Below are 57,671 nucleotides of genomic sequence, written 5' to 3' on the forward strand. Positions count from 1 at the left end.
CCCCGCTGATGCTCACCCTCAAGCTCGACGGCCCCGACAGCCACGCCGATCTACAACTACCGCCGGTGGCGCTCGCCGATTGGTGGGAGAAAACCGCGCACGCACAGCAGCCGCCACTCGCGCTGCCGCCGGGCACCGGGAAAATCGATATCGGCAAGATCAACGCCGCCGGCATCAGCATCGAAGGCCTGCACCTGGAAACCGGTGTCGCACCCGCATCCGCTGCATCCGCTGCCGCACCGAAACGTCCTTGAACATCGGCCCATGAACGCCTTCGCTACTCCACTACTGGCCTGGTTCGACCGCCACGGCCGCAAAGACCTGCCCTGGCAGCGCGCCGACGCCAACGGTAAGCGCGATGCTTACCGCGTGTGGCTTTCGGAAGTGATGCTGCAGCAGACCCAGGTCGCTACCGTCATTCCCTACTTCGAACGCTTCGTCGCCGCGCTGCCCACCCTGCGCGATCTGGCCCAAGCCGACGAAGATCGCGTGCTGGCACTGTGGTCGGGCCTGGGCTACTACCGTCGCGCACGCTTCCTGCATCGCGCCGCGCAACTCTGTGTGGAAAAACACGGCGGCATCATGCCCGCCGATTTCGACGCATTGGCCGCCCTGCCCGGCATCGGCCGCTCCACCGCTGGCGCGATTCTCGCGCAGGCTTACGGTTTACGCTTCCCGATCCTCGACGGCAACGTCAAGCGCGTACTGACGCGCTACCACGGCGTACATGGCCACCCCAGCGAAAGCGCGGTCGAAAAAACACTGTGGCAATACGCCGATCGGCACACGCCGGCCGAACGCGTTGCCGACTACACGCAAGCCATCATGGATCTCGGCGCCACCGTCTGCGTGCGTTCGCGCCCGCTGTGCCTGGGCTGCCCCGTCGCCGAACACTGCGTCGCCCGCCGCGGCGGCCTCACCGCGCAACTGCCCACGCCCAAGGCTGGCAAGGCGATACCCACGCGCGCGACGATGATGTTGATCCTGCGCGACGAAGACGGCCGCGTACTGCTCGAACGACGCGGCCCGCAAGGCGTGTGGTCGGGCCTGTGGAGTCTGCCCGAAGCCAGCGACCACGACGACGCCTGGCGCACCGCACAGAAACTCGCGCGCGTCGACGACGCCATCACCCTGACGCCATTCGTCCACGTCTTCAGCCATTACCGCCTCAACGTCGAACCCTGGCTGTTCGACGATGCCACCGCACCGAATGCGGTAGCCGACACTTCTGCGCAGCGCTGGTACGCGCCGGAAGAACTTCCCACGCTCGGCCTGCCCGCCCCCGTGCGCAGCCTGCTGCAAGCCCTGCCCGCAAGGAAAACCGTATGAGTCGCACCATCCACTGCGCCAAGCTCGGCATCGACGCCGAAGGCCTCGACTTCGCCCCCTGGCCCGGCCCGCTCGGCCAGCGTATCTATGCCGAAATCTCAAAGTCCGCATGGCAAGAATGGCTAGCCCACCAGACCATGCTGATCAACGAATACCGCCTCAACCCGCTGGATCCCAAGGCACGCCAGTTCCTGGGCGCGGAGATGGAGAAATTCCTGTTCGGCGGCGACGTAAAGCAGCCCGAGGGCTATGTCGCACCGGAAGGTTGAGCGGCAAGCTTGACGAAGCCGCGCATAGTCGGTTTAATACGCGGCTCCACGCGATGATCCACTCAGGACCATCCACCCTGGCCGGGTAGCTCAGTTGGTAGAGCAGGGGATTGAAAATCCCCGTGTCGGCGGTTCGATTCCGTCCCCGGCCACCATTTTTAAGCGGTTTTCGAAGTCTCGAAAAACTCTCCGCTAAAAACTTACCTCGTTGCTAAAAACTATTTCGATTCGCATAGTGCGCTTCGCGTTTAATGCCCTGTGTAACCTCGCGGCTTGACGCCCTCAATATCATGCCGCAATGAGGGGCCGCGAACATCAGGAACGTTCAACCAGTGCGCCTTCGCGTTCTCAATTGTCTTATAGCTATGGTTGGTCGAGGCGCGCCATTCCTTGGCGCCCTTGGGTTGCAGCGCGAGCAGCACGGACCCTCCGACGCAGTAGCCGACTGTGGCGAAGATCTCCGCATAGCGCGGGCTACCCTGGCGAACCATGGCGCTTGGTCGAAGGGCTGGTGCCAGCTAATGATGGAGGTCTCGGACATGCACCGAGAGGCTACGCTGCACCAGTCTCAGCGGCAGAGAGGTCGTCAGGGCTTGACACAGGGCGGTCGTGACGCTTGGTCGACACCGCAACGGAAATCCAGCACGAGGAATTCCGGGAAGTCGTGACACGACAATCGGCCCAATGACAACCAGCGGGCAGAATCCATGAATAACCAAGACTATGAAGATATCCATGAGCTGATAGGCGTTCTCAGAGCGATACTTTCCCTATGGAGAGACTTTCGCAGAGGCTTCCCACGGCATAGCAGTTAGAGCGCCGCCTGCCCTTCCCCCTGCGCCGCACTCGATGACCCGGGCGTGTGCTGCACCCAACCGAAGGCCACCGGCTGCGGAAGCTGGGCGATGATCGCATCGGCCGTCGGCAGGGGGCTATTCGGGCCATCCATTAATTGCTGCTCTCGCCCAAGCCACTCGTCCGTGAACGCTCAAATTCTGGGTGGCCCCGATTGCGGCGATACGGCGACATCGGAAGGACGCCTGATGTTTAGCTTGCCGGGGGGGCTTTTGCCGCTTTTGAGAATGATATTCGTGCCGAGCGGCAGGCCGATGGGATCGCCAAGGCCAAGCAGAAGGGTGTGACATTTGGCCGAAAGCGTGCGTTAACGGATGACCAGTGCAAGCGAATCCGCACCCTTAGGCAGGAAGAAAAGTTCTCGGTTGCCCAGTTGGCCGAACGCTTCAACGTCGGCGTTGCTACGGTCTACCGCGTGCTGCAAGAACCAGCCTGAACTATATGATTCAATAATCGCGGAATGTCGGCTTGCGACCCATTGCGGCCGGCTCTAGGGGTGAGGAAATCCAAAACAATGAAATGGGAGGGGACATGAAGACGCCGGACGAATTTGCCCAGGCAATGAACGAAAGGAAGGCTGACCCGAGCAAGATGGCCAAAGCCAATCCGCCAGACCCAACTAGCAGATCAGTTGGAGCAATTCTTTTCGTGGGTGGCTTGGTGGGGGCCGGCTATTGCTGGATGACGATTGACGAAGCAGCGCATCACGCGCCTGAAATTACATACTCATGGAAGATTGCCTTTGGCTCTCCCTTGGTCCTTCTGATAGGGCTGATGTGGATGATCCTCGGAGAAAAGGGGCCTAAGTACTTGGGCCCGGCTTACGCGCCTACTCGTTCGGGAGCGATCTTCTACGTTGTATCTGGCGTTTTGGCGGTAGTTTGTTGCTACGCGTTCGGCCATTACTTGCGATCATTCGGATATGACGTTGGCTTCTGACGCCTCTTCAATGCTGAGCACAGCGCCTAGGACGATCTGTCTATTACCCGACGTCCCCCCGCTTTGAGTAGCGGGTCTGTTTGGAGTCCGGAGTTACTTTAACTGCTTGGCGTAGGCGGCGGGTGTCAGTCTGCCCAGCGCTTTCTTCGGTCGCTCCTCGTTGTATTCGCGTCGCCAGCGTTCGATCTCGGTGCGGGCGTGCAGCAAGCTCGGGAACCAATGTTCGTTGAGGCACTCGTCGCGCAGACGCCCGTTGAACGATTCGATGTAAGCGTTCTGGTTCGGCTTGCCCGGTTCGATCAGGCGTAACTGCACGCCGCGTTCGTGCGCCCAGGCGACCATTGCCTTGCCGCAAAACTCCTTGCCGTTGTCGGTGCGGATCGTCTTGGGCAGGCCGCGACTGTGCGCCAGGCGGTCCAGCACGCGCGTCACGCCCTTGCCGGAGATCGCTCGCTCGACTTCGATGCCCACCGATTCATGCGTGGCATCGTCGACGATGGTCAGGCACTTGAGCACGCGGGCGTCAGCGGTGCGGTCGAACACGAAATCCTTCGACCACACTTCGTTGGCCGCCGACGGGCGAAACAACGGTTGCCGCTCGCTTACTGGCACCTTCTTGCGCTTGCGTCGACGCACCTGCAGCCGCTGTTCCTGATACAGCCGCTCCACGCGCTTGTAATTCACCGGTACGCCTTCCTGCCGGAGCTTCAGATGGATCATCCCCACGCCGTAGCGCTTGTGCCGCTGCGCCAGCGCCATGGTGCGTTGCCGGAGGCCCACGTTACGGTCCGGGCGTGGTATGTAGCGGTAGGCGCTGGCGCTCATGCCCGCGATGCGCAACGAGCGCCGCTCGCTCAGTCCCTTGTCGATCATCTGGCGCACCAACGCGCGTCGGGCAGGTGCGCCTACGGTTTTTTTCGCAGGACGTCCTTGATCACCTCGTTTTCAAGCATCTGCTCGGCCAACAGCTTCTTCAGCCGCGTGTTCTCAGTCTCAAGTTCCTTCAGGCGCTTGGCGTCAGGCACGCTCATGCCGCCGAACTTGCTGCGCCACAGGTAGTAGGAGGCTTCGCTGAAACCATGCTGGCGGCACAGCTCCTTGATCGGTAGGCCGGCGTCCGCCTCACGCAGGAAGCCGATGATCTGCTCTTCGGTAAATCGCTTCTTCACGTCCAATCTCCGTCGATGGTGGGATTGGACTCCAAATCGCCGTGCTACTCAAAAGCGGGGGGACGTCGGGGCGTTCGATAGGCATTAGGATCTTGCTTGGCCTACACCGGGACGCAAATCGGAGCCATCCACTAACTACTTAGACCAAACCTCCAAATCATAGAACTCAATTGCTTCTTGCATTAAAGATAAAACGTCACCCCCGTCTTTCCTGAAAAAGGAATCCCCCAGGCGCTGCCCTGATATAACGACGGAGTACGGCATTTCAGAGCGAGCCCCATCGACCTTAATCAGCACGACAGACCCGTCACGGCCTATCGCATCCAAACCAGCCAGTAAAGCTGCCGCACGACTCCACTTGCGGACAAGCTCATCTGTAACATGCCCTTTCGCAAGTAGCTGCCCAATCAAAGCGAGATCATTCATTTCCATACCTCATTTTCCAAGCGCATTCGTAATATCTTCTACGTCTCTAAGATTACCAGTGCTTACCCGATCAATCACAGAGCGAATCTTTGCCGCAGATGGGGCCATCCACTAATCGAGTCTCCACTAGCGAACCCTTCCCGCATCCGAATTCTCTTCGAAAGCAATCACCTGAATGAGATCCCTGCAGCCCGTAAATCTTGTCCGTTACTGGACGCCCCACTGATCCCTGCCTCATAACCAGGCACCAAACAACGCCTCGACAACCATCGCATTAAACCCATCCTGCCCACGCCAGTTGGCAATGAACTTCCAATCAGGTGTCCCGCCAAGCCGAGGTCGATTCGGGGCGAGAGCCTCAAGAATCCCAGCACACGCCATTATCTCCAGCAGCCTGCTTCGCTCCTCTTTCGAGGAAGGCACAACATCCTTCAATCTTTCGCGTAGAGCACCTGGAGCATCATTCGGGCGTAGCGACGTCGCCACTTCCAATATCCCCTTTAAGATCTCAACATCCTCGGATGTCGGCTCAGGAATCTCGGCCTTCTCCAATTGCTCCAGATCTAGCAATGTGTAGATCAAGTCACCATGACGCACCCCTCCCCAGCGGACGCGTTCAAAGTTGAGGACATTGAGATCCTCCTGCCAATAAGTATCCTGCCCTGCGCATACACCACACTCATATCTCCAATACGGTATCGATACTCCATTTTTGAAGCTGTGCCCGCCCAAGCGCCTTAGGTTCTGGTAGATGTGCGTGGAAACTCGCTTTGCCACATACCATGACGCAAGGCCCGAGCGCCAATCGACCCGCCGGGTAGATAGGCTGCATAGGAAAGCCTTGGCCGGTTTGCCTGGCGGCATCCCCTCGACTAGGTCGACGATGCGCTCAATCAGAGCGTCATGCGTTATGACAAGCGGATCGAACATCAGGCCCTGAGCTTTGGCGTATTCGAAGTCCTCCGGCGGCGTGTTTCTGTAGTCGCTGTCTATCCAACCGTTCCGCCAGAAGGTGTCGAATAGGATCTGCTTGGCTCTTTGATCGATCTGGGTCATGGGTTAAGGGGATCCGTCTTGGGAAGGGCGTTCCATCGTGGTCGTAGCGTGCCACTTCGCCTACGCTGCGACGATCCCGAGTGTAGTCAACGCCAGAAGCTAAAAACATAATAGTGGATAAACGCGTATGCAATAAATGCATAACGCTTTGATGCGTATAGTTTTATGGCCTTCCAGCTGAATCGGAGAGGGTCATGGCTACGGCCAAGAAAGCTGTTCGCCGCCAGGCAAAGTCGATCTACCGTCCGGAAAACCAAGTCATCATCGAACTGCTACGGGTATTCCGAGATCGCACCGGCCTGAACCAAGTGCAGTTTGCAGAGGTGCTTGGCCGGACTCAGAGCTATGTGAGCGCTGCGGAACGCGGGGCCAAAATGGATACCCTACAGATCAGGGACTGGTGCATCGCTTGTGGCACGGACCTAGTGACTTGGGCAACCGAGGTTGAGCGCGCGCTTAAGGTTGGAAGCAAATTGGGAGGGCGTAAGATCTAAGTGGAGTCAGTGTCAAATCAAGGACCGCTTAAATCGGAACTGGTGATTCGGAGCCATCCACTAATTGCTGCTCTCGCCCAAGCCACTCATCTGTGAACGCTAAAACTCTGGACGGCCCCAATTGCAGAGAGATACAAATCTTGGGCGGCCCCAATCACACCACCATCGCCGTGTGAAGCCTAACCTCCTCATGGGGCGCCAGACGCTTTGGCATCAATCTAAAGCCCACGATTCAGTACCGGTAGTTTCCCACTAGCAAGTGCGAACCTTGAGTTGCTTGTTATCCAGGGTCTTCGCGAGCAGTTTCGGGCTCAGCTAATCGTCGACGATTGACGTAATTTTGCGTAGCACCGGCTTTCGCAGGCGCTTGCCGATTGCCGACGTTTCGCACCCCGCGCTAAAGGCAAACATTTACAGTATTTGATTTAATAGACCCCGCATAGGCAGAAAACTCCTTGGCCATCTTATCGTGGTAGATGATAGTAAGGTCGTAACACCCATCTTTAATTCCATACAAACCAAGCATCCACTCTATATCCATATCACGACCAAAAAAATCACCAGGATATAAAACTATATAGTTTTCCTTTGACTGTATATCCTCATTAGGAGGAATGACCATACTGTAAGCTTTACCATGACTCCTAACATCCACTTGAAGAACGCCAAACGCTGGATTTTGTGTAAATAATCTGCTTATCTTATAATTTATACCCGACATATTTTTGATAGAAAGCCTAAGGCTCCCACCAATAACATCGGCTCGAAAGTTAAAAACGTTGTCCGCAAGCGATAACTTCGGAAACAACGACAAACACACAAAAACAAAAATCAAAACTAATTTATAATGGCGTATAAACATGATATTTCTCGATCATGGATTTGTTAGCAGGACTAAGGGAATTGAAATACCCATCCCGTTTATGCCTCTCACTAGACACTTCCGCTGGAGTGAGTCCAAAACGGCGTATATTTGCCTCCGTTAGCTCAAGATCATACGCCTGAACTTCTCGCATAAGAAAAGCCGGGCTATTCGACTGAAGACCATCCTTTAGCTCCCTCATTTTCGAAAACTGCACATGCCAATGCACACCAACCTCATGAAAAAGCATCGCTCCAATCATACCAAATGAATTTCTGAAGAGCGGCTCCGCCACATCCAACTGCCCATCGAACGACATGCTAGCATTGGCCCCACTGTCAAACTTATAGGCAAATGTAAGGTTTTTATAGTCTATATTAAAGTAGTCCATTACCACCATCGCAGCCTTTATTCTATCGGCCGCACTAATGTTTTCAAAGTATGGCTTGAGCTTGTCAGGCGTATTCAATGGAACAGTCGCCTTGTTTTTTACTTCGCCACCCCCACCACCTTCGGAATCGCCATGCGGTGATATATATATCTCATATGGATAACCGTAGTAATCACCATTGGTCGGCAACATCCCGGATCTATCAATAAGACCTACTGGATTGTTAAATGCATATGCAAATCTGTTAAACAGACTTACGCCCCCTGGCAACACCGCTACTAAATCAGCGCTAACGAACCTTGCAGCATCAGGGTCGTAATATCGTGCAGACATATAGACAAGCTTCACATCAGCATCGTAGAAATTACCCGCGTAACGAACACCATCGCCAGCACTACCTGTAACCACTTGACCGAAAGGTCTATATTCGAAGCTCGCTGTTATTTCCCCAAACTTATCTGCCTCCGCCAGCACATCTCCCCTAGGACCCTCATAGATGTACGTGACATTTTCTGCACACGCAACAACAGGAACTATCGCACAAAGAATGCTCAAGTATCGAACAATGAAACCTAACGATTTTTGCTTTTTCCTCATAGCACAACCCTTTAGAACCCGATCGCCCATGCCGAACAACCAACGGCATTACAAGCCCTCACAGAAAACTGGTAGTACAGAGGCACATTAGGAATTGTTGCCGTGCCAATAACAAATGTAGTCGCAGCTCCGCTATATACACTCGCGCCAGTGTCGTTACGCTTGGCCTCGTAATACGTCGCGCCGCTAACAGCGTTCCAGACCGCCTTATTTCCCTCTAGCTTCGAGCTTGGGAAATAGTCTTCTACGTGCGCCCCTGTAGGCGCCACTGGAACCAGGGATACCACGATCGACCCCGCTCCGCTAAACGGGCCGCAGCCACCGGTGTTGCAAGCCTGCACGCGATACCCATACGTGCCATTACCGCGACCGCTCGTTGGCCAACTCAGCGCACTGGTGTTCTGTACCGTGCCCCATGCGCCGCCGTTGGTTTGCTCCTGCAACAGATATGTTGTCGCGCCACTTACACCACTCCAGCTCACCGTATAGCTGCCTGTATTGCTGCTTGCCGGCACATTCAGGCTTGGTGCGCTCGCTGGCGGAATCGTGACCGCCACCGCGCCGCTCGTGGCATAACCGCCGCAACCGTTCGCATTGCAGGCTTTGACCCGATACGTATAGCTGGCCGTTGCCCCCACACTGAAGCTGTCGCTGGTGGCCGCACCGCTGTAGATCTCTGCGAACGCACCGCCGTTAATACTCTGCTCTAACGTGTAGCTCGTCGCGTATGCTGCGCTCGCCCAGATCACGCTTACCGGGCCGTTGCTGCTAGTCGGCGTGCTGATGCTGGCTGGTGTCGGCGGAACATGCGCCACAGTGACCGTGTTGGATGGCGTGAGCGCGCTACAGCCGCTCGCATTGCAGGCCTGGACCTGATAGCTGTAGATGGCATCCACCGGATTGCTTAGCGTGTAACTGGTAGCACTACTGTTCTGCACCTGGTTCCACGGATTGCTGTTCTGTTTCTGCTGCAATTTATAGCCGGTCGCCCCCGTCACACTGCTCCAGGTGACAGTAAGGCTACTCAGGTCGCCCGCCACCGTAGCCGTCGCGGTCGCCGGTGCGGCGGGTGCTGTGAGCGCGGCCGGCACTTGGAACGTCCCCGAACCTCCCAGCACGAGGTTGCCATTCCCCACCGGCGAGTCGCCGTACATGTATATCGGCAAGCCGCCATATTGCTGACGCACCGCCGTGGTCAGTGGAATGCTGAAGCGATAGCTGCCCGTAGTGACCTGGCAAGCGGCCTGCACCGCCGGCTCGCTGGTCACATTCGCCGTCCCGGTCGCCACCCGCACCCCGCCGACGCCCGAAGCGCCGCCCGCGAACACTTCCACCGTGATCGACTGCGCCAGCCCCGTGGAGCAAGCCCAGCCACTTAGCGTGGCATTGCCACTGCCATCGATGTTGATGCCGTCGATGTTGCCCGTGACGGTCGTGGCATAACCTTCATTGCGAGCGATCAGCTTCTTGCCGAGGAACACATAATCCGTACTCTTGGTGGTGTTGGCCTCGTACTGGTACAGCAGCTGCCCATCCTGGGTATAGAAGTAATAAGTCGGGTTGCCGCTGACCGGAGTTTTCAGGACGCGACGGCCGGACGCGTCGTAGGCGTAGCTATCCAGCCCCGGGATCTGCAAGAGCTGGTTCTTCTCGTCGAACACCAGGGAGGTGGTGTTCTTGCTCGTCACGTTGCCGCGATTGTCGTAGCCGAAGCTGAAGGCCGTACTTGCACCGTTGGTGATGCTCGCCAGCCGGTTGGTGGCGTCGTAGTTATAGGTGAAGGTCTGACCGTCGCTGACCCGGCTGCGGATGTTGTTGAGCGGGTCGTAGTTATAGGTTTCCGTGCCCCACAAGCCAGCCGCCTGGGCGCTGGTCAGGCGGTTGAGCGCGTCGTAGCCGAAGCTCTTGGTGCGCGGGCCGCCAGCCAGGTCGTTGATGTTGGTGATGTTGCCGTTGGCGTCGTAGAGGTAATCCTCGCTCAGGTTCAGCGTACTGCCCTGGGCATAGCTGAAGTTGCTGAGCAGGTTTCGGGCGTTCTTCTGCACCAGGTAGTCGGTGCCGTTGCCGAAGGTGAAATGCTCGACATCGCCGTCCGGGAAGTAACTGACGTTGCTGGCGAAGCTACCGGCCACCGTGGGGCGACCCAGCGCATCCGGGGCATAGTTGACTACCAGGCCGTCCGGGTAGCTGATACTGGCCAGGTGCGCGTTGGCATCGTGGCTGTAGCGGATGACATTGCTGCCGTTGCCCGTGACGCTCATCGTCTCGGCGGTCAGCTGGGCCAGCTTGTTGCGGGTGGCCGTCCAGGTGGTGATACCCGACGTGGTGGTTTGCACGTTACCGAGCGGATCGTAGGTGTACGCCGTGCTCTGGGTGCCTGTCGGTGGAGCCAGGGTCAGCAGGCGGTTCATCGCGTCGTAGCTGCGATTCGTCTTGGCCGTGTCGGCCACCTGTTCCTGGCCGCAGGCCGTACCGGTAATCGCCAAGCCTGACGCCGTCCAGGCGATATTGTTCGCCAGATCGTAGGCCGTCACTTCACTGCCGCTTTCGGGCTCGGTGGTGCGGCACAGGCGGTGGAAGCTGTCATAGGTCAGCGTCTTGGTGACGCTGTCGCTTTCGGTGCCATAAAGACCCGATTGGGTGATCGCCAGCGGGTTGCCGTAGATGTCGCGACTGATCGTCTGGGTGATGCCACCGGGCGCCTGGACCTGGATCACCGACTGGTAGGCCGGCTGATCGAAGACCTGGTAGCTCGTCGTGGTGAGATTGCCCTTCGGATCGGTGACCTGCTCCCGCGCACCGGACAGATAGGCGGTGTGTGTGGTTAGCGTGCCCAGCTCGGAATCCTGCTGGGTGTCGGTCAAGCGTTCCAGGGCGTCATAGACGCTGTGCGTGCCGGCCGTGAGCGCCGTCAGGTCTGGGTTGCCCGCACCCGGATAGGAGACGAAGGTCTTCTGCCCCTTCCAGTCGTAGTCGGTGCGAGTCGTGCTGACCGAGGCGTTGCCGCTGATCGCGGTATCGGACAGGACCGGGCGCAGCATGGCGTCGAAGTAGGTGACGCTCTGCGCGTTGCCTTGCGAGCTGATGCGGCGCCAGTGGTTCGCGCCAACACCGCGCTCGGCACTGGGGACCAAGGCATAGCTGAAGGTCTTCGACGCCCAGGCCGCTTCGTCGCCGGTCGGATACGTAATCCCCGTGATACGACCGATGCTGTCGTAGCTATAGCTCGTCGTGTTACCGGCCTGGTCGGTAATGGAGCTGATCTGGCCGAAGTCATCGATGACCAGGCTCTGCCCATGACCATCGGGATAGCCGATGGTTTGCGGGATACCTCGCTTGTAGTTGCTGAGCGAGGTGGTGTGATTATTAGGATCGGTAAAGCTGGCCAGATTACCCTGCGCATCGTAGCCATAGCTCATCAGTAACTGACCGAATCGCGAGCGCGATTGCAGCGTGACGTTGCTCAGGTTGTAGGTGTTGATGCTTTCGGTCTCGCCTGTCGTCAGGTTATCAACCTGTTGCGGCAAGCCGAGCATCCAGTGCGGCAGATCGTTGAGATAGGTCGTTTGCTCCTCAATGGCCGCCTGTCCAATGATGCTGCTATAGCGCCTCACCCTTGCTTCTTGGGCAAACTCATTGAATGCGGTAACTTCGGAAGTGTAAGTGTCTTCGCCGTCCTGCGTAATTGTGCGCTTCTGCAACGGATGCAACTTGCTCTGCTGTTCTTCATTAAGGTAAACCTGGGTCGTGGAACCTAGGGATGAAGGCCAGGGCCAACTTCCGCCGAGCGCATACTGATCGTCTTCGGTGCGAAGGACATTCGTGCCCAAAGCTCCACTGAAAAACTCCGTCTTCGTCAGCAAGCTTTCCGAGGCGTCAAAACGGTTACTGAAGTTGTAACGTATCGCAGCACCTTTCGGATCGGTCACTACCGTCCAAACATTGCTTACGCACCCCGTGGAGCAGTCCTCGATTGCACTCTGATTTGCTGGCGAATAGCTGTAGTTCCAGGTCAGATCGATGCCCGCGCCCGTAAAATGTTTTTGGGTAACGGCCGCGACAACATAGAGATCGGGTGTCAATGCCTCATGGACACCCGTACCCATGTCTACGCAGGTATTTGGCGTATATGAGCGACCTCGGACTGTGCTCTGTACGGTAAATGTGCCCGTCAGCCCGGAAGGATGGGTCATCCATGCCGAAGAAGTTGGCCCCGTGTTCGCCTGCAAAGTCGCACAGCCGGTCGTATACGTGACCAACGTATCGAACTTGGGTGAGCGAAACGTATCCAAATGAAAAGCCCATGCACTGCCATCGGGCTGAAGCACCTGGCTAAGCGCGGGAACGTTGGGATCGCTCGAATAGGCGTAAAACCACGTCCGTGGCAGGCCCGCATCGGGCTGCAGCGTCACCGAGTGCAAGCGATAGGCAGGCGGATCCGTAAATCCACTGCTCGCCGGACGCTGCCATGTCTCATAGCTCAAAATAAGCTTTCGGCCATCGCTCGCTTCGATCTGCGTAGCGTTGCCATTCGCGTCATATGAATAGGTCAGTGAGTTGCCAAAGCGATCGCGAACGACCGACACCATCATCAAGCCGATGCGGCGATAAAGCGCGCCGAGGCTCGCATGCGCCATCGTCGGTGCCGTCTTATAGATCAGATGATCGAACCAGTATCTGGTTCCATCGGGCGCCACCGCCAGAAAACCTTGCCCAGGTTGCCCGTTCGATGTTTGGGACAGGCAACTGATAGCCCAATGCTGCAAGGTGACGATCGGGTAGCTGGCACCATCCTGCGGCACCTGATTGTTCGCTGTAGCACGGCTCAGCAAATCCTGGCTGGCACCATCGGCCGTGACCATCTGATAGCCATGCCACCACTTTCTGGGCTCCCAGTCGATCGGTTCCTGACCCTGCTTGGCCGGTACCACAATGTCTGGCGGACTGGCGAAGTTTGAACAGCGGTTAGAATCGTCAATGAAGGTCCATTGGCCGTACGTCGTTCCTTGCCAGTTGCTAGGCCCGGATAAGGTCTCTATATGGGGAATATTGAGCGTCCAATCGACCAGTTGGCTGTTCAGCACATCTTGGTAATACTGATTGAACGGAAGATCGGGAATCTTATACGTGCGCGACAGCAGCAAATCTGGCCCTTGGCCACTGAGCTTTACATCGGTTTGCGTAAAAGAAAGGCTGCCGTTGTAAAGGCTGATGTTTTCTCCGAATGGGTTCTCACCCAGCGGCTGTATATCCTCGGTAACCTTGATCTTTTTCTTGTATTCGTCTTCGGGAGATACCGAGGCAGATTGCGCCAGGACCTGAGCTGCCCAAAACGCGCAGCACGCAAACACGATCACCGCACGCACCGCGCGGCCTAAAGTAATACGCATATTTCCCCAGCCCCTGTACTGTGTCGTATGCCTAAGCGCTAGAGAAGATGCACCCTTTAACACCTAAGCAGATCGCTTATTAATAACAGTTTCGCATAAATTTGCGCAGTCAGCGACTTCCTGCGGTCTTGTCAGAAATATCCTACGCAAGGGATCCAACTCCCGTTATCGCTACCAGCTAGCACCGATGCTTCGGCAGCACTCGCAAAGCGTACGATCGGCCGAGACAGCAGGTAACTTGCCGTCTCGGCCAGTTCATCAACGAAGGAAATCGAGAGCCTGCTGAACAAAGGCGGCGTGGTACTGGAAAATTCCGCCATGGCTGGCATCCGGGAAAATGCTGAGCTGCGCATTGGGCAGCCGGCATGCCAGCTCGAACGAATTGATGGTCGGTGCCATGACATCGTCGTCGCCATTGGCAACCAGCACAGGGTGTTGAATCCCGATCGGCTTGGATGCCTCGCCCTGCCTCCAGGCATAGATGGCCGTCAATTGGGCATGAATGGTCTCGTTGCTTATCGGAGCATCCCGGTCTTCCGTGCGCGCGCCCAAACGAGCGAGGAACGCATTGGCCGCGGCCTGGCCGTTATCGGTTTGCGAGAAGAACAGGAAGTGCTTCGGATGCTTGCCCGAGGCAGCGGCCTTGGCCACGCCGTCTTGCAGGACTGCGCCCATGCTCGAGATGCCTTCGCCACCTTTGGGACCGGAGCCGGCGATGATAATCTTGCGGACGAGATCGGGCTGGTCCTGGGCTATTACCTGAGCGACGAAGCCGCCCAGCGAGAATCCCAGCAGATCGACCTTGTCCAATCCGAGCGCACGGATGAAGGAGATTGCATCTTGCGCCATTGCTTCGACCGAGGCCGGCGTCGTGCCGCCCGACCGGCCCACGCCACGATTGTCGAATGCAATGACATGACGACTGACTGACAGGCCATTCACGACAGCCGGATCTTTATTGGCATCCCTGCTGGATTGCGATGGGTTGGACCTCAGCAACTTTGCCGGTCGCCTGATCAATTGGAAAGCCTGGGGCTATATGGCGGTGGACGGTCACGTCTTCGACATTGGCGTACAGACATGGCGCGCCCTGGAAGCCCTTCAAGCTGGTGCGCGACCGGAGCATGCCGGCCCCGCCAGCGAGCACGACAACGGAAATGGCGCGCTGATGCGCGTGCTGCCCCTGGCACTGTGGCATCAGGGCGATGACGAGTCTCTTATGGCCTTGGCAGCGCAGCAGTGTCTGCCCACGCATGGACATCCCCGCTCCGCGGTAGCAAGCGCCATGCTCTGCCTATGGGCTCGCGCCGAACTTTCTTCGGTTTCTTCCAGCTGGGATGCCGCCGCCGCGTCGCTTCGGATCCATGGGCCCGCTGCCGGCCTGCCGAGCGAGGAAGTCGAGCTCGTGCTGGACTCGGCACACCTTCAAAGGGTGGCGGGAACGGGATACGTAGTGGATACGCTCTGGTCGGCGCGCCACGCGCTAGACAATGCGGGCGATTATGCCGGAGCTGTTCGTAGCGCCATCGCACTGGGTAACGACACGGACACAACGGCCGCGGTCACCGGGGGCATAGCCGGTATCCGGTTCGGATTGTCCGGTATCCCCCAGACGTGGCGCGAGCGATTGCGAGGTAAAGATATACTCGACGAACTGCAGGAAAAGCTCCTCTGCAGGGCCCAGGTCCTCTGATTCATACGGAAGCCATCGCGAGCGGACGCAAGACAACTGACTCGGTGACGAACTCATGGCAACACTCGAACGCGCAATAGCCATCGCCGCAGAGGCCCATGCAGGCCAGATCGATAAAGGCGGGCAACCGTACATCCTCCATCCGCTCAGGGTGATGCTGCGAGTCAATTCAACCTGGGAACGCATGGCGGCAGTACTTCATGATGTCGTCGAAGACTCGCCCGTCACGCTCGACAAGCTCAGAGAGGAAGGATTTCCGCTGGAGGTTATCGCCGCCGTTGACGCATTGACCAAGCGCAAGGGCGAATCTCGCTTGGATGCGGCCAGGAGGGCGAGGCAGGATCCCGTTGCCGTTGTCGTCAAGCTGGCCGATAACGCCGAAAACATGGATTTGTCGCGAATAATTGAACCCACAGAGCGAGATTACGCGAGGCTTGAGGAATACAAAGCCGTTCGATCCATTCTGCTTGCTAACTCGAACGAAAGCGATTGATCGGGAACCCATGTGGACTTCAGCAGGCCTTGTAGCTTCGGTTTTCATCGTCGCCCCAATGAACTCGAAGAATGGGAGCTTTGCCCCGTATTTCACGGGGATGACGAGCTACCTTGTCGCAAGACGCGACGTTCGTATTCGACGACGCCACGGGTGATTTCGTATCGGGACATATCGACATCGGAGGGGATAACCTGCCGTTTCGCCGAGTCCAGGCGGTGCCGTAACAGCTTGCTGGATGGCCGATCCGTCAACTCCAGGTCGTGCTGATCGGAATCGAGTCCCATCGTTCGGCTCTGTCGCGACTAAAGGGAACCTCCAAAAACTTGCTTTCTGTGGGAGCGACTTCAGTCGCGACAATCGTGCCTCACCGCAAGTCCTTGTCGCGACTGAAGTCGCTCCCACAACGATAGGATCCGCTTTCGCTATATTCGGGCGATTGAGAGGTTTTTAGACGTTCCCTGAAGTCGCTCCCACAGCGATAGGATTCGCTTTCGCTGTATTCGGAGGGGTTGCCATTGGGCGGGCCGTCCGTGGCCCTTGGGGGATCGTCCTTGCTTCTAGGGGACTAGAACTTGTAGTTGGCCTCGATGTACATGGTGCGGCCGTAGATGTTGTAGTTGAACTGGTTCCACGGCGTGACTTCGGTGCCGAGGTACGTGTTGTCATGCGGCGGCATCTTGTTGAACACGTTGTTGACCAGGAAGCTCAACTCGATGTTCTTGAAGCCCTTATAGGCAATGCTGGCGTTATAGGTGATCCACGCACCGTACTTCCTGGCGCCCCTCGATGCGTCGTACTCGCCCAGCAGTTGGGCCTCGTAGTTCGGCGTGGCCCCGAGGCGGTTGAAGTACACCGTGGTTGCCCAGTTGTCGTCCGGGGTGATCCACGATACCGAGCCGTTCACCTTGGTCTTGAAATCCTGCGACCAATCCGGGCTCGTCAGATAGTTCACGTAGTCGTCGCCCGGGTAGTCCTGATACTCGTGCTTCAGGACATCGCTGTACGACAGGTTGAAACCGAAGGTACCGAAGCGCGCGGTCGGAAGCTGGTAGGCAAACTCGGCCGACAGCGCGTTCACCTTTTCGTTCGAGACGTTGACCTTCGGAGTGTTGATCGTGTCGATTGTACCCAACAGGCCCTTTGCCTTCTCATCAGGTGTCACGGGATTACGAACGATCTTGGCGAAGGCGTTCGTACACGTACCCGAATCCATCGCGTACATGCCGATGTCGCAGCGGTACTCGTCCAACGACAGGCCGCTGGCACTTTCCGTGTTGACTTCGTTCGAGATATCCCAGTGCAGGTAATCGACGCTGATCTTCATGCGTTCGATCGGCGACCACACGAAACCGTACGACCAGACCTTGGCCGTGATCGGCTGGAGATCCTTGTTACCGCTCTGGCTGGCGATGATCTGCGCCTGACCGTACTGCAGCGGCTTACACTGGTCGATCGTGTCCGGCGTGAAGCCGAGGCGACCGCAGTTCAGATAGTCCGGGAAGCCGGTCAGATACCCTGCCGATGGGCCCTGGAACTGATCGGAGATATTCGGCGCCTTGAACGCGGTGCCGTACTTGCCGCGCAGCAACAAGGTATCGAACGGCCGAATCTCGAAGCCCAGGTTGTATGTACCGTGAGCAATGGTGGTACCGAGCACGTTGTAGCCGTCGTAGCGGCCCGACGCGTCGATGGTCAGCCATGTGGTCAGAGGTGCGCGGAATTCGGTGGTCAAGGCGTAACGGCTGCGATGACCCGAACCGCTCACACCGCCCGTTCCCCACAGGTTACCCGCTTCGGCCTGGGCGCTCGGCTGGTAATCCCAACCCTGATTGCCGCCCTCAGCCACTATCGCGATACCCGCATCGCCACCGGGCAGTGCAAACAGCGAACCGTTGGTCAGCTGGAACCGCAGCATGTTGTCGTAGGTCTTGGCATGCGTGACTTCGCGTCCAGTGAAGGAATCGAAATCGGCGCGGCTCACCGGGCGATAGAACGCATCGTAGTTGATGGCGTAGCTCGAATAGCCGAAGCCATACGGGTCCTCACCGAGATAATCGCCAAGGACGTTCTTCTCGAAGTAGGCATCGATCTTGTCGGCGTAACGCACATAGTCCGAGACGTCGAGATGATCTTGCGAGTGGGTGAATCCCAGGTCCCAGTTCCAGTTCTGATCCCACACGCCGTTGGCGCCCAAGGTGTACATCAGGCTCTTTTCGGTCTGCTGGGTAGCGATGCGATCGTAGCCGCCCACTTCTTCCGGCGAGAACGCGTGCTGGAGGTCGACGAAGTCATCGAGGTTGGGGTCGTAAATGTGCCCGAAGTCGGCAGCCGATCCCCACCACATGTAACCCGCACCCGAATTCCATTTGGTCTTGCTGTAGTTGAACAGCACGTCACCGTAGAGCTGGGTATCGGGCGTAACATCGAAGGTGCCGTGAGCATAGACGTTTCCGGTCTTGCTCGGATCCTGCATAGTGCGGTAGCCCGGACTGTTGAACGAGCCGCAATAGTCGCCGGACCCTGCGCGATGACGCAGGCCCTCGCCACCGTTGAACTGGCCCGCGACGTTGGCGCAATTATTGGGATCTTCGAACAGGTAACCGGCGCCCGTGGCCGAGTTGACGAGGTAATCGCGACCGGCGATGGCCGGGGACTTGGGATTGCCGTTGAAGTAGTGCGACGACAGGCTGCGCTGCGAAGCCCAGATCGCGTCTTGCTTTTCGAGCTGCACGCCGTAAACCACGTTCAGCTTGTTCCAGTGGAAACTGTCGGCGAAGCTCAAGCGATTCGATTGACCGCCGCCGTCGGAAGTCCAGCCATAGCGGTAGTCGATAGACGGACGATCGACGTTCTTCTTCAGCACGATGTTGATAACACCTGCGATGGCGTCGGAACCGTACAGGCTCGACTGACCGCCAGGGAGGATGTCGATGTGATCGACCAGATCTGCGGGAATGCCGCTGATGCTGTTGAAGCTGTCGCTGCCGTTGTAGAGGGCTGGGAAGTTGCCCATCGGACGACCATCGATCAGGTATTTTGTGAAGCCGATAGGCAGACCGAATAAGCTCAAGGTCTGGGCGCCGGGAGTAAAGCCCTGCGAGAACTGCGCGCCCTGCACCGAGCCTGTAGCGAACGAAGACTGCTGCAGCGCTTCGGCGACCGTCGAGAAGCCGCGGGCCTTCATGTCGTCCGACGTGATGGTGAACGTCGGCGTTGCGGTTTCAATCTGCGAAATCGGGATCAGCGAGCCGGTGACGACGACCTGATCCAGTTTCTTGACATCCTTCGGGCTGTCGTTGGTAGCCGCTTCGGTCTTCTTGCCCGACTCCTGGCTGGCCTGTGCGCCGCTGGCATCCTGTGCGAAAACCGAGGCCGAGAAGGCCAATGCACCCATCGCAAGACCGAGACGAACGGCAACAGCCAACTTGCTGTTTTCAAAATATTTCACGCGTTTAATTCCCCTGACGACGCAATCGGCTAAAGGAAGCAAGAGCCAGGCGTCGTTCTGGCTTCTTCAGGCGCACGAGTCCCCTCGGCACTGCCGTTGCGGCAGTCCCGTTAATCTCGTGTATTTCGCAGGAAATAGCGGATTCCCCCGCCGCCCTTCGTCGAACTTAATTGCGGCCGTTCATAAATGTCAACGCTTTTTCGTAAGCTTGACGCAAGCTTTAAATAAAACAGTCATTTAGATGGTGGCAAATCCGGCCGGACCGATCTTCAATCGTATGGTTTCACGCAATCGGGAACGAACAAGATGAACGCAACAACTTGCGATTCGTATGCCGGAGGTTTCAGGCATGGGCATAGCGGATCGGATTGAAGGCCCGCGGGCTACCTCTAGAGTGCCTTCCAAAACGATTGCAGCCATTAGCCGTCAATCGAGCGAATGACTTTTGCCGGGTTCCCCCCAACCAGGGTGTTCGGTGCAACATTCTTGGTGACTACTGCCCCCGCCGCGATAACCGAGTTTTCGCCCACGGTTACCCCACCAACTACCGTTACGCCGGCACCGATCCAGACGTTCCGCTCGATGGCTATCGGGCGGGCAGTCACACCATCGCGCCGCCGGGACGGTTCGATCGGATGGCCTGAGGTAATAAGGCTCACGTTTGGCCCGATCATCACATCGTCGCCGATATCGAGCCCGCCCAGGTCATAGAAAGTGCAGTTCTGATTGATGAAGACATTGCGGCCAACGCTGATGTCGACGCCACCGGTGGTGTAGAACGGCGGAATCAACAGAAAACTTTTATCCAATGTCTTACCAATGAGCTCGCCGAACAGCGAGCGGACTTCGTCCACATCCTCGAACGTCAAACGATTGATGATGGCAGTGATAGCCATGGCTCGCCTGAGCTTCGCCTGCATGGCTGCCGACTCCGGCGTCCCGCGACGAATCCATAGGGTGCGGCTATCGTCCGCCATCCGTCACTTTCCTTCTGGGCGCAAGTAAAGGCAATTTCTTTATCACATAAATCCCGTGGCACCCAACCCGACGCGATGTATTCCCTTTGAACAAATGTTGGGATAACTGCCTCCAGCATAAGACGGACATGTTTCCGCCCCCGGTTGCCACATATGGACGAGAAGATACCCCGCCATCCGAAGGGATCAGAGCAAGAGCCCGAATAAAATTGCGGACCGCCAGCGCAAGGTCGACGACGCTCATCCCGAGCTTGAGCACGCCATGTTGGATGTCCACCAGTCGCGGTGATTCGGGTCGCGGAGCCCCCCTCGCTCCAAGCGCCCTCACGACACGCATATTTCTCAGTGCGTCGGAACCACACCCGCACTGTCTTCTGAAGTCACCGAAGGACGCCGCAGCATATGAAACGCTGCGATATGCGTGATCATCAACATGGGAACAACCAACGTCGGAATCACGTACGCAGCGCCCAACTGCCCTGCCACCATCGGAAGGTTGGCTCGCACGGCGTGGTAATAGTCGAGCAAAAAGTCGGCCGCCCCTACGACATTGAAAGCGACAACGAAAAACCAGAATACCGACTTGACCCGCACGGTAAGCAGAGCAAGTAGAGCAAGCACGGCAGTCGCCAAATCGGCATAGGCGGCGAAGACCGCAAAACTATTCGGCAATTGAGAGCCGACGACGCCAGGAACGATAAAAACAAGCCCGACAAATCGGAAGCTGTGTAACGTCGCAATAGCCCGATGAGCCTCGACACGATCCATGGCCCGGAGCCGGGGCCAGGCATACTTGCGAAAGCAAAGCGCCCAGGCGATATAACCCAGGATAAGTTGCATCGTAAAAATGTTGGCCGTCTGCATAGCGGTTTCCAGTGCCACGGTACCGGTGAGTACCATGGAGATCATGCTACGGTACCAAGAAGTACCAATGCAAGAGGTCAGTTGTGAAGAAGCAAGGGAATACCAGCGAATCCGGCCCGCAGCAAGCGCGTGAGCGAATCCTGCACGCGGCTATGGCGACCTTCGTAGAGCTCGGTTACACCGAAGCAAGCACCTTGAAGATCGCGACACGAGCCCAAGTTTCGAAGCGAGAGCTGTATGCTTTGTTCGGCAGCAAGCAAGCGATGCTTACCGCATGTATTGCCGATCGCGCCGGACGCATGCAACTAGCGGCCCAATTACCGCAGCCAAACCATCGCGAAGAGCTCGCGAACGTGCTTGCCAAGCTCGGCGCAACCATCCTGCGCGAGGTAAGCCACCCTACAGTCATTGCCGTCTTTCGGCTTGCCATCACAGAGGCACAACGCGCGCCGGAGGTAGCCGCGACGCTCGATTCGGCTCGCCAGGCGACACGCTCGGCTGTACGCGACATCCTCGCACAGGCGCAATCATCCAGGTTGATCGCTGCCGACAACCTGGATGACTTGAGTGCTCGCTACCTGGCACTGCTCTGGGGCGATCTTATGATGAGTATGCTGCTGTGCATGCGAGAGGCACCAAGCACCCGGGAGATCGAACATAAGGCCAAACAAGCTGCAGAGGATTTTATGAAGCTCTGTACGGAACCTCGCCGATAACCGCCTGCAGCACCATGGCGCCGCATGGTCATCCATCTCGACCGGCTGCGTAGCCACTCATGAAAAGCTGGGCATACGATAGCCTTTCCTACGATGTCATCGTCATAGAAGCCAGGGCCGTACATACAACACTCCGACCTCACTGGTCTGCACCGTCAGCGATGGAAGACCTGCGCAGGCGCCTCCGATAAGCCTTTACTTCGGCGAGACGCATATCTTCGGGGAGATGACGGACATGTTTAGCGTGTCCGAGTCGCTGCGCCCGATAGATCCCAGCATGCCCGGAGAACATATAGCTCACCACGCAAGCGATAACCGCAAAGGGCGCAATGGATGGACCGAAGAGTTCGATGGCCATCACCGTGCAGGCCAGAGGTACGTTTGCCGCACCCGCAAAGACTGCAGCAAAACCCAGCCCCGCCAGCATGGCGACAGGTAAGTGCAACCAGGGAGCAAGCGCATTGCCGAGCGTTGCGCCGATGTAGAACAGCGGGGTGACTTCGCCGCCTTTGAAGCCGGATGCCAGCGAGGCGACCGTATAGGCAAATTTGCCGGCGAAATCCCAGTGCGCCAACGGATGCTGGAACGCCTCGACGATCGTCGGAATACCCAGGCCGATATAGCGCTGGGTATGCAGCAAAAACACCGATATCGCGATAACCGCGCCGCCCAGGAAAGGACGAAGCGGCGCGTACCGGATCCACTGCTTCATCCATCCGCCCACTTTGTGAGTCACCGAGGCAAAAAGCAGGCCGGCCCCTCCGAAAATCATTCCGGCCACAATCACGCTCGCCCCGGCAATCCAGTTCAATGTCGGCACCTGATCGACTATGTAGACTGTGTGATGCACTCCCCAGGCAAGACATACCCTGTCGGCGACAATCGCAGCCATCACGCAAGGGAACAAGGCGTCGTACCTCATCCGGCCGATGGCGAGCACTTCCAGGCCAAACAGGGCGCCTGCCAGCGGTGTACCGAACACTGCGGCAAACCCACTGCTCATGCCCACCATGAGAAGTACACGGCGATCTTCCGGTCGTAAGCGAAAAACATGTGTCAACCGGTCCGCAAGCGCACCGCCCATCTGGACGGCTGTTCCTTCGCGCCCCACCGAAGCACCGAACAGGTGCGATGCAACAGTGCCCAGAAAAACCAAGGGCACCATGCGGCGAGGAATAATCTTTCGGGGATCGTGTATTTCGTCAATGATGAGGTTGTTCCCGGCTTCGACCGGCTTGCCCAGCCGATCGTATGCCCAACCCACCGCAAACCCTGCCAACGGAAGCAAGCCTATCAACCAGGCATGGATTTCACGCGTCGAGGTTGCCCATTCCAGGGCGATCAGGAAAAAGGCGGAGGCTGTGCCAGCCAGGACAGCAGCCGCGCAGGCAATAAGAAGCCATTTGCCGATGTAAGAGAGCAGTTCCCACTGCTCCAACGAACGAATATGCCGCATGCGGATTCCAAAGAGGGTTGTTGAACACCCGGAATCCCAATGCGAAAAGCGCGCACACCTACGCCCAGGGACCCGGGATACGTAGGCATCATCAGCCCGAAGGCGGTTCGCGGAGGCATGCCATCTCCGTTCGCGCAGTGTAGTGAAGCTGCATTCAAGCGGTAAAGTCCGGCAGCAGCCGAGTTCGGCCGCTGCCGGAGCAAGGCTTTATCGATCGATTCTTACTTCGACACGACGATTAGGAGCCAGGCAAGCCACCAGCTGCGGGCGTGGGCCATCGGGGCAATCTTTCACCGGATCGCTCTCACCGTGTCCTTCGACGTCGATCGTTGTGGCGACCATTCCCTCCTCGACAAGCACATCCCTCACAGCACCGGCCCGACGTTCGGACAATTGCCGGTTGCTGGCCGAACTGCCCAAGCGGTCGGTATATCCGGCGACATGCACGCTGTGCACCTGATCCGCATGCTCGCGCAGTTGCGCCGCGAGGTTTGCCAACGCCCTCCTCCCTTCCGGCGAAACATCGGCTTTGCCGAAAGCAAATAGCGCATCGGCCGAGAGCGTGAATCGACGCTGCGCCTCCTGCCTGACAACTTGCTGGACCGGCACTGACTTTGGCTCTTCAAGCAGGGCCGCGCAAGACTCGGGCTTCCAATAGAAGCTGCGTGCAAGCTTGCCCTCGTCGAACAGGACCTTGTACTGACACACTGTCACTTCGTCTGTATGGGGCCTGCGGAAGTTGAACACGTAGTTCCATTCGCGCACGCCCCAGACACCTTCGCTAAAGTGCGGATAACCGATCAAGTCGGCCAGCTGCTGTTTATTGAGGCCCGCGCGAACCTGGCGCAGATTGGCCAGATTCGGGAAGGTGCCCCCTTTGTGCATGGGCGTGACACTGTCGGGTGCCGGCCATACCAGTTCATGGGCCGACTGGCCGTCCTTTGCCACGTCGCGACTGACATTGCCACAGGCGGTGAGTACAAACGCGGCGACGACGGCCATGGCCGGTTGTTTCCAAGACTTATGCATATCGATAACTCCTCGATGCTTTTGGGAGGCGCTGTAAGCGCGCATTACCAGACCACGCCCGCACCGGCACCCACGCCGGCGTCGCCTCGCGTGTTGGTGGTAGCGTTGAGCTTGAACACGTAGCGGCCGCTTTCGGTAATGGTGGACACACCGATGGCAATGCCCGATTCGCCATGGAAGCTGCCCAGCGCCACGCCCGCGGAACTTTGATTGGGCTGGTAGGCCTGCGGCAGGCTTGCCATCGCCATTGCCGACGCGATGCCTGCGTTGGCTCGGTTGCCGATCCGGTTGAGCTCCTGGTCTACACCCTGGAAACGCTGATCGACGTAATCCTTCGACCAGTTCTTTGCTTCGCTGATGGCATCGTCCAGCTGGCTCACGTTCACAGCATCGGTGGGATTCACACCATTGGCGACATTGGTGATCGTACGTTCGTGACCTGCCGAGCCCACCGATACCGTATTGGATTGCGACGCGACGGAACCGGCACCGATAGCCACGCTGTTATCGCCGCTGGCCGTGGCTCCGGCCCCCACCGCGGTGCTGTTGTTGCCCGATGCAGTGGAGCCCGCACCGGCCGCGGTCGAGTTGTCACCCGAAGCTGACGCTGGCGATGGGTTATCCGGACTGGTCTGGTACGTGTTGTTTACCGCTGAGCTATTGCCGCCACCCGGCGGCAGGTTGTTGACGACATTGGCCAGATTGTTGAACTGCGTATACAGCGAGTCCAGCGACTGGTTGGTGGCATAGAGCTGCGAGCCGTTGATCGCATCCGTACTGGTTCCGCTGATGCGACCGGCCGCCACGTTGGTGAGCGTGCGCTCCGCGCCCACACTGCCTATGCTCACCGTCGACCCTGGCGTCGTACCCGCGAAGTTATACATGACGCCGCCGAGGGTGGTATTGGCGGTACCCACTGCCGCATCGGTCTGCGATCCCGCACCCAGTGCCACACTGCCGGCAAACGCCGCTTGCGACCCTGCACCCAGCGCCATGGCCTGGATACCGTTGGAAGTGGCATGGGTACCAAGCGCCACACCGTCAGCGAGATTCACGGTGGCGTTCTGGCCAATCGCCGTGCCGCCCGGCGCGGTCTGCTGCACGATCGCCCCGTTGCCCATGCCGATGCCATTATCTCCATTGACCGTTGTCTGCGGACCGATGGCCACCGACTCCGCCCCTGCCGCGAGCGAATCGCTCGCGGTGGAGTTGGCATGGAAATACTTGATCGGCGTGACCGAGAACGAGCTCATCGCACCTTTGAGCTGACGCAGCGTCACCGCATCCTGATCTTGCGTACCGTCCGCCACGTTGGTGATCTGGCGGAAATCGGCGGCATTGCCGACCGAGACCGCGCCGAGCAAGTTACGGTCGGTGGTGTTGTACGGGATCACGTTCGTGCCCACGGTAATGGTGCCCGATGTGGGAGCGATGGCTCGGTCGGAGACGGCGCCCGAACCCAATCCCACACCGCCGAGCACCGAAACACCTGTGTTCTGGCCCAGCGCGGTTCCGCCATCTGCCGTTGCCGTCGCGCCGACACCCGCTGCCAGCGCGTTGAGGCCGGTAGCACCGTTGTTGGCGTAGTTGCCGCCCTGCACGCCGTTGTCGTTCACACTGTAGTAGTGCGTGGCGCTGGCGACGACAGTGTTGTTGAGGTTTTCCAGCGCCTGGTCGGTTGCGAAAAGCTGCGAACCGTTGATCGCATCCGTGCTGTTGGCGTTGACCTGGCCCGCGGCTACGTTAGTGATGGTGCGTTCGGTGCCGACTGCACCCACACTCACCGTGCTCGTCGGTGTCGCGCCGGCATAGGTGTAGGTATTACCGGCTATCGTGCCACTCCCCGTCTGCACCACGGCCCCGGTCGCCGAACCCGCGCCCAGCGCCACATCGCCCGGATTGCTCCCCGCGTTAGCGCCATTGCCGATCGACACGGCATTGGTTGTGCTGGCCGTGGACACCGGACCGATCGCAACGCTGTCCGCACCCGTCGCTTGGGAGTCAGCCAGCGTAGAGTTGGCGTGGAAATACTTGATGCCGCTGCCATCCACCGCACCGCCGATCTGATCGAACACCTGCTGCAGCGAGTTATAGGTATTGCCACCGTAGGTGACGTTGGTCGTTACCGCGCCGGTCGTCGGGTCGTAGGTCGTGCCGCCGCCGATGCTCGCAGCCATGGTGTTGCCGAGATTGGTCACCGTCGCACCTACCGCGGTCACTGCTTGATTGGTAGCAAACAACTGCGAGCCATTGATCGCGTCCGTGCTCGATCCACTGATACGACCTGCGGCGACGTTGGTAACTGTGCGCTCGGCACCGACCGCTCCCACACTCACCGTACTGGTCGGCGTCGTACCGACAAAGTTGTACGTGGTGCCATTGATGGTCGTGTTCGCGGTGCCTACCGCTACCGCCGTACTGGAGCCGGCACCCAACGCCACATCGCCCACGTTCGCGCCGGCCGTGGCTCCGTTGCCGATCGATACGGCATTGGCGGTGCTAGCCGTGGATGCCGGGCCGATCGCTACGCTATCCGTGCCAAGCGCCTGCGAATCGGCGAGCGTGGAATTGGCATGGAAATACTTGATGCCCGTACCGTCCACCGCGCCGTCGATCTGGTTGAACACATTCTGCAGCGAGCTATAGGTATTGCCGCCATAGGTGATACTGGTAGTCACCGCACCTGTCGCCGGATCGTAGGTCGTACCGCCGCCGATGCTGGTCGCGATGGTGTTGCCCAAATTGGTCACTGTGCTACCCACTGCGTTCACCGCCAAGTTGGTCGCGAACAACTGCGAACCATTGATTGCATCGGTGCTGGAGCCACTGATGCGACCAGCGGCAACGTTGGTGATGGTGCGTTCCGTGTTCAACGCGCCCACGCTCACCGTGCTGGCCGGCGTGGTACCGGCAAACCCATAGGTGGTGCCGTTGATAGTGGTGTTCGCGGTGGGCACGGCTACGGCCGTGGTCGAGCCGGAACCCAGAGCCACATCGTTGGCATTGTTAGCAATGGCCGCATTGCCGAAAGCCACCGCGCCGGCGGCCAATGCGCTGCTACCGTTACCGAGCGCCACCGAGCCGACGCCCTGCGCGTTATTACTGTTACCGATAGCCACCGCGCCATCGCCATTGGCGGTGTCGTTGGCACCCGTCGCTACGGCACCATTGCCGTTGGCGGAATTCGGATCGCCGATCGCGACCGCACCGTTACCGTTGGCAACCTGCCCTTCGCCCAGAGCCACCGCGCCGGTACCGCCGTTCACCTGCGAATTGTGACCGCCAGCGATAGAACCCATACCAGCCGCGGCAGCAATAGTGTTGGTATCGCCGATCGCGACCGTGGATGCGGCTTGCGCCAACGATGAAAAACCGATCGCCGTGGCATCGACGGCAGACGCATTATTGGCGCGTCCCACCGCGACGGCATTCTCGGCCGTCGCGGTACTACTGCCCATCGCAACACTGTTCACCCCCGAAGCAACCGTAAAGTTGCCTATAGCTACGGCCCCTACCCCACTGGCAGTATTGTCGATACCTACGGCAATGGCGTTATTCGCCGTCGCACCGCTACCGGCGATGCCGCTAGGGAGCGAGCCTATGTACATGGAGTTCAGACCAGTGGCAGTGGCCTGTCTGCCGATGGCGATGGCGTCGCCCTGAGTCGCCTGAGCCTGCAGGCCCATACCGATGGCATAGGTGCCCGATGAGCTCACATCCGTGCCAATGGCAATGGCCGACTCGGCCGATGCGCCCGTGCCGACCGTACGCGACCCCAGATACAGTGCATTGAGTGCGGTTGCATAGGCCTGCCAACCCATTGCCGTCGAATGGGTCGCAAGGCTCTGGGTCGAAAGTCCGACGGCTGTCGCGCCGTCGCCGGTGGCGTTCGTAAAGGCGCCCAACGCGGTGGCTTGACCCGTATTCGCCTGAGCGGACGTGCCCAGGGCGACAGCATTCAAAGCACCGACGGCCTTGGATGCGCTACCGATGACTACGCTATTGGCGGAGTTCACATCGGCCGAAGCATGTGTTCCGATGGCTACGCTGCTGGTAGAGGCTGACGAGGCTCCATCGCCCTGAGCGATCGACGAGGGACCCGTGGCGCTAGCGATGATGCCGATGGCAATCGCGTTGCTTCCCGTGGAGACCGTCTGGGTTCCCAATGCCATCGAAGAGTTACCGGAAGCCGTGACATCGGTACCCATGGCGATAGCGCTGCTAGCTAACGCTCCCGTGCCGGCCGCGGTACGCGCTCCGATATAGATAGAGTTAATGAAGGCGGCGTTGGCTTGAAAGCCAACAGCTACACCGTTCTGTCCTGTGCTCTGTGCGGCATATCCCACCGCGAGCGCACCCAGCACGGAAGCATTGGAGATGGCGCCCAATGCAGTCGCTCCAAGGCCATTGGCGGTAGCCCCAAGGCCCATGCAAGATGCCGTGCCGTTATAGGCGTTGAACGGCGATGGATTGCAGTCTACCGACTGCGCATGGACCTGTTGAATCCAGCCCGTCCCACCTATCGCGATCAATACGCTCAGCACCCCCAGGCTGAGACGACTCAAGGCCGGCCGATGGCGTCCATCACGCCGATCGGCGATACGGCCACAACGACCCGTAGCGAACTCCGAGGCCACCACGACTTGCGCCAAGGCGTTGTTCCAGACCTTGCTATGAATCTTGTTCATGCCAGACTCCCTTAATGACTGATTTGGCATCAGGAGCACGGGCGAAGCCAAAAATAACGGGCGCAGAAAACCCTACGCACATGCGTCAAACCCTCGCACAGGATGAAAAACATCCGGCGCTCACGCTATGGCATGAACGTTTTTCTGGAAAATTCAGGAATCGAGTCGATGCGCTCGGCGGCCGGGAACCCTGCACCCCTGTTTTGTGTCGAAGGACTGAACGAAACGGCGTGACCAGGAAAACAAGCCTGATTCGCTTCGTTCTGTTTGTGCAACATCCTTATGTTCGGTCCACCCTATTTCCACAACTGATTTGAAATATCTCTAGTTGCTTAAAACCGAAACAAGGCTGTCGCGCCTGAAGGATGGCAGCTAAAAGAAAAATTTGTGAGTAGTGAAAAACAAAATAAATACGACCCACATCACAAATTGCCACGATCTATTTTAAAAATCTAACGCTTTTATATTCGTTGACCGGATCGCCAAATCATCTCGCGTCAAAAAACATTATCGAGAAAGAACAAATGCGCATATCTTTTATTAGAACGCGCAATTATGTTCTGGCTTATTCATTCAAAAGCGCTCGACGCGGAGCCGCTTAGGCGCTCGAAACGTAATAAATTACGATGCAAACCATGCCGCCCCCACAAAGCCTCCGCATTCATACGCGTAATTCGCCACCTCAATGAATGGCAGAGGAAAACTTCAATGCTTCGCACTCGGGCAACTCGCACCCTCTCCCTGGCTTCGCCGGGGAGAGGATGGGCATGAAGGAACGACGACGCAAAAATCCGTCAAGTGGAAGTATTCGAGCCAGCACTTAGGCCGAAGCGCGTGTCGTCATCAACCCCTGTTGCGCCGCCCATTGATTGACATCGTCACGGCGAATGGCTGCTGCCATCAACGCCGGAAACGCATCGGGCGTACATGCGAACGAAGGTACGCCTAATGCTGCGAGCTTCGCAGCTAGCCCGGCATCATAAGAAGACCGCCCTTCATCGCTGAGCGCCAGCAAGGCGATGAACTGTACGCCTGCATCGACCAGTTCCCGCGCGCGTGCCAGCAACTTGGTTTCCACGCCGCCCTCGTAGAGATCGGAGATTAACACCAGGATGGCATTGTGAGGTTCGCGGATCAGCCCCTGGCAATAGCTCACGGCGCGATGGATATCCGTACCGCCGCCGAGCTGCACGCCGAACAGCAGGTCCACGGGATCGTCCAATTGATCGCTCATGTCCACTACGGTGGTGTCGAACACCACTAATTTGGTGGATACCGCCGGCAACGAAGCCATGACGGCGCCGAAGATGCTCGAATACACCACCGAGGCGGCCATCGAGCCGCTCTGGTCGATGCACAGAACCACCTCGCGCTGCGGCTTGCGCGATTTGCGCCCATAACCGATGAGTTCCTGCGGAACAATCGTGCGATATTCAGGCTGCCAATGACGCAGGTTGGCGCGAATGGTGCGTTGCCAATCGATTTCGGCATGGCGAGGACGGCGATTACGGCGAGCGCGATCGAGCGCCCCGCTGATGGCCGCGCGCAATGGCTCCTCCAGCTTGCGCATCAGTCCGTCGACGACCTGCCGCACGACCATGCGCGCGGTTTCTTTGGTGCCTGCGGGAATAACGCTGGACAACGCAATCAGATTGGCGACCATATGCACATCTGGCTGCACGCCTTCGAGCATTTCCTTCTCAAGCAGCATCTGCTTCAGATCGAGCCGTTGCAGCGCATCACGCTGCATGACCTGCACCACGGACGACGGAAAGTACTTGCGGATATCGCCAAGCCAGCGCGCTATGTTCGGCGCGGAGCCACCCCGCCCACCCCGACGCTTCAGACCGCCGGGGCCATCGGGCTCGTAGAGGACCGAGAGTGCGGCATCCATATCCCGGAGGGTGCCACCGAGCGCACCGCAGCTCACCTCGGCATCGCTGCCGAGCACCATGCGCCAACGCTGCTCGCGTGTCGTGGAAACGACCGCATCTTCGACGGTCGTGTCAGGTTTCATCGGTAACTTTTGCATCGGCGATTCCAAACAGTTCGCGCAGCATCGGCAACGCACGCAAGGCGCGCTCCTCGTTCCATTCGTTAGCTACGATCGGTGCCGCGGCTTGCGGTTGGCGCACGCGTTGGCCCAAATCGCGCCGGTCGCCGGCCTCGAAGGCGGCAAACGTGCGGCGCACCAGCGGCACGACGCGCAAGAAATGCTCGTCGCTCAGGGTCGCAAGCCAGCGATCGATCAATGGCCATACCGTGTCGCCATGAAGCAGTATCGCGGCGTTGCGATTGAGGAAACCATCCAGCCATTGGGCCGCCTCCCGCGGTTCGGCACCGGCAGAAAGACTGCGCTGCAAGCGCTCTTGCGCCTGTTCGGGCGACAACACGGCGACATCCAGCAACAGGCGCGTGCATAACCCGCTTAGGAGCGGAGCGGTCATATCGGAGCACGCAGCTTTACGCAGCGCGGCCTGCCATGTCCGGGTCTGCTCCTCGCCTTGACGCAGAGAGAGTGCACGATCCGCGCCGAGTAGCACAGTTCGGGCATTTTCGACGGGGCCGTTATCGAGATCGCATAGCGCCAACGGCAGACCAATGCACGCACGCAGCAACATGCTGTCGAACAGATGGCTGACCTGGGCGCTATCGGTCTGACGCACGTTACCATAGCGGTAGACATTGGCCAGCGCAGGCAATGCCGCAAGCAAGGCTAGCGGATCCGCGTCGGTTGCCGCCCTCGCTTCAAGCGCGGCAACCACGGAGGCGACCGCCTGCGGAAGATTGGCCAACAAGACACGATCGATCAGTTTCGCCAGGTCGGCCAGGTACGGCGCAGTGCGCGCTTGCTCACTGGCGCATTGGCTGGCAGCGGCGATCAGCGTCTGGCCATGGCGACTGGCAACGATGAGCTCGACCGGAAAGGTCGGCTGCCAAGCGAGCGTCCAAATCTCGTGGAACGTACCCCGCGAAGACGCTCCCACCGATGCGATATGCCCCCATTCGATACCGATCAGCGCCAGCCTATGCAGCAAGTGACTGCGCTGCAGATCGTTGTCGTTGCGCAGGTCGAGGTCGAGCGTCTTGCTCAACGCTTCGGGCCTTAGGCGCAGGCGCTTCTGTTCGGCCTCGACGTCGCGCTGCAATGGCACGGTCGGGACATTCGGCGGCACGGCACCCATGCTCTCGCCCACCAGCAACACATCGGCAATCAGTCGCATCGGCACATCGTCGCCATTACAGATCACACTGCGCGTGGCCTCGCCGATCTCGTCCAGGCCTGGCGCGGGACGGTCGCGCATCGCCGCCAACGTGTCGGCCAGGCGGGTGGCCTCGATGAGATGCGCCGAGGAGCAATCGATCTCGTTGTCGCGCAGCAGGCGGGCAACGCGCGCATACCAACCCACCGCGCGCGTGGCATGGTTGCCCTCGTTACGCCACAGGTAGTCGTACCAGCCCGGCGCGGAAACACCTGCCCCATAGCCACTGCCAGCGCTCAGGTGGCGATAGGTCCATGGTACCCAGGTGGTCTGGGTCTTCAGCTTGGGCAGCCCCTTGAGCAGACGCGCATCCGCGGCGGCAGCGCCCGCATCGGCCAGTGCTGGCACATGCCATGCTCCGCAGATCACGGCAATGCGCGCATAGCCTTGCTTGCGTGCAGAACGGATCGTGCTGCGCATGTGTGCTTCGCGAATATCTTCCTGCTCCTGGTCCGCACGAGGACGTTGCGGCGCCTGGCTACGGAGCACGGTCATCGCTTCGGCGATCGCCTCGAACAGGCCCTCGCCGTCGCCGCGCTCCTCCACCATCAGGTTCCACCAAGTTTCGCCATCGCCGTAGCCGGCAGCACGCGCCAGCCAGTCCAAAGGGTCGCGCGGGGTGTCGCCGATGGCGATATCGGCCGTTTCGGCCGACGCGTCGGCCGAAACTTGCATCGTGTCTGCTTGCGCCTGTTCGGCATCGATTTCAGGCATTGTCGCCGCGGCGTCCCGTCTGGCCTTCTGCCACGACAGTGTCAGCGAAGGCGGCACATCCATGAACTGCACGGGTATGCCAGCGGCGCTCGCCCAGCGCAACGCCTGCCATTCGGGTGAATAGAGAGCGTAGGGATGGAATACGGCCAGCGCAGGATCGTCCACCGCGTGCGAAAGCAAGGCGACCGGGGGATCGAGACCGACATCGGCCACATACGTAAGCAGCGGCTCGGCACCGGCCGGCCCTTCGATCAACACGCAATCCGGACGCAGGCTCTCCAGCGCCGTGCGCAGACTGCGCGCGCAGCCAGGGCCGTGATGACGAATGCCGAATAGGGAAACGTTATCGCCCATAGCTTGCCGTTACAGCTGTTCACGGAAGGCGCGGTACAGGTCTTTCCAGTCGCTACGCTCCTTGACGACGGTTTCGAGATATTCGGCCCAGACGACCTGGTCCTGCACAGGATCCTTTACCACCGCGCCGAGCATGCCGGCCGCGAGGTCCGCCGCGCTCAGCACGCCGTCGCCGAAGTGACCGGCAAGCGCCATGCCATTGTTGATCACCGAGATCGCCTCGGCGGTAGACAGTGTGGAAGTCGGCGACTTGAGCTTGGCCGAACCGTCTTCGGTCTGGCCGTTGCGCAACTCGCGGAAGATGCGCACGACGCGCGCGACCTCCTTGGCAGCCGGCGGCTCGGCGGGCAGCTCCAGCGCGCGGCCCAACTCACCGACACGCTTGACCACGATGGACACCTCCTCTTCTTCGCTGGCCGGCACGGGCAGAATCACGGTGTTGAAGCGGCGCTTGAGTGCGCTGGAAAGCTCGTTGACCCCCTTGTCGCGATTGTTGGCCGTCGCGATGACGCTGAAACCGCGCACAGCCTGCACTTCCGAACCGAGCTCGGGAATGGGTAATGTCTTTTCGGAGAGCACGGTGATCAAGGAATCCTGCACGTCGGCGGGAATGCGGGTGAGCTCTTCAATGCGCGCGATCTTGCCGCGCCGCATCGCCTGCATCATCGGGCTGGGTACCAGGGCGTTCTCGCTCGGACCATGTGTGAGGAGTTGCGCGTAGTTCCAGCCGTAGCGGATTTGCTCTTCGCTGGTACCGGCCGTGCCTTGCACCAGCAAGGTCGATTCGCCGCTGATCGCCGCGGTCATGTGCTCGGATACCCACGACTTGGCCGTGCCAGGCACGCCGAACAGCAACAATGCCCGATCGGTGGCGACGGTGGCGACCGCCACCTCCATCAAGCGACGGCTGCCGATGTATTTAGGCGTGACCTTGAAGCCGTTCTCCAGCGTTCCGCCCACCAGATAGGTCACGACCGCCCAGGGCGAAAGCTGCCAGTTGGTGGGGCGCTTGCGGTTATCTACCTTTTGGAGCTCCTCGAGCTCCTCGGCGAACTGGTGTTCGGCATGTTGGCGCAAGACAGAAGCAGTCATCGGAACTCCGGCGTAAGAGAGGCGTCAAGGTGTGGCATGCAGGACGATGCGTGCCTGCACGATGCGTTGGAAGGTTTCCGCGCACTCGGCCATCGCCGGCGTCTCGTCGGCGCGGCGCTCGATCGACCGCATCGCGGTCAGGCTCTGCGGATGCAGCAATATGGCAAGATCCAGCAGTTGATTGCGCAAGACGTGGTCATGGCGCAGGCGATCGTCTTCGAAACAGCGCAGCAGACCGGCTATCAAGGGACGCGAATACGCCAGCGAGAATGTCTCGCCGCGGTTATAGGCTCCGATGACATCGCCGACGATGCCCAGACGCGACAACTCGGCAAGATCGGTAGGCCAGAAAGCCTCGCGCCGAGTCGCTGGCAGCAGGGATAACAGTTCGGCCGCATGCTGCCGCATCTCCTGCTCGCGCACAGCGAGCAGGGCCTCAACCCAGTCCGGCTCGGCAGCACTGACACGCTCGCGCCAGCCGCGATAGAGCGCATCCTTCCAATCGGTCTTGGCGGCCCATGCGACGAGCGCGGCGGCATTCATCCCGGTATGAGTGCTCCACCATGCCAGCGGGACTTGCCGGACAAGTTGATAAAGCCACCAGGCTCGCTCGCCCAAAACGTCATGTTGCGGGCGAGTGGCCTCGATCGCCGCCGATGTCCAGGCGGAATCGGCCTGCTCGGGCGCCTCGATCGACCACCCTCGTGCGAGCAAGCCACGCTTCTGTGTCAGCAGCGGCGCGAGCCACGCAATGAGCTGTCGCGCATGTGCCGAATCGGGCAACCGCGCCAACATGCTCGCGGCGAGTTGACGCACCTCGCGACTGCGATCGCGCAACAGGGGCTCGAGCAGCGGTCGATCGTCATCGGATAGTTCTGGCGTCAGCAGCGCGACAAATTCAGCGCGCTCCTTGGCCGCCATCTGCCCCAGATCGGCCTGCAACAGTGCGCGTGCAGCGGCAGCATCGGTGCGTCGCAACGTGGCGAAATATGTTTGGCGATCCACCGCGCCGCCGTCTTGCCAGACCGTGGCGGAAATATCGCCGGCTGCCGTCGCCTCGGCATAGGACCAATCGGGATTGAAAGCGGCTAGCCAGCGCCCGCGGGTGCCAAGCACGGGCAACAATGCCGGGCGCAACGCCACGTCGCGGCGACCGGCATCGAGCGCGGCGGGCAAAAGCAACGCAGGCAGACGCGCGTCGATGGCCGCCATGCGCGAGCAGGCTTCATAGCGCAGTTGCGCCTCGTGCGATGAGGCGAGCGATGCCTGTGCGAATGCCCAGGTCAGTACCGGCACCCAGGGATGATCCGCGGCCATCGCCCGTGCATCGGGCGCCGCAGCTGGCGGCGGTGTGGCATGGCTGGCTGACAATCGTGCAGCCGCGCGTTCGCATGCCGCGAACACACCGGTCGCGCGGCTGAAATCGCGCGCGGGATCGCCACCATCGGACAGCTGCGCAATCAAAACACCGATCTCGCCATCGATCGGCTGCATGGCTGCACGATCCACACCGAGCAAAGCGATCTTCAACAGCGTGTCCTTCATATTTCGGCTCCGGCCGCCCAATACAACGTGCCGTGCCGGGCACCGAGGATACGCAGCGACGCGCCATCCCATTCGCCCATCGCGTCGATCCGCTGTCCACCGCTGAAGGCGAGCAACCCCCAGCCGGCCGCGTCATCGATCGTCAACGGTAGCGTACCGGCCGAAGTGTGTAGCAACCATGCCTCATTGCTCCGCACGAGCGTGGCCTCGGGCAGCCACATCGGCAATAGCTCCAGCCACGGATTGACAGCCAGCATGTGCGATGCCTTATCCAGAGCCATTTCTGCATCGCTGGTTGGCCATGCCACTGTTGCATCGTCGGCCGACACATCGAGAGCGATAGCACGCAAAGGCAACGAGCCCGGATAGAAACGTAGCGTTGCAGCGTACGAATCGCCAGCACGCCATAACCGCTCCCAACCACGGCCACCATAAGAAAAATCTTGCAGCAGCGCCCAACGCCCGCTGACGGCGCCATGCAGCCACACGCGACGCTCGGTCAGCTTGGCATCGATTTCGCCGATCGCCACACCACAGGCACACCAACGATCGACAACGGGTTCGCTTTCGGCAACGACCTCGTCCTTATCCGGCGACCAGCCAAGCGCTATGCGCAGATCGGCTAGCCGCTCGGATGAAAGCCGCTCGCGGCGGCGCACGCCTTCTATGATCAATTGCAGCAGACCAAGCCGCATCATCGTATCGCCATGCCGCGTCGCACCCGCTGCAAGCAGCGCGAGTGCTTCCTGTACGCGCGAAGCAAGCCCCGGGGCTTGTGCGTCGACCATGCGCGCGGCCATGCCGATACCTTCCTTGCGCTGCTCCTGCCCGAAACGGGCGAGTCCACGGCGGAATTGATCGGCGATCCATCGCTCAAGCTCCGCAGTACCTGCTTCGATACGCGACCAGCGCGTGGCTTCGCGTTTGGCGACCGCGGCGGCCGCAGTTGCAGGATCGATTGCGGCCTTGATGACAACGGCTTGCGCGGCTTTTTCTTTTTTCTCGGCGCGATCGCGCCGCGAGGCCAGCCATTCGTCCACCCAGACCGGCCGCGTAACACCGGCAAAGCGCGGATGCGACTGTGCATACATCAGCAATAAGGCAAGACCGTGCTTGCAGGGAAACTTACGACTTGGGCACGAGCAACGGCTGATCATCTCGCCCAGATCCACCTGCACCTGGTACGGTTTGGAGCCACTACCCTGACACTCGCCCCACACCGCATCGCTGTCGGTGCCGAGCATCGGCCATTTGCTGTCGTTGACCAGGCCGGTGGCGGCCTTGGCGGAAGATGCATCGGGCGCCAGCGCCAGCACCTGCTCCCGTGTCAGTGACATCCCCATCGGTCCCGCATTCCCTTGTCCCCTGTCGATAGAAGCTTAACCATGGCGATGGTTGTCGCGCCACTGCCACGCTCAAAAAGGCACCCGGACGGCCGGCGCCCGCGGAGACAGCGATGGAAACCGAGGTTATCTAAAGCCGCTCCCGTCGGCTGAGCGGTGTAATCGCCGGCAAGAAGATATCTATTTTCGTGAAAACGCCGGACCTTTCCCTTTCGAGCCGCGCCCCGCATGCGGGCCGACATAGTCCGCAAGATGCTCACCGGTGAGCGTCGCCCGGGTGGCAACAAGGTCGGCGGGCCTGCCTTCGAAGACCACCTGGCCGCCTTCATGCCCTGCACCGGGCCCAAGGTCGATGATCCAATCTGCTTGCGCCATGACCGCCTGATGGTGCTCGATCGCAATAACGGATTTACCGGCTTCGACGAGACGATCGAGCAAGCCAAGCAATTGCTCGACATCTGCCAGATGCAGGCCGGCCGTCGGCTCATCGAGCACATAGATACTGCCCTGTTCCGCCATCGATGCAGCGAGCTTGAGGCGCTGACGCTCGCCCCCGGACAGAGTAGTCAATGGTTGGCCAAGACTGAGATAGCCAAGGCCGACATCGGCCAGGCGCAGCAGAATGGCTTGCGCCGCCGGTGTGCTGGCCTTGCCGCTCCCAAAAAAAGCCTGGGCTTCGGTCACCGACATGGCAAGCACTTCGCTGATGTCCTTGCCGCCGAACTTGTATTTGAGTACCTCGGCCTGGAAGCGTTTGCCCTCGCATTCCTCGCATACGCTAGCCACGCCGGCCATCATCGCCAGATCGGTATAGACGACACCCGCGCCATGACAAGAAGGACAAGCGCCTTCGGAGTTGGCACTGAATAGCGCCGGCTTGACGTTATTGGCCTTGGCGAAGGCCTTGCGGATCGGATCGAGTAAACCGGAGTACGTAGCCGGATTGCTGCGCCGCGAACCACCAATAGGCGCCTGGTCCACGGCGACCACGCCATCGCGCCCGGATACCGAGCCATGGATCAACGAACTCTTCCCGGAGCCTGCCACGCCTGTAACGACAACCAATATGCCCAGCGGAATATCGACGTTGACGTTCTTAAGGTTGTGGGTTTTTGCACCGCGGACTTTCAATGTGCCGGAAGACTTGCGCACCGTGGTCTTCAAGGTGGCGCGATCGTCCAGATGCCGCCCGGTAAGCGTGCCGCTGGCGCGCAAATCGTCGACCGAGCCTTCGAATACCACCTTGCCACCCTCGGCGCCGGCATAGGGCCCCAGATCGACGATATGGTCGGCAATCGCAATGACCTCCGGCTTGTGCTCCACCACCAGCACGGTATTGCCCTTATCGCGTAATTGCAGCAGCAATGCGTTCATGCGCTGGATATCGTGCGGATGCAAACCCATGGTCGGCTCATCGAAGACATAAGTGACATCGGTGAGCGAGGAACCGAGATGTCGGATCATCTTCACGCGCTGCGCCTCGCCGCCCGATAACGTACTGGACGGCCGCTCGAGCGAGAGATAACCCAGGCCGATCTCCACGAACGATTCGAGCGTGTGCAGCAGCGAAGCCAATAGCGGCGCTACCGAGGGTTCATTTAGGCCGCCTACCCATTCGGCCAGATCGCTGATCTGCATAGCGCAGGCATCGGCGATGCTGATCTTTTTGATCTTCGACGATCGCGCTCCCTCGCTCAATCGCGTACCACCGCAATCGGGACACGCCGCGAAGGTCATTGCGCGCTCGACGAAGGCGCGCACATGCGGCTGCATCGCATCGATGTCCTTGGAGAGCATCGACTTCTGGATCTTCGGCAGCAGGCCTTCATAGGTGAGGTTGATACCGTCGACCTTGATCTTGGTCGGCTCCTTGTAAAGCAAGTCATTCAACTCTTTCTTGGTGTACTTGCCGATCGGCTTGTCCGGGTCGAAGAAGCCACAACCAGTGAAGATACGGCCATACCAGCCATCCATGCTGTAGCCAGGAACGGTAAGCGCGCCTTGATTGAGCGACTTGCTGGCGTCGTAAAGCTGCGACAGATCGACATCGGCGACCGCACCCCTGCCCTCGCAGCGCGGGCACATGCCGCCCGTACGATTGAACGTTGCGCGTATAGTCTTGCTACTGCCCCGCTCGACCGTGATCGCACCGACCGCGCGTACCGATGGAACATTGAACGCATAGGCACTCGGCGAACCGATATGCGGCTTGCCCAACCGGCTGAACAGGATCCGCAGCATCGCGTTGGCATCGGTGACCGTGCCGACGGTAGAGCGTGGGTCACCACCCAGCCGTTGTTGGTCGACGATGATCGCCGTGGTCAAGCCTTGAAGCACATCGACATCGGGCCGGGCCAGCGTCGGCATGAAGCCTTGCACGAACGCGCTATAGGTCTCGTTGATCAGCCGCTGCGATTCGGCGGCAATGGTATCGAACACCAGCGAGCTCTTGCCCGAGCCCGAGACGCCGGTGAACACGGTCAGCCGGCGCTTGGGGATCTGGACGCTGATATCTTTGAGGTTGTTCTCGCGCGCACCGTGCACACGGATCACTCCATGGCTATCGGCATCGCGTGGCACAAGTGGCTGCTGGCCCTTCTTCGTGGCCTTGGTCATGACGCCTCCTTAGCTGACTCAGGAACTCAGGCCAATTGCTGGATGCGGATCATATTGCCCGCGGGATCGCGTACCGCACAGTCGCGCACGCCATACGGCTGATCGGTCGGCTCCTGCACAATCTCGACCTCGCTGGCCTGCAGCCTCTCGAACGTAGCGGCAAGGTCCCTGGTCGCCAGCAGCAGAATGCCGAACGTGCCCTTGGCCATCATTTCGGCGATGGTGCGGCGCTCGTCATCGGTCATGCCAGGGCTGGCTTCGGGTGGATACAACACAATGGACGTACCGGACTGACCCACGGGGCCGACAGTAATCCAGCGCTTGCCGCCATAACCGACATCGTTGCGGACTTCGAAACCGAGGGTATCGCGATAAAAGGCGATTGCAGCCTCAGGATCGTTCTGGGGAAGAAAGCTGGCGTGAATAGTGATGTCCATGGCGACCTCTCGTTGTGTGGGCGATGAAACCCGAGGGCATCAGTCTAGTTCCGACCCGGAAGTCCCCGCTTCTCGATTCCTGATCGGCCGGGTCACCTGCCGGGCCACGCAGGAGGGGATTCCCGCAGTTGCTTGGGCCTGCTCGCGCCGATAGGTGCCGGGCGACATGCCGACCAGCTCGGTAAAACGCGTGGTAAAGGTGCCCAGCGAGGCACAGCCGACCTCGAAGCACACTTCAGTGACGCTCAGATCGCCACGGCGCAGCAGCGCCATCGCACGTTCGATACGGCGCGTCATCAAGTAAGCATAGGGCGATTCGCCATACGCAAGCCGGAACTGACGACTAAGATGCCCCGCCGACATATCTGCCCCACGTGCAAGCGCCTCGACGTCCAGGGGCTGAGCATACTCACGATCGATACGATCGCGAACGCGGCGCAATCGCGCCAGGTCGTGCAGATGCTGCGTAGCGGCTGGCTTGCTGGTCATGTGCAAGATCGTGCCACGCCACATAAACGCGCTCAAGTCTGTAGGGAAATGCATCAAATACTTGTCAACAACAAAAGACTCATCTTGAGCGAATTCTGCTAGCCGGTTGTCATTTTCAGGGCTAACCTTCTCCTCATAGCGATATGTCCGGCAAGGGCATCCCTCGACGAATCTGCTGAATCACAGGTATTTACATGCACGTTTCCCTAAGCATCCCGGGCCGAACCATGCCCAGCCATGCCGTGCAATCGACGCATCCCGCCTGAAGCAGCACGGGCAGTTCCACGCGAACGATAGTCCGCACTCATTACAACCCCCGATGGCTTCCTGAAGCCGTCCATACCTCCTCGATCTTATGGCGCTACGGCCATCGAAGCGCACAGCTGCTTGGCGCGAATCCAAGGATGTTCGCGTACGTGCGCCGATCCAAACGAAAGGAAAGATAATCCAATGCTTGGCACGTCATCGAATCATTCCACCAGCGCACCCGCCCAAGTCCTTCACGAGCCGATGGCAGAACCGCAAACGGAACCCGCGAACGGGTCTTCAAGCGGCGCTGCACCGACAAACATCTACAACCATGTTCCCGCCGCCAAATCGGCAAGCGCGCCACGTGTATTCGAGCGCGTCGAACAACTATTGCTGACATTCGATCGGTACCAGGCCGCCACTGAATGGCTGTCGTCGCCCGCTTATGGCCAGGACCATCTATCCCGGAAAGAGCTCATATTGAGCACTTTCAGCGGAGAGCGCTTCAATGCCGATCTTCATCGAGCAGGACTGTTTGCCGTACTGAATCCGTGGGGAGAAATACTTAACCGCATCGGTGGTGAGCGCGCCTCCGCACTCGCACCATGGACGGTGGCCATACTCCTTCAGACATTGTTTCCTGCTCTCGACAATGCACAAGGTGTGCGGTTGGCACCATTGATCAAGGAGTATGCGAACGACCTTAGCCTGGCGCAATGGGTCACCGCTCTCTCCCTGCCACGCCATGAGCACCACGGCAGCATCAAACTGCGGGAGCTGCGAGAGGAATCGGATTGGCAGTCACTAGCGGAGGATCTACGCGCTGCCCTGCCCCAGACAGAGGCGCAAGATGAGACGAGCATGCCTGCCATCGCCAAGGGCATGGCCCGGCTGGGTGCAACCGCACTGCTTGCAACCGTAGCCCCATCGGTTTCCGTGCCCGTCGCGGCCGTGGGAGCGACGGCACTGCTTGCCGGTTGGGCCAAGGCCTTGCATATGCAGGCAAAGACTGTTGGCGAAGACCTTCAATACTCTACGTTTCCAGGTATGCCCAGCATGCTCGCCCGGCGAACTGCATCGTTCATGTCTGTCCTGCTGCCCACGTGGGGCCCCGACCTGCGCGCGTCACTAGTCGAACTGTGGTGGAACGATCCGGATGGCTGGACACTTCTGGACGTTGTGAACGAAGTGAACAAGCATCTCGACACAACAAGTCACTGCGCAAAAGATGCGTTGATCAAAGTAGCAGAAGAGCGCAAGGCATTTCACGACGCACAACGATTGCCCACCGTCAGCGCCGCCGAAACGCTCCACCTGTTTCTCAGTTGGTTCTTTTCGGACAGCCCCTCTAAGTTTGCCGACGGCGTTATGGGCATGGCTCGAAAGGCCGGTATGCAGGGCGACTACGCCACCGTTGCTGGCTCCGTAACGCATCAATTGCCGATGCAGCCGGCAGCGCCGTTAGTATCGGCCAAACTGGCACTGGGACAACTCGTCGAAAGGCATGAGCGGCAAGCCAATCAGGAACGATTGCAGATACAAATAGACCAACTGCCCGAACGAACCCCCGGCGAATCGGCAGAGCAAAGAGCCCGCAACAGGTATCGCAACAAGGTTGAAAAAAGTCGTCTGCAGCTTCGTCAAGCACAGTTTTCTGCCGCTTCCGCACAGCGCAACGACGATGTGAAAGAAGCGCGCGAGCGCTTGGACAAATTGCTCAATCACACCGGTTACGCCGCAAAGGTTCATGCTGGCGACATTGCCGGCGCCATGGCGGAAAACGCGCAGGCCGCGCAGCAACAGGATGGCAAACCCGCCGATACTCGCATCGCCGAGGCATCCACGGCATCGCAGGCGCCATCGAACTCTTTTCCGAGCTGGCTGAGTTGCCTCCTGCCTATCGCTTTGGCGTTCCGCGGGATGGACAATGCCGCCGCCTGCTCGGACACCGTGGAAGTCGCCACTACAGGTGCACAGTTGCTCGGATCTTCTGCGGAGAAAATCGCCGCAGCCACTGCACCGGCCGGTTTAATCGGAGGCGTGCGGCGCAGCGGCGTTCAACCACGCAATATTGCGCACGCCATTTTCGATTCCGCCGCCAAGCTAGCCGCACATGGCGCCTTTGTCCTTGGAGGAAGCGCCCTAGGAAACTATCTCTTCGATACGCCGGCGAAAGAGCCGGGGCAGACGCCACCCCATCAGGATACGCGCTCCAGCGGCCCGACCTCATCCACGCAACCGGAACCTGCGGAACGATCGGACAAGGAAGTCATCGAACTGGCGGAGAGTACGATCGTGGCCCTACCCGATGGCAGCTGGGCCAGCGCGTTCGATGTCTTGTCGGATACCGGTTCGGGCCGAAGCACACCACCCGCCCGCATTTTGGATGCGACTACAACGTCCCACTCCAATCGGACCGTACCGTCCAGAAGCAAGCGATCCATCGGTGGTACGGCCACGCCGCCTCCCGCGTCGCCCAGCTCTGCTACCAGGAGCGCGGCCGCTGCCCTCCTTGAGCAGCGAGGCATCCAGGACTCGGACCTGGACGCCATCATGCGTCGGCACACGCCGGAGGAAATACAAGCCAGGCGGCAGATGGAGATGGCGCTGATCGGCGAGGTGTCCGAGACCGAGGACTATGCATGGCTCAAGCAACTCACTCCGGCCGAACAACGGCTATGGCTCGCCGAAGGAATCGTTGCCGCGCAAGCCGAAAAAGCACTCAAAGACCGACAAATCGCACCCGACGCGCTACTGGACCAGGCACTGCGCCAAGCAAAATGGCTTGGCCCATGGCAAGACATCCAGGTACAGGTCATAGGCAGCACCGTCGATGGAATATCGGTCGACGACAGGCTCCCGCTGCTTCAATACTGCCTCTATCGAAAACCGGCAACGCACCCGATTCGCTACCTTCGTGACGGGCTGGAACTGACGCCCGATGCATCGCGCACGCTTAACGATGTATTGAGCGACAGATTTTGCAAGGACATGGCAAGCACCATCCATTCGCCCCTTCCCGAGGACAAACACCTCAGAGCCGGCCTGGTCGCCAAGTTCACCCAAATCGCCTTGAAGGAAAAAGCCGAAGGTATGTTGACCTCCAGCGGCAATTCGCGATTGGGTGGAGCCGATATTGTCCTGGGCTTTATCAACAACAGCGCACACATTGAGGCGTCCGGCATAGATTTTAATGGGCTGGAAGACATCGAACTCTCGGCCTCGAACAGCCAAGCCGCCAAGACATTCACGGTACCGAACTACCTCGTATTGCGTAGCAAGCAGAGCGAACCGAATGAAAATCTTCGCGGCCAGGTCGTTTTGTATCGAAGCGATTTGCAATCCTTTACGACATTTACCAACGAAGACAGCTTCAGGCAATTCATCGGCGACAGAAGCCTGACACAGGACCTTGCCGGCGAATGGACATTCAAGAACGACGTCATTCGCGCCGCGCCACCTGAGTATCGTGGCACGCTCCGAAAGTGCCTTTTTGACCAGCGCTATCTTGGCAGTCCAGCGGGCTGGCTGCAGCAGCCCCATATTGTCTTGAACTTCAAGACATCCACCAACTCGAACACATTGCTCGATAGTTGGGCCAGAGACCACCTCGATTCCTTACAAAAGCAGGCACGCCAACAATTCGATAGCGAACGGATTCGTTGGAACCCCGTAGGAGTGCGTGCCCAGCAAGCCGACGCCGACCTGAGAAAAGCACTGGCAAACTTAAAAACCTGGCCAGTCCATGCGCAGCCCGAAGTCACCGCCATGCTCAATGAGCTGGCCCGCCGCTTGTGGGTGCCGGAAGGAAAGAACAACGATCTTCCGGACATGCTCTCCGAACGGCACCGCATTGATCTTCAGATAGGAAACCGCAAGAGCGATCTGACGCGCTGGGCTACTGAAGGGTGGCAGCAGCATGGCCCTAAGGACACTACCGGGTTTGTTTTCCCCAGCCAGGACGTCGTCGACTCAATGGAAATCACTGTCTACCGTAAAGACAAGGATGGCAACGAGGTCGTGGACATCAAGCGGACGCGATGGCTAAACAATGTCGACTTCCTGCGCAACCTCTGTTACTCGATAAGGGATCTGGTCAACAGCAACCGGCTAGGTCAGGCCTACATGAGCTATCTCCAGACCTTCAAGAACTCACCAGAAGGCGCTCTTCTTGCTCATGCTATGGCTGAAGCCATACGGTGGCGGACACGCGGCCTTATCGATGCCGAAGCCGGGCCTGAAGGCATATTGGACGCGAAGGCTCATCAAGATCTGCTGGCGGAGCATGCGAAGATCGGCAACGCCCCACCCAAGCCTTCTGGCACGCCTGCCGGCACTTCGCCGGATGCCTTGTTGATCAGCGATAACTATCGAGTTTTACCGGCACTTATCGCAGCGGCCAATAATAAGCCGTCGACATTGCTGCACGTATTCCTGAATGGTTTCCCCATTGAAGGTCTATGGGCGATGTCTGCCGGTGGGCGCGATTATATTTTCATGCTAGATGGTCCCGAGGGCGATGGCATGGTGGAGATCGCCGTCTTCGAGAAATTCCTGAGGGAGGACAGGCACCGCGCGGAGAGCTTCATTAATAGCCGAGCGGCCTATCGCTATCATGCCGTGCTCGCCGACGCGTTCGGCAAAACACAGTTATCGAATGGGATAAAGGTAACTCTCAAGCCGACGCTGGGGCCCAGCAGTGCTGCCCGGGTGTTCATCGAAAAACTAATGGACAACACTGACGAATTCAGTGTTTCAAACTCGGAAAGCCTCCAGTTTATGGGAGGATTGTTATTGACCGGACTTTGCATTGTAGGAACCGGCGGTTTAGCAACGGGCGGTTGCGCGCTGGGAACCCTGCTCTTCGTCGTCCAATCGATCACCAACGGATTGGATTCATTGGACCGTGGCGATCGCAACGAAGCCATCGCGGAGTTTCTTGGCGCTGGCACCGACGTCGCCGATGTGTTCGATCTGACCAAGATTGCGGCAAAGCTATTCAAACTAGGCATGCGCTCGTTCAAGTCCATAGGCGAAGCGACAGAAGGAATGCGGCAACTCACCAGGCAAGCGTCGGCTTTCGACGAACAAGGAGTGCTCGGATCGGAATTTGCTCAACCGCTGCACGGTACTCCCCAGGCACAAACAGGTGCCGACGGCAATCCGGAATGGCTGCTCGATGGAAAAACCTATGTAAGTCCGAAAGAAGGCCAATATGTCGAAGCGCCTCTCGACGAACATGGTATCCGCCGCGCCAAGGACCCGCTGAATAAAAACGGAGCTCCCAGCGCCCAGGATTCGTCGAATACCGCGACGTTGGGTGCCCCGATCGATTTTCAGGGTGGTAAATGGCAACGCCTGGACAAAGAGCCAGACCTCGGCGCTCGCTTCGTTGACCAGGTGCATGAAAAAATTCCTGAATCGAAGTGGGCCGATAACACAGACCTCAAACTTATACGAGCGGTCGAAGGCGTCCTTTTTGCAAGGCAACTGGGCGCAACGGGGCAAAAGGCCATTGTCCATGCGGGACGAAAAGCTTTGATTGAGCAAGTCGCCACGAGCGGTCAGGTGGAAAAGTTGGAAGGTACGTCCGCGCTGCTCGCAACCTGGGCGGCAACGCCGGAAGTCAACGGCGGCATGCGCGTGGATATCCTTCCGCAAAGCTCTACGGGAACGCCGCATATCAAACTAGGCAGAGGTTCAGGCGCACTAATCAGCGTCCCTCCCAAAAGTATTCCTGAGCTTTCCATCGACACCATGATCGAACATGCGGGGCGCGAGACGCTTGCTACCGGGCTGAAATTGGGCAGCGATGTATCTCACGCGGATCTTAAAGCCGCTGTCATTCAGCGCCTGCAGAAAACGATTTCGAGCCGAAAAGGCGACATGCTGGACCATTGGGAGGGTATCGAAAAGGCCCTGACCCGGGTGGATAGCAACATCAAGGTGGTCCGAAAGCACTATCCCGGACTCACCATCGATGAAGCCAGCGAGCTTCTAATCGCCGACCGGAGTTTTTCCGTCAAAGCACAAAGAGGCGATCCGTTGGGCCGCACCATGGCCAATATCGGCGGCCGGCGACACCAACGTACCGCTCGCACTCAGATCCTCGAAGGCAAGGTTTCCAATCTCGATGAAGTCAATGCCCTCAGTGTACTGTTGCAGGATGCTTTCCCGGGCTTTCGCACCGTCACTACCGGGCATGCATCGCATATCGACCTTAATATCGAGCGTGTAGATATCTCCGGCAAGGCCCTGTCTGTAAGCACCATCCGCTTTAGTGGACAAGGAGAAGTCAAATATCTGAAAGACGGAATATGGATCGGCGCGAAACATTGGAACGAGGCGGTCGACAGCGTCTTGTCCGACTCGGAACGTTTAGCCTTGGGCGATCGCGGCGCGCGGGGCGCGGTCGAGAAGGCCATGACACGTCGACCGTTGGGCGAAATCTGCCCTCTCCTCTCACGCGCCAAAAGGTCCGACTGCGAGCTACAAGGAGTAAGCGCGGGTCTCTCACGTGTATCTCTGTCGCCGCAGGAGCAGATTATCAGCGATGAGCTTCATCCCATGGCGACCACATTGCGTGGCTCAGTCAACAAGAAGGCCGAGCATCATTTGCGTGAATGCAGACAAAAATTTACCCAGGCCTTCTTGAACAAGTATCCCGGTAAAAATCAGGATGTCGCCCGGCTCGGATACCGGGACTTCGAGCAATTGGCGAACGACCTGAAGCTGGGAAAGGACAGAGATTTCTGGAAGAAGAACAAGGATCTCGCGGCGCTCGATGCCGCTTTCGGCAAGAAGGACAGACTTATCAAGGCAAACTTCGTAACCGCCCAGGTCAATCTTCAGTACAAAGGGCACGACATCAGCTTCTCAGGGCACTATTCCAGCAGCGCCATGTCGGACGACCTGGGACTCGACTTTCAGCCGGCAGACAAACCCTTGAAAATCATCGTGAAGGCAACCAAAAAAACGGGCGTCGACGTGCCTTCGCCCAGCCCTAAGCCATCTCAGCCCGGCGCTCTGGATTCCTCGCAATTCTACGTTGACGACGCGGATCGCGAACGCTTGATGACGGATACCTATCTATTTGGCACTGACGCCTGGCAGTTGAAGGGACAGTGGCAGGGCGATACGCCTGACTTCACTGAGCCGCGCCAGATGACTTCTAAGGTACGGCAGTACTTGAAAAACAGGTTCTACGATTCCCACTCGCTTGCGCAGATCAAAGACGGCGATTATTTCTATGAGGCAACGATACGTGCGTGCTCTGAAAGCAGCTTCCTCAATCACCTCTGGAACCTTCTGGCAAAAGCGGATCCGCAGAAATTCGCACGAGGAACCGCGCCGAAAGACTTCTCGGGACTGACTGGTGCCATTACCCTTTTCACGGAATCCAAACCGTGCCCTGAAGTTTGTTCGCGAAGAATAAGGGAAATGATGCGCGAGATGCCTAACGTCGACGTTACTGTGGGTTACGCATTCGACGATCCCGGACAGGCTATCGGCAATAGGAGGAAGGGTGTTCTCACGACAGACGTGAAATTCTTCGAAGCCGACTCGACAGAAGAATTCACTATCGGAGCGTTTCAATAACGCCTAAAATTTTGGCCTACGGATAGCCCCATGCATTTGGGGCAAGATAAAATCTCGAGGCATTTACTTGGCCTCCCGAATAGAGGGAACGACGCGGTGGTGAGCTCTATCGATAAATCAGGTGCTACAAATCCAAGCCGAGCGGAGAGTGCTCCTGCTTTCCGGCCTTCTGACTCGGCATTGGATAGCGCGCTGGAAGAACATGTGAGAGCCAGGATCGATCTGCTGAATGCGGAGCGGGATACATGCATCAGCGAGGATGCATATCGACATCGCATGGGGACTTTGGAAGACAGCTTCAGTACGAGCCGGCGAAACTGGACATTGACTCGCACGATAATGGACATGGCTCGACGTGCCGGCGCGGCGATCGAGCCGCTCGACTGGCGCGCCCAGTTCTCGGAACTCTCCGTGATGCTGAGCTCGGCCACGATTCCTGAAGATATGCCTCGACATGCTGGCCGATCGCTGATCGAGACGCCCGACGACTCGGCGGCATTTCTTGCCGAAGACGCGCTCGTCCTTGCCCATCTGGATATATCCCGGTCGTACGATTGGCAGCAGCAGATGTTCTGGATTCAATGGAAGGATGAGACTGGCAAGGACGCCGGCTATTGCCTGACTATCGAGGGCGCTGAGGCCGAATATGAAGAACTGGCCGATGACGGCGCATGGCTCACCGTCACGATAGAACGGCTACGTTCGGATCGGTAAGGGTTGAGCCACCGAGTCCGCCATACGGCGAGCGCCTTTGCGATGGCGCTCGCCGGTCGAGCCACGAAGATCAAGCAAGCCTGACCGCAAAATCCCGGATACTCCGCTCCACCGCATCGGTGAACTTCACCATGAAAGCTGGTCGAATCGCTGCCAAGGTATCGTTGGCATTGTGCAGCTCCTGAGCAACCCAGCTTTCACCGACAGCTTTTTGCTGCGCATTGAGCGCCGCGACATAGGCACCGTAATTCGGCTGGGCTTTTATCGCTGATGTATAGGCCGCCATAGCGGTTTGCTTACGCGCACTATCTCCTGAAGCGAACGCGCTATCGAGTTCGTCTCTTAGCGGCCTCAACGTGGCCCAATCGATCTTGCTATGAGCGTCTGCGGTGGCACCCGACAAATTGGCTATCTGCTCGAGCGCATCGACCTGGTCTTTTCTAAACAGACTCAGGCCCACCGCGGGCTTGCCGGCAAACTGATAGGACAGGTGATCGCTAAGCGAGGTCTTCGCGGCCATTTTCAGACCTGCCTTCTGACTAACGGGCTGCATCGCCTCGATAAACTGTCTTTCACTCACTGGTTCGGACTTCGGAACTCGCGCCGCATCGATATCGTCAGCCTCCATAGCCATGAGGTGCGATGCATTGGAAGGGCTGACATAGATATGATCGCCGTTGGCCGCCAGATCGATATTGATCGTCAGGTAAGCGCAATCGCCAGCTTCATGACATTGTTCAACGGCCTTCTTGGAACCCAGCCGTCCCTGCTCTTCTCCATCGACCAACAGCAGGCGCACCGCGATGCGATCGGGTGGATTGTCGCGGAACCGTTCGCTCAAAGCCAAAGCCACCGCACAACCCGAGGCGTTGTCGGCCGCACCTTGTGAATCTTCGCCAATCGCATCCGTGTGCGCGACCAACATGACGACAGGCTTGTCCGGGTCGACACCTGGCTCGCCACAGACATCGACCAGCAAGTTCTCACCCCGGAAGATGTTCTCTTCCGCGGGGTTGAGCCATGAGGGTAGCGGGTGTTCGAACCGCCGCGCTTGCACGGTGAAGCCACGGTCCTCAAGCATGCTCTTGATTGTGTCACGGCGCACCTCATTGCTCGGCGACCTCGCGATCTGCTCCACGTCGGATAGCAGGCTCTGCTCGTCCCAATGCTCGTAGGCCCGAACCACCATGTCGACGTAGTCGATCCAGCCCGCGACAGGATCCATCGACGCGGCTTGGACACCCCGGGCCACAGGTCGATCTTGCGGTGGAGAATAGTTCAAGCCGTACGGCTCCAGAATCTCTGACACCGCATCGCGCGCGCACTGAGGGTCGCCCCCACATCGATGGATCGCATCGCCTATCTTGGTGTCGAGCGTCCGGCCATCGGGCGCGCAGATCGATGCGAATCTGTCGCGAACGCTCAAGGCTTCATCGGCGGAAGGCGCCCAGGGTTGCCAATATGTCAGCGCGGCCGTGCCCGCGCCAACAAGTGCCAATCCTCCACATATCGTCAGCGCTGCTCGCGTCGGATGTCTGGTCACAAGATTCACTAATCCGCTGTTGATGAGGCTGTCGCCAATATCCTGCGCATATTCGGCAACTTTCGTCACCAGCGATGGCTGGGCGGCTTCATTCAGTGGCGAATTCGGCAGCGGTCGATAATTCGGTGTCATCGCTGCTACCCGTCCGGGAATACCGTTCATCCTGCTGACTCGCGAGTGGTTCGGTATCCGCTCAAGAGGAGCGGCCCCGTTTAAAACGCGACCTACGGGGCGACCGCATATCGGGCCACTCAGTGCGCCCACCGCTGGATGCACATCCATATTGCCCGACATCGGCAATGCACTCGCTTGCGAACAATACAAACTCAGTAACGCGAGTCCGACGATCGATTTACCGCTTAGTACAGGCATCGATTGCGATTCGCGCACATGCGCTGGCGCCAGGTTGTATGCGTCCAGGAAATTCTCAGGGGGTATCACGGCTCGCTGCCGGGACGATGACGGGTGCCGCGGTTGCAACCAGGGTTGCTGCTGCCGCCTGGCGTTACTGACAGCATCGAACTGTCCGGTGCCGGCTCGATGCTGAGCGCTATGGATGGGCATGCTCTCTCTCCTTAAAAGTTCCCCGCTCCTGAGATTCGTACATCGTTCGACGCACTGCGGAACCCGGCAAAAACACAGCAATGGCCCGATCGATCAGACGACGAAACGCCTGGTCATCCTAGGTATCCGGCGGAGGGCTGTACACCGCAAATAAATCGGCTTAAGCGAGAGATTTAAGAATCTTCGACGCACGCATGCAGGTACCGGAAACTCGCCGGCGCCAGGCGTGGTCCAGCGGCGAGCCGCGAATCAGTTTTCGGAAGCGGCTACCGCGGTCTGGTGGAAACGAGCCAGCTCGTCCTCGCGACGAGTTCGGGCCTTGCCCTGCCAGCTCACCAGAGGTCGGTGCGGCTCTTGCAGCCGGCGGCGCGGCGTGGCCATCGCAGGACTGCGGGTCACATCGAGCAACGCGGAAAGGATTTGAGGAATAGTCATTGTCACAGCCCCCTGTCGACGGGCCGACTATAACGCCATGAACGCAGATGAAAAGGCCAAACACACACTTTTTTGTGATTTTCTTCATGCTCTTACGCTGCACCGCAACGAAGACAGCCGAGCCCGACGCGCAGCTTTGGCCCAAACTCAAGGACTTAGGCGCATTTCCTTGCGAGCCGGCTGAGCCTAGGATTTTTTCCGAGGTTCGCCCCCAAAAGGCGCGCAAAACGGGCTCGACCGGAGCAGAATAGACGGTTCGTGCAGGCGGCAGGGGAGCCGGAGCAATGAACCAGCTTGAACCTCGGAACGATGTGGTCGCGCAATTGCAGACCCTGGCGCGCAGCTTTGCGGAGCTGACACACCGGGCCATGTCCGACAGCGAGATTTCGCTCGCGGCAGCTGACCTGATAGCCTTTGCCGCTCGGCAGGCGATCGTCTTGCTGGAAGAGTTCATCGCCATGCAAGCACAGCGAACGCATAACGCTTTGGCGTTTGCACATACCGAGGCGAGCGCGGAACTCGACAAGGCCTATGCCGATTTCGAATGTCTGGTAGACGCGGCTGGAATGATTCGCCTGCATGGCATCGGCTCGCACTACACCACGCACCTCACTTACCTGATGCGCTATGCCGCCGAATCGGCCTGCGAACATCTGGAGCGCGCGCAGCAGTCGCTGGCCATTCCATTGCCGGAGTTGATTGCTTCGCTGCAGCGGCGAGCCGAGGTGCCTTGAAGGGCGGGCCTGTTGTGCCCTTTTGACGACTACAGGCTGGCCCTCTCCTCCGACAGATCCGGGGAGAGAGTTGTATCCCATAGTTAGCGATCATCGAGCCTTGTCCGATAGCGCTCCGAACTGTCGCGACTGAAGGGAATCTCGAAAAACTTGCTTTCTGTGGGAGCGACTTTCGTCGCGACAATCGTGCCTCACCGCAAGTCCTTGTCGCGACTGAAGTCGCTCCCACAACGATAGGATCCGCTTTCGCTATATTCGGGCGATTGAGAGGTTTTTAGAGGTTCCCTGAAGTCGCTCCCACAGAGGTAGGCAGAACACCACCTAGTGTTGTGGGAGCGACTTCAGTCGCGACAGGCACCTCAAGGAAAACAGCCGCCCACGCAAGCACGATGTACTGATGCCTGCCTCGATGCGCTTCCTCTCCTCTGGCTTTGCCGTGGGAGGCCTGGGATGAGGGGGCGCTCTTCCTGGCCCAACGACGCATCTCTTCTTAAGCCAAGACACAAAAAAACCGGCCTTCCCGAAGGAAGGCCGGTTCCCGTTTCACATCTACCGCAATTACCAGCCGATATTGAGCTGCATATGCTCCGGCTTATCGGTGTGGATCGTCGAGCTCTGGTTGGACACGTCGTCATAGGCGAAGCCATAGGCCAAGCCGTTGACGCCATGGGTATGCCAGAACTTGGCGTAGAAGTTCGCCGGCGAGCCCAGGTAGAAGGCTTGCGGCACTTCCCACAACGAAGCGTCTTCCATGACGTGGCGGTTGAAGGCCGCGCAGATCTGCGCTTCGATCGCCAACTCGGTGGAATTGCCCGTGGCCAGCGTGCCCTTGCCTTCCAGGATGTCCTGGGTGGTCGGCTTCTGCACGATGTACGGGCTACCGGCGACCACGTTGCCCGAGCCGTCGACTTCGTTGAAGCTCAGGTTGCCATTGACAACCTGGCCGACGAAGTTGCGCCCGCCCACCGTGATGTTCAGCGTGGCGTTGCTGTACTGCTGCCAGATCTGGTTCACGTAGTCATCGAAGTAATGCTCGTTGACCTGACCGACGTCGAACGTCGACTTGCCCGGCGCCATGATGCGTAGCTGGTTGGCCAGCGGCACCTGGAACTCGGCAGGCACTTCGTTCGTGTATTCGGTCAGCAACGCGTCGTGTGCTTCGGTCAAACCCGTCTGCTGGTGGAAGTTCTTGCTGTCGCCCCAGACATCGAGCAGGAGCGGCAGGCCGAAGTCGTCCACCTGGGTCGTGTTGATCCACACACCATTGTCGTTGTACGTGAACTCATACCAGTCGTAGCGCACACCGATATTCGGGTCCGTGCCGTTGAGCGGGTTGGGACCGGCGAAACCGATATTGCCGTTGGCATCCGTCAACACCTTGATGTAGAGCGGTTCGCCCAGCGAGACGAAGATGCGGCCCGAATCCATTTCCGGCAGCTTCATCAGCTTGGCTTGCGCAAGGGTAAAGGCGTAGTTCGGATAGTTCTGGCCGTTCTTGGTCAGGTGACCGGAGGCATCGTTGTCGGCGATCGACATGTGCGCGAAGGTACCGTCAGGCTTCAGCCACGAGAACACATGCGTGGCCGGATCCTGGGCGATGACTTCGACGTAGATCTGATCGTCGGTGTACGCACCATGGGTGTTGTTGACCAGGTCGGTGCCGATGAAGCCCGGATACACCGTATAGTCGGGCGTGCCGGTGGAACCGTTGTTGCTTCCGCCCGTACCCGTCCCCGGATCGCTGCCGCCCGGCTGGGTTGGCTGCGTAGGCTGGGTCGGCGTGCTGCCGTCACCGTAGATTTCCATTTCCCACAGCGAGTAGCCGTACTGCGTATTGCGCTGGGTACCGTACATGCGCACATAGCGGGCCGACACGGTGTTGAAGGTGTCGTTCTCGATGCCGCCCTGTCCGTTGGGCTGGTCGAAGGCGACGCTCCAGTTCTGCTCATCCGTGGAAACCTGGACCTGGTACTGGGTGGCGTGTGCGTTCTCCCAATTCAGCACGACGCGGTTGACTGCCTGCACCGAACCCAGGTCGATCTCGACCCACTGCGGATCGGCGAATGCCGAGGACCAACGCGTACCGGTATCGCCATCGTTGACGTTGGCGCCCTTGAAGGCGACATCGTTTTCGGTGCCGGACACCTTCACCGTCTTATTGAGCGCCAGATTGGTGCCGGCCGCCGGTTGCTGACTGCCAGCGGTACCGCCCGTGCCCGTGTTGCCGGTGTTCCCCGAACCGCTGCTGTCGTTGCTGCCCGTATTGTTTGTACCCGTGTTGTTCGTGCCTGTATTGCTTGCCGCCGTAACGGTCAGGGCCGCTGCCTGGCTGGTGGTGCTGTTGCCGTTGATATCGGTTATGACAACGTCGAACGACGTACCGGTATCGCCTTGCGCAGCCACGAAGCTATAGACCGCCTGGGTTGCCCCATCGATCGGCGTACTGTTGCGACGCCACTGGTAGGTCACCGGGCCGCCGCCGCTGACCGACACGCTGAACTGTGCGGTCTGACCGGCGATTACCGATTGCGGTGCTGGCTGGGCGGCAATAACCGGCGCACCGGCGGCATACACCTCGAACTCGTACAACGAAATGCCGTACTGCGACGAGCGTGCGGTGCTATACAAGCGAACGAACTGCGCCGTCTGCGGCTGGAAGGAAATGCGCTCCGTACCGCCCTGCCCCGGATTCTCGGTGTAGAACGGCTGCTTCCAGTTCTGACCATCGTCGGATACCTGCAACTGGTAGTTGGTCGAGTAGGCACGCTCCCAACGCAGCACAATGTGATCGAACGTATGCGGCGCACCGAGGTCGACGTAGATCCACTGGGTATCTTCGAAGGCCGACGACCAACGGGTATTGGTGATATCGCCGTCGAACGCCTGCGAGGACGACAGATAACCGTCGTTTTCGCTGCCGCTTTCGAACGACTGCTTGCCCAGGGCGAGGTTCACGCCGCCCTTGCCATCGCCGGGAGTGTTGTCGGTGTTATTGCCACCGCCGGTGTTACCGCCAGTGTTGCCTCCGGTATTCCCACCGCCATTGTCGCCACCGCCCGTATTGCCGCCATCCGGCGGCAGATTGCCGCTGGTGGAATTGTCGACAATCAGGGTGGCCGGATCGCTGGCGACCATCAGCCCCTGAGCACTGGTGACCTGAACGATGTAGCTGTCGTTATTGTTGGTGGCGGCCGCAGCCGGCGTGTCGTAGAACGGATCGCTGGTCACGTAGACCGACTTGCCGTTGCGGAACCACTCATAGCTGAGCGGCGCCGCGCCCGTGGCCGTGACGGTGAAATGCGCGCTACGACCGACACCGGCGGTCTGCGTCACCGGCTCGGCGGTAATCACCGGAGCCAGCGCAGTGTTGCCCACCACGCACATCGCCTGCCCCGGATAGTTGTTCGCCACCTGGCGGCTCACATCACCGGCGGACGATACGACAATGCCGAAGCTCGAATCGGTCGGATCGACGTCGGACGTCCAGGTATTCCACTGCGCCGGGAAGGCACACGTAGCCGCATTGGCGGCACTGACGGCTACCGCTTCGTCGCGGGTCGGCAGACGCGCGCCGATACCCTGGCAGTACTGCATCGCCTTTTGCTGGGTCAGCTGTGCCGACTCGTCGCCCAGCACATGCGGCGAACGGGTCCAGATCAGCTGGCTCAGGTTATCGGTGACGGTCTGGGTATCGTTGACGGTATAGCGCTCGTTGGTCGTGCCCGGCTGGCCGCAAGCGGCGCCGTCGTAGACTTCGAGCTCGAACAACGAATAGCCATACTGCGTACCGCGTTTGACACCCTGCATGCGGACGTAGCGGCCGCTGACGCTCGGGAAACTCACGTCTTCGGTGCCACCGGTGCCGGTGTCTTCGCTGTAGGCATCCTTCCAGGTCTGCCGGTCGTTGGAGTACTGGATCTTATAAGCCTGTCCATAAGCGTTCTCCCAACGCAATACCGAGCGGTTGAACGTACGCACCGAGCCAAGATCGACATCCAGCCATTGAGCGTCCGGATCGGCCACGTTGGCGAAGTTCGAGCCCCAGCGCGTGGTGGTGTCCCCATCCACCGCGTTCGGACCTTGCGTGCCGTTCGGGTTTTCTTCGCTTGAGTCGAACGTCTTCTTGTTCAGAGCCAGGTTCGCACCGGGCGGTGCCAGCTTCAACGTGGCCGGATTGCTGGTGGCTTGGCCGACCAGGTTCTTGACCGTCACCTGGTAGCTGCCCACATCGCTCGGGTGCACCGCGTTAATGGTGAGCGTCGGCGAATCGTCGCCAACGACCACATTATCCTTGGTCCACTGGTAATGGAACGGCGAAGAACCGTTCACACCGACGGTAAACGTGGCGGGCTGACCGGGATTGGTCACCACGCTGGTCGGGTCCTGGATCACTTCAGGCGGACGCGCCGCGTTGACGGTCAAGGTGACCGGCGTCGTGCTGATCGTATTGACCGGATTGGACACGGTGACGGCATAGGTCTCGCCGTTATCGGCCGTGCTCAGCACCGGCGTATCGTAGCTGGGACCGCTTGCGCCCGGGATCGGGTTGTTGTTCTTCAGCCACTGATAGCTGACCGTCGGCGAGCCGGTGGCGGTTACCGCAAAATGCGCAGTCTGGCCGGCATCGACGTTGGCCGTCTGCGGTGCCTGCTGGATCGTCACAGGGGCGGGGGCGAAGACGTGCAGCACCGCCTGGGCGGAAAGCTGATCGCCCTGTGCGTTGCTGACATCCACGGTATAGACGGCGCCGTCATCGGATTGCGCGGTCGCACCGGTATCGAGCACGGCACTGTTGGTGCCTACCGGCACATTGTTCTTGAACCATTGGAACTTCAA

Annotated in this window: 37 protein-coding genes, 1 tRNA gene, 1 pseudogene and 1 riboswitch (1 of these 40 running past the window's edge); of the genes and pseudogenes, 13 read left to right on the forward strand and 26 right to left on the reverse strand. The window is 59.1% G+C overall.

Annotated elements, in window-relative coordinates:
• The 4 genes and pseudogenes from VIM98_RS14070 to VIM98_RS14085 all read left to right on the forward strand — a co-directional run.
• Positions 1–254, forward strand: a pseudogene (locus VIM98_RS14070) (membrane assembly protein AsmA); the annotation flags it as partial.
• A 10-nt stretch (positions 255–264) separates the two neighbouring features.
• Positions 265–1,329, forward strand: coding sequence for an A/G-specific adenine glycosylase (gene mutY / locus VIM98_RS14075; protein WP_331993737.1), 1,065 nt, complete (start codon positions 265–267; stop codon positions 1,327–1,329).
• The gene (locus VIM98_RS14080) at positions 1,326–1,598 is read left to right on the forward strand and encodes an oxidative damage protection protein (RefSeq protein ID WP_331993738.1); all 273 of its coding nucleotides are present in this window, start codon (positions 1,326–1,328) and stop codon (positions 1,596–1,598) included. The genes mutY and VIM98_RS14080 overlap by 4 nt, the downstream gene beginning before the upstream one ends.
• A 79-nt stretch (positions 1,599–1,677) precedes the next feature.
• Positions 1,678–1,753: transfer RNA gene (locus VIM98_RS14085), tRNA-Phe, on the forward strand.
• A 656-nt stretch (positions 1,754–2,409) separates the two neighbouring features.
• On the opposite strand, the gene VIM98_RS14090 is transcribed toward VIM98_RS14085, so the two are convergent.
• Entirely contained in the window at positions 2,410–2,547 is a 138-nt protein-coding gene (locus VIM98_RS14090; RefSeq protein WP_331993739.1) for a hypothetical protein, read from the reverse strand.
• A 189-nt stretch (positions 2,548–2,736) separates the two neighbouring features.
• On the opposite strand from VIM98_RS14090, the gene VIM98_RS14095 reads away from it, so the two are divergent.
• Both VIM98_RS14095 and VIM98_RS14100 read left to right on the forward strand, forming a co-directional pair.
• Entirely contained in the window at positions 2,737–2,889 is a 153-nt protein-coding gene (locus VIM98_RS14095; RefSeq protein ID WP_331993740.1) for a helix-turn-helix domain-containing protein, read from the forward strand.
• Between the two features lie 95 nt (positions 2,890–2,984).
• Positions 2,985–3,392 (forward strand): hypothetical protein, encoded by a 408-nt coding sequence (locus VIM98_RS14100; protein WP_331993741.1) that lies wholly within the window; start codon positions 2,985–2,987, stop codon positions 3,390–3,392.
• Positions 3,393–3,485: 93 nt separating this feature from the next.
• Here VIM98_RS14100 and VIM98_RS14105 read toward each other — a convergent pair.
• The 3 genes from VIM98_RS14105 to VIM98_RS14115 all read right to left on the reverse strand — a co-directional run bounded on the left by VIM98_RS14105 (position 3,486) and on the right by VIM98_RS14115 (position 6,043).
• A protein-coding gene (locus tag VIM98_RS14105) for an IS3 family transposase (RefSeq protein WP_414650222.1) occupies positions 3,486–4,561 on the reverse strand; the annotation gives its coding sequence in 2 pieces (ribosomal slippage) (positions 3,486–4,303 and positions 4,303–4,561; 1,077 coding nt in all).
• A gap of 135 nt (positions 4,562–4,696) precedes the next feature.
• On the reverse strand, positions 4,697–4,987 hold the full coding sequence (locus VIM98_RS14110; protein WP_331993742.1) for a hypothetical protein: 291 nt from the start codon (positions 4,985–4,987) through the stop codon (positions 4,697–4,699).
• 234 nt (positions 4,988–5,221) lie between these two features.
• Positions 5,222–6,043 (reverse strand): hypothetical protein, encoded by an 822-nt coding sequence (locus VIM98_RS14115; protein ID WP_331993743.1) that lies wholly within the window; start codon positions 6,041–6,043, stop codon positions 5,222–5,224.
• 194 nt (positions 6,044–6,237) lie between these two features.
• Between VIM98_RS14115 and VIM98_RS14120 the strand changes: the two genes are divergently transcribed.
• A complete protein-coding gene (locus VIM98_RS14120) occupies positions 6,238–6,537 on the forward strand; it encodes a helix-turn-helix transcriptional regulator (RefSeq protein WP_331993744.1) in 300 nt (99 codons plus the stop codon).
• Between the two features lie 397 nt (positions 6,538–6,934).
• On the opposite strand, the gene VIM98_RS14125 is transcribed toward VIM98_RS14120, so the two are convergent.
• From VIM98_RS14125 to VIM98_RS14140, 4 genes are all read right to left on the reverse strand, one after another.
• Positions 6,935–7,399, reverse strand: coding sequence for a hypothetical protein (locus VIM98_RS14125; RefSeq protein ID WP_331993745.1), 465 nt, complete (start codon positions 7,397–7,399; stop codon positions 6,935–6,937).
• Entirely contained in the window at positions 7,380–8,387 is a 1,008-nt protein-coding gene (locus VIM98_RS14130) for an RHS repeat-associated core domain-containing protein (RefSeq protein WP_331993746.1), read from the reverse strand. Before VIM98_RS14130 ends, VIM98_RS14125 begins: the two co-directional genes overlap by 20 nt.
• Positions 8,388–8,398: 11 nt before the next feature.
• On the reverse strand, positions 8,399–13,777 hold the full coding sequence (locus VIM98_RS14135; protein ID WP_331993747.1) for a hypothetical protein: 5,379 nt from the start codon (positions 13,775–13,777) through the stop codon (positions 8,399–8,401).
• 258 nt (positions 13,778–14,035) lie between these two features.
• A complete protein-coding gene (locus VIM98_RS14140) occupies positions 14,036–14,719 on the reverse strand; it encodes an alpha/beta hydrolase (protein ID WP_331993748.1) in 684 nt (227 codons plus the stop codon).
• Positions 14,720–14,735: 16 nt separating this feature from the next.
• On the opposite strand from VIM98_RS14140, the gene VIM98_RS14145 reads away from it, so the two are divergent.
• On the forward strand, positions 14,736–15,470 hold the full coding sequence (locus VIM98_RS14145; protein ID WP_331993749.1) for an ADP-ribosylglycohydrolase family protein: 735 nt from the start codon (positions 14,736–14,738) through the stop codon (positions 15,468–15,470).
• A gap of 55 nt (positions 15,471–15,525) precedes the next feature.
• Entirely contained in the window at positions 15,526–15,963 is a 438-nt protein-coding gene (locus VIM98_RS14150) for an HD domain-containing protein (RefSeq protein WP_331993750.1), read from the forward strand.
• Positions 15,964–16,055: 92 nt separating this feature from the next.
• Here the strand turns inward: VIM98_RS14150 and VIM98_RS14155 are convergent, their stop codons facing one another.
• From VIM98_RS14155 to VIM98_RS14170, 4 genes are all read right to left on the reverse strand, one after another.
• Positions 16,056–16,250 carry a hypothetical protein gene (locus tag VIM98_RS14155; RefSeq protein WP_331993751.1) on the reverse strand — a complete coding sequence of 65 codons (195 nt, stop codon included), beginning with the start codon at positions 16,248–16,250 and terminating at the stop codon, positions 16,056–16,058.
• A gap of 281 nt (positions 16,251–16,531) precedes the next feature.
• The gene (locus VIM98_RS14160) at positions 16,532–19,414 is read right to left on the reverse strand and encodes a TonB-dependent receptor plug domain-containing protein (RefSeq protein WP_331993752.1); all 2,883 of its coding nucleotides are present in this window, start codon (positions 19,412–19,414) and stop codon (positions 16,532–16,534) included.
• 419 nt (positions 19,415–19,833) lie between these two features.
• Entirely contained in the window at positions 19,834–20,391 is a 558-nt protein-coding gene (locus tag VIM98_RS14165; protein WP_331993753.1) for a DapH/DapD/GlmU-related protein, read from the reverse strand.
• Between the two features lie 342 nt (positions 20,392–20,733).
• Positions 20,734–21,255 carry a hypothetical protein gene (locus VIM98_RS14170; RefSeq protein ID WP_331993754.1) on the reverse strand — a complete coding sequence of 174 codons (522 nt, stop codon included), beginning with the start codon at positions 21,253–21,255 and terminating at the stop codon, positions 20,734–20,736.
• A gap of 83 nt (positions 21,256–21,338) precedes the next feature.
• Here VIM98_RS14170 and VIM98_RS14175 point away from each other — a divergent pair, with 83 nt between their 5' ends.
• A complete protein-coding gene (locus VIM98_RS14175; protein WP_331993755.1) occupies positions 21,339–21,971 on the forward strand; it encodes a TetR/AcrR family transcriptional regulator in 633 nt (210 codons plus the stop codon).
• Between the two features lie 139 nt (positions 21,972–22,110).
• Here VIM98_RS14175 and VIM98_RS14180 read toward each other — a convergent pair whose 3' ends face one another.
• The 11 genes from VIM98_RS14180 to VIM98_RS14230 form a co-directional block, all read right to left on the reverse strand.
• A complete protein-coding gene (locus VIM98_RS14180) occupies positions 22,111–23,427 on the reverse strand; it encodes a voltage-gated chloride channel family protein (protein WP_331993756.1) in 1,317 nt (438 codons plus the stop codon).
• 75 nt (positions 23,428–23,502) lie between these two features.
• A riboswitch (Fluoride riboswitch) is annotated at positions 23,503–23,564 on the reverse strand.
• 70 nt (positions 23,565–23,634) lie between these two features.
• Positions 23,635–24,456: an OmpA family protein gene (locus VIM98_RS14185; protein WP_331993757.1), complete on the reverse strand. Its 822-nt coding sequence runs from the start codon at positions 24,454–24,456 to the stop codon at positions 23,635–23,637.
• A gap of 44 nt (positions 24,457–24,500) precedes the next feature.
• Positions 24,501–29,144 carry a YadA-like family protein gene (locus tag VIM98_RS14190; protein ID WP_331993758.1) on the reverse strand — a complete coding sequence of 1,548 codons (4,644 nt, stop codon included), beginning with the start codon at positions 29,142–29,144 and terminating at the stop codon, positions 24,501–24,503.
• Positions 29,145–29,964: 820 nt separating this feature from the next.
• Positions 29,965–31,176, reverse strand: a complete 1,212-nt coding sequence (locus VIM98_RS14195) for a VWA domain-containing protein (RefSeq protein ID WP_331993759.1) — start codon at positions 31,174–31,176, stop codon at positions 29,965–29,967.
• Positions 31,151–33,475 carry a DUF5682 family protein gene (locus tag VIM98_RS14200; RefSeq protein WP_331993760.1) on the reverse strand — a complete coding sequence of 775 codons (2,325 nt, stop codon included), beginning with the start codon at positions 33,473–33,475 and terminating at the stop codon, positions 31,151–31,153. Before VIM98_RS14200 ends, VIM98_RS14195 begins: the two co-directional genes overlap by 26 nt.
• A 9-nt stretch (positions 33,476–33,484) precedes the next feature.
• The gene (locus VIM98_RS14205) at positions 33,485–34,567 is read right to left on the reverse strand and encodes an ATP-binding protein (protein ID WP_331993761.1); all 1,083 of its coding nucleotides are present in this window, start codon (positions 34,565–34,567) and stop codon (positions 33,485–33,487) included.
• Between the two features lie 24 nt (positions 34,568–34,591).
• Positions 34,592–36,112, reverse strand: a complete 1,521-nt coding sequence (locus VIM98_RS14210) for a DUF5691 domain-containing protein (protein WP_331993762.1) — start codon at positions 36,110–36,112, stop codon at positions 34,592–34,594.
• Entirely contained in the window at positions 36,109–37,449 is a 1,341-nt protein-coding gene (locus tag VIM98_RS14215; protein WP_331993763.1) for an SWIM zinc finger family protein, read from the reverse strand. Before VIM98_RS14215 ends, VIM98_RS14210 begins: the two co-directional genes overlap by 4 nt.
• A gap of 186 nt (positions 37,450–37,635) precedes the next feature.
• The gene (locus tag VIM98_RS14220) at positions 37,636–40,071 is read right to left on the reverse strand and encodes an excinuclease ABC subunit UvrA (RefSeq protein WP_331993764.1); all 2,436 of its coding nucleotides are present in this window, start codon (positions 40,069–40,071) and stop codon (positions 37,636–37,638) included.
• 26 nt (positions 40,072–40,097) lie between these two features.
• A complete protein-coding gene (locus VIM98_RS14225; RefSeq protein ID WP_331993765.1) occupies positions 40,098–40,508 on the reverse strand; it encodes a VOC family protein in 411 nt (136 codons plus the stop codon).
• Between the two features lie 39 nt (positions 40,509–40,547).
• Positions 40,548–40,997 (reverse strand): helix-turn-helix transcriptional regulator, encoded by a 450-nt coding sequence (locus VIM98_RS14230; protein ID WP_331993766.1) that lies wholly within the window; start codon positions 40,995–40,997, stop codon positions 40,548–40,550.
• A 510-nt stretch (positions 40,998–41,507) separates the two neighbouring features.
• Between VIM98_RS14230 and VIM98_RS14235 the strand changes: the two genes are divergently transcribed.
• Both VIM98_RS14235 and VIM98_RS14240 read left to right on the forward strand, forming a co-directional pair.
• Positions 41,508–48,845, forward strand: a complete 7,338-nt coding sequence (locus tag VIM98_RS14235; RefSeq protein ID WP_331993767.1) for a hypothetical protein — start codon at positions 41,508–41,510, stop codon at positions 48,843–48,845.
• A gap of 345 nt (positions 48,846–49,190) precedes the next feature.
• Complete coding sequence (locus tag VIM98_RS14240) at positions 49,191–49,559, forward strand: hypothetical protein (RefSeq protein ID WP_331993768.1); 369 nt, start codon at positions 49,191–49,193, stop codon at positions 49,557–49,559.
• Between the two features lie 70 nt (positions 49,560–49,629).
• Here VIM98_RS14240 and VIM98_RS14245 read toward each other — a convergent pair whose 3' ends face one another.
• Positions 49,630–51,666: a M28 family metallopeptidase gene (locus VIM98_RS14245; protein WP_331993769.1), complete on the reverse strand. Its 2,037-nt coding sequence runs from the start codon at positions 51,664–51,666 to the stop codon at positions 49,630–49,632.
• A gap of 249 nt (positions 51,667–51,915) precedes the next feature.
• Positions 51,916–52,101, reverse strand: a complete 186-nt coding sequence (locus VIM98_RS14250) for a hypothetical protein (protein ID WP_331993770.1) — start codon at positions 52,099–52,101, stop codon at positions 51,916–51,918.
• Between the two features lie 284 nt (positions 52,102–52,385).
• Here VIM98_RS14250 and VIM98_RS14255 point away from each other — a divergent pair, with 284 nt between their 5' ends.
• The gene (locus VIM98_RS14255) at positions 52,386–52,835 is read left to right on the forward strand and encodes a hypothetical protein (protein ID WP_331993771.1); all 450 of its coding nucleotides are present in this window, start codon (positions 52,386–52,388) and stop codon (positions 52,833–52,835) included.
• Between the two features lie 558 nt (positions 52,836–53,393).
• On the opposite strand, the gene VIM98_RS14260 is transcribed toward VIM98_RS14255, so the two are convergent.
• Positions 53,394–57,671, reverse strand: partial view of a beta-1,3-glucanase family protein gene (locus VIM98_RS14260; RefSeq protein ID WP_331993772.1) — the 3' portion only. It continues 2,796 nt past the right edge of the window; 4,278 of the gene's 7,074 nt are visible here — the last part of the coding sequence; the start codon falls outside the window, past its right edge; it ends in the stop codon at positions 53,394–53,396.

The sequence above is a fragment of the Dyella sp. genome (genome assembly GCF_036568765.1).
Classification (GTDB): domain Bacteria; phylum Pseudomonadota; class Gammaproteobacteria; order Xanthomonadales; family Rhodanobacteraceae; genus GSA-30.

Coding starts and splice junctions, on each gene's coding strand:
- VIM98_RS14135 (WP_331993747.1), bottom strand. CDS start 13,777: ATGCGTATTACTTTAGGCCGCGCGGTGCGTGCGGTGATCGTGTTTGCG.
- VIM98_RS14220 (WP_331993764.1), bottom strand. CDS start 40,071: ATGACCAAGGCCACGAAGAAGGGCCAGCAGCCACTTGTGCCACGCGAT.
- VIM98_RS14120 (WP_331993744.1), top strand. CDS start 6,238: ATGGCTACGGCCAAGAAAGCTGTTCGCCGCCAGGCAAAGTCGATCTAC.
- VIM98_RS14170 (WP_331993754.1), bottom strand. CDS start 21,255: ATGCAGACGGCCAACATTTTTACGATGCAACTTATCCTGGGTTATATC.
- mutY (WP_331993737.1), top strand. CDS start 265: ATGAACGCCTTCGCTACTCCACTACTGGCCTGGTTCGACCGCCACGGC.
- VIM98_RS14190 (WP_331993758.1), bottom strand. CDS start 29,144: ATGAACAAGATTCATAGCAAGGTCTGGAACAACGCCTTGGCGCAAGTC.
- VIM98_RS14255 (WP_331993771.1), top strand. CDS start 52,386: ATGAACCAGCTTGAACCTCGGAACGATGTGGTCGCGCAATTGCAGACC.
- VIM98_RS14155 (WP_331993751.1), bottom strand. CDS start 16,250: ATGGGACTCGATTCCGATCAGCACGACCTGGAGTTGACGGATCGGCCA.
- VIM98_RS14215 (WP_331993763.1), bottom strand. CDS start 37,449: ATGTCACTGACACGGGAGCAGGTGCTGGCGCTGGCGCCCGATGCATCT.
- VIM98_RS14115 (WP_331993743.1), bottom strand. CDS start 6,043: ATGACCCAGATCGATCAAAGAGCCAAGCAGATCCTATTCGACACCTTC.
- VIM98_RS14250 (WP_331993770.1), bottom strand. CDS start 52,101: ATGACTATTCCTCAAATCCTTTCCGCGTTGCTCGATGTGACCCGCAGT.
- VIM98_RS14130 (WP_331993746.1), bottom strand. CDS start 8,387: ATGAGGAAAAAGCAAAAATCGTTAGGTTTCATTGTTCGATACTTGAGC.
- VIM98_RS14240 (WP_331993768.1), top strand. CDS start 49,191: ATGGCTCGACGTGCCGGCGCGGCGATCGAGCCGCTCGACTGGCGCGCC.
- VIM98_RS14225 (WP_331993765.1), bottom strand. CDS start 40,508: ATGGACATCACTATTCACGCCAGCTTTCTTCCCCAGAACGATCCTGAG.
- VIM98_RS14195 (WP_331993759.1), bottom strand. CDS start 31,176: ATGCAAAAGTTACCGATGAAACCTGACACGACCGTCGAAGATGCGGTC.
- VIM98_RS14090 (WP_331993739.1), bottom strand. CDS start 2,547: ATGGATGGCCCGAATAGCCCCCTGCCGACGGCCGATGCGATCATCGCC.
- VIM98_RS14245 (WP_331993769.1), bottom strand. CDS start 51,666: ATGCCCATCCATAGCGCTCAGCATCGAGCCGGCACCGGACAGTTCGAT.
- VIM98_RS14185 (WP_331993757.1), bottom strand. CDS start 24,456: ATGCATAAGTCTTGGAAACAACCGGCCATGGCCGTCGTCGCCGCGTTT.
- VIM98_RS14200 (WP_331993760.1), bottom strand. CDS start 33,475: ATGGGCGATAACGTTTCCCTATTCGGCATTCGTCATCACGGCCCTGGC.
- VIM98_RS14180 (WP_331993756.1), bottom strand. CDS start 23,427: ATGCGGCATATTCGTTCGTTGGAGCAGTGGGAACTGCTCTCTTACATC.
- VIM98_RS14125 (WP_331993745.1), bottom strand. CDS start 7,399: ATGTTTATACGCCATTATAAATTAGTTTTGATTTTTGTTTTTGTGTGT.
- VIM98_RS14100 (WP_331993741.1), top strand. CDS start 2,985: ATGAAGACGCCGGACGAATTTGCCCAGGCAATGAACGAAAGGAAGGCT.
- VIM98_RS14110 (WP_331993742.1), bottom strand. CDS start 4,987: ATGAATGATCTCGCTTTGATTGGGCAGCTACTTGCGAAAGGGCATGTT.
- VIM98_RS14165 (WP_331993753.1), bottom strand. CDS start 20,391: ATGGCGGACGATAGCCGCACCCTATGGATTCGTCGCGGGACGCCGGAG.
- VIM98_RS14230 (WP_331993766.1), bottom strand. CDS start 40,997: ATGACCAGCAAGCCAGCCGCTACGCAGCATCTGCACGACCTGGCGCGA.
- VIM98_RS14235 (WP_331993767.1), top strand. CDS start 41,508: ATGGCAGAACCGCAAACGGAACCCGCGAACGGGTCTTCAAGCGGCGCT.
- VIM98_RS14210 (WP_331993762.1), bottom strand. CDS start 36,112: ATGAAGGACACGCTGTTGAAGATCGCTTTGCTCGGTGTGGATCGTGCA.
- VIM98_RS14150 (WP_331993750.1), top strand. CDS start 15,526: ATGGCAACACTCGAACGCGCAATAGCCATCGCCGCAGAGGCCCATGCA.
- VIM98_RS14205 (WP_331993761.1), bottom strand. CDS start 34,567: ATGACTGCTTCTGTCTTGCGCCAACATGCCGAACACCAGTTCGCCGAG.
- VIM98_RS14080 (WP_331993738.1), top strand. CDS start 1,326: ATGAGTCGCACCATCCACTGCGCCAAGCTCGGCATCGACGCCGAAGGC.